The sequence below is a fragment of the Halomonas citrativorans genome, assembly GCF_014898005.1.
Taxonomy (GTDB): Bacteria; Pseudomonadota; Gammaproteobacteria; order Pseudomonadales; family Halomonadaceae; genus Vreelandella; species Vreelandella citrativorans.
In genome coordinates this window covers 1-57671 of sequence record NZ_JABUYX010000016.1, presented here as the reverse complement: position 1 = coordinate 57671, position 57671 = coordinate 1, and the positions used below count along the sequence as shown (strand labels likewise).

The following is a 57671-nucleotide window of genomic DNA, read 5'->3' as shown; positions in this document are numbered from 1 at the left end:
CAGCTGCTTTTTGATGTTGTTAACGCCTATTTCGATATCCTTCGTGCGCATGATGTACTGACCACCCGACAGGCCCAGGAGCGTGCTATTGAACGCCAGCTGGAGCAGGCCAGTGAGCAGTTTGAAGTGGGTTTGATTGCCATTACCGACGTCGAAGAAGCACGCTCAAGCTATGATCAGACGCGTGCTAATCGGCTCGCCGCTGAGAGCAACCTGCAGGTGGCTTTTGAGGTGCTTGAGCAGTTAACCGGTCAGCGTTACCCGAACATCAACGCGCTAGGCGATGCGATGCCGGTGGTGAAGCCTTCAAGCAATCGTGACTACTGGGTTGAACAAGCGATTGAGCTTAATCCTCAAGTCCTTGCTCAGCAGGCGGGCATCGAAATTTCACGCGTGGGCGTTGATATTGCCCGTGCCGGTCGCCTGCCCACGTTCCAGGCATTCGCCAACTATCAGCATGCCGATAATGATCGCGATGCGGTTAGCGGTTATGACGCCTCCGGTCAGGTCGGGATATCGGCCAATCTGCCTATTTATACCGGTGGCAGTACCAGTGCGAGTATCCGCCAAGGCACTTACCAGTTGGAAAGTACGCAGTACGAGTTTGAGTCTCAGCGCCGTACCACGATCCAGCAAGTGCGCTCGCTCTACACCCAGGTCAGCAATAACGTTGAAACGGTAGAAGCGCGTCAGCAAACTATCGTATCAGCGCGCAGTGCGTTGGAAGCCACGCAGGTAGGGTATGAAGTCGGCACACGTAATATCGTCGATGTGCTGAATGCCGAGCAGAGTTATTACGACGCCATTGCTGATTATGCTGAGTCACGTTACGACTATGTCGTTAACTTCCTTGGGTTGCGCCAGCAGGCAGGGTTGTTGGATGTACCGGCGATCGAAGAAGTGAATGCCTGGCTAACGGATGATCAGGTGACCTTTGCAATACCTGATACCGATGGTGGCAGCTATGAGCGTGCCATGAATATTGGTGCGCCACCGACGCTGGATCGTTGATCACAACGAACCGTCGGCGCTTTTAAGACATGCTTTTAAAACATGACTTTATGAGTCGTCTGCATTCGAATAAAGCGTCATTGGACACCAGGGCTGCCGCCAGCGCCGTCAATCAACGTTTTGAAAAGATCAAGGGAACCCACGCATGAGAAAAATGATTCACTCACGCCGAGCGAGTCTAGTAACGCTGATTGCCGCGCTAGTGTTGACGGCCTGTGGCCAGGACCAATCACAAGAGCAGCAGGCCGAGCAGCCAGAGGCTCCTCCTCATAAGGTGGAAGTGGCGGAAGCCGTACGTCAGGATATTCCGTTAAATAAATCGTACCCTTCGTTACTGCGTAGCGATAGTGAAGTGACGCTGGTGGCACGTGTTAACGGTTATCTTGAAGAGCGCCACTTCCAGCCTGGCCAATTGGTGGAAGAGGGTGATTCGCTGTATACCATTGAGCCTGATCTTTACCAGTCAACGGTTAACCAGCGTGAAGCTGACCTACAAAGTGCTCGTGCCGAGTTATCCCGCGCTCAGCGTGATGCCCAGCGCTTTGAGCAACTGCTCAGCCAAAATTCTGTAAGTCGCCAGCAGTATGACCAGGCGCAGGCAGAGCAGCGCGTGGCACAAGCCAATGTTGCCCAAGCTGAGGCTGCACTACGCAGTGCTAACCTGGACCTTGGCTATTCAAATGTAACGGCTCCTGTGTCGGGCATGATCAGTTTGAGCCAGGTTAACGTTGGCAACCTGGTTACCTCAGGAACTGAGCTTGCCACTATCACCCCGCTGGACCCGCTTGAAGTGCGTTTTCAACTGCCCCAGCGTGATGCCTTTGAGCTACGCCGCCAGTTGCGTGAAGAGGGCGACTCGTCCATTACCGCGCTGTTAAGCGTGCCCGGCGTAAGCGGTGCCAGCGGGTCTGAACTTGAAGGTCAGCTCGACTTCCTGGGCTCCCGCGTGGATGCCGGTACCAGTACCGTTCAGGCGTCTGCCAGCTTTGCTAATCCGGATGGCGCTATCCTGCCCGGCCAATTTGTGCGCGTACGCCTTGATGGTCTGCGCCGTTTTAACGTAATGGCTGTACCTGAAATTGCGGTCACCCAAGGTTTAATGGGCCCTCGCGTATTTGTCCTGGATGAAAATGACCAGGCGCGCGAGCGTACGGTGCAATTAGGCGAAGTCGCTGGCCCTTGGCAGATCATTGTTGACGGCCTTGAAGAGGGCGACCGTGTGATTGTGGGCGACCCAGCAGGCATTGAGCCTGGTATGGCCATTGACCCGCAGCCGTTTGATGGCGACGCCAATGAAGTAGTTGAGCGTGTTGAAGAGGCTGACGCTCAGGAGCAACAAGAGCAAGCCGCTGCCGCTTCCCAAATGACAGAGGGTGCTGGTGATGTGCCTGCAGGGGAAGAGGAAGAGGGTACTCAATAATGAATTTCTCCAACTTCTTTATCAGCCGGCCGATTTTCGCCACGGTACTTGCGATTATCCTCACGCTGATAGGTGCCATGGCCATGCGGATACTGCCCATTGAGCAGTATCCAAGTGTGGTGCCGCCCACCGTATCTGTACAGGCTCAATTCCCAGGCGCTGACGCTGAGACGGTCGCCCAGACGGTCGCTGCACCGTTGGCAGAGGCAATCAACGGGGTAGAGGACATGCTTTACATGACCTCTAACAGCGCTGATAACGGCATTATGAGCCTGAGTGTCGCGTTTAATATTGGCACTGATGGTGATATCAATACCATCAACGTTAATAACCGTGTTCAGGGGGCGCTTTCTCAGCTGCCCGAGCAGGTTCAGGCTCAGGGCGTTAACGTTTCACTGCGCTCTGACTCGATCCTTATGTTGATCGCCCTAACGTCCCCGAACGGCGATTACAACAACGTGTATATGCAGAACTACGCCACGCTTAATATCCTCGATGACCTACGCCAGGTGCCTGGCGTAGGTAATGCCGAGGTGCTGGGAGGTGGTGAGTTTGCCATGCGTATCTGGATGGACCCTGACAAGCTGGCGCAATACGACCTCACGCCGAGTGAGGTGGCTAATGCTATCCGTTCACAAAATACCGAAATCCCTGCCGGTAATTTAGCCGCCACGCCGCAAGGTAGCCCGCGCGCTTATACGTATACCATCACTGCCGGTGGCCGTTTATCGGATACGGATGATTTCCGTAATATCTATTTGCGCACTAACCCTGATGGCTCATCGCTACGCCTGGAAGATGTAGCACGCATTGAGTTGGGGGCATCGTTTTACGGCATTGATGCACAGCTTAATGGTTCAACGATGACGCCGATCATCATCAACCAGCAGCCGGGCGCCAATGCGCTGGCCACGGCTGATGCCGTGCGTGAAACCATGGCAGATCTTTCCAACCGTTTCCCGCCAGGGCTTGAGTATGTTACGCCGTACGACACCACGCAGTTTATCGATGCGTCGGTAGAAACGGTATTGCATACCTTTATTGAAGCCTTCCTGATCGTTATCGTGATCCTGTTTATCTTCCTGCAGAACTGGCGCTTTACCGTGATTGCCATGTCGGTGGTGCCAGTGTCGGTGATTGGTACCTTTGCAGGCTTTTACCTGTTTGATTTTTCTATCAACCTGCTAACGCTATTCGCCCTGGTGCTCTCAATCGGGATAGTGGTGGATGATGCGATACTGGTGGTGGAGAACGTTGAGCGTGTATTAAGCGAAGATGACGAGGTTACCGTCAGAGAAGCAACGGTTCGTGCCATGCGCGAGGTTGGCGGGCCAGTTATTGCCACCTCACTGATCATGGCCGCTGTTTTCGTACCTGTTGCGTTTATGGGCGGCTTTACTGGGCAGATCTATCAGCAGTTCGCGATTACTGTCGCGATCTCGGTAGCGCTGTCAGCGCTAATGGCGTTGACGTTTACACCGGCGCTGTCTGCCATCTTCATCAAGCATAATTTGCATCATTCTCGCCAGTCAGCATTCAAGCGGGCGATTACTACACCTCTGCGTCTATTTGATCGCTTGTTTGCAGGTATCACCGCGGTTTATATGTGGTTTGTGGTGCGCCTAGTACGCTTTTGGGTGCTCGCCTTGGCGCTAACGATCGCAACCGGTGCCGGCTCCTACTGGTTGTACGCCAATACGCCCTCAACATTGGTGCCGGAAACCGACCAGGGCATCGTGCTGGTCAGCGTGTCGCTACCCGATGCCGCCTCGCTTGACCGCACCGAGAACTACATGGCAAAACTTAGCTCCGCTATTGAGGATATTCCCGGGGTGCAATACTCCTCGGCGATAGCGGGCTACGATATTCTTGCAGGCTCGGTCAATACGGCGCGCGGGATTATCTTTGTCAATATGGTGCCTTGGGGAGACCGTGATCTAACGGCAGCGAGCCTGGTGGGGCAAATTATGCAGCTGGGGGCCAGTATTGATGGCGGTACTGCCATGGCTTTTAACGTACCGCCGATTATGGGGCTTTCTACCACCGGTGGGTTCACCGGCTATCTGCAGTCGTTTGACGGCGCCTCACCTCGCGAGCTTTACGAAGCCTCACTACAGATTATGGGCGCGGCGAATCAGCACCCAGCGTTAAATCAGGTCTTTACCACCTTTAACGTGAACGTGCCTTCCTACCGAGCTGAAATTGACCAGCAGAAAGCGCTTAGCTATGGCGTGGCACTGGAGAATATCAACTCGGCGTTATCCAACACCTTTGGTAATGGCTTTGTGAACTTCTTTAGTTACCAAAACCGTAACTTCCAGGTGTATCTACAAAACGAGGATCAATTCCGTAAAACGCCTGACGACTTAAATAGTGTCTTCGTGCGAGGGGGCAATGGTGAGCGTATCCCGCTCTCTGAGTTTGTCACGCTGGAGCGTCAGGTAGGTCCATCGGTCGTATCACGCTTTGGCGTGTACACCGGCGCGCAGTTCCAGGGCGGCGCGGCGCCTGGCTATAGCTCTACCCAAGCCATTGAAGCCATGAATGAAGTCGTCATGGATACGCTCGGGCCTAACTGGGGCATGGGCTGGACCGGTACGGCTTACCAGGAAGCAAACATGGGTAATACAGCGATGCTTGCCATTGTGTTTGGTATCTTGATGGTCTTCCTGATCCTGGCGGCCCAGTATGAAAGCTGGTCGTTGCCCCTGGCGGTACTTACCGCAACGCCGTTTGCCTTCCTGGGCGGGATTGGAGGCATCGCGTTGCGAGGCTTGGATACCAGTGTGTATGTGCAGATTGGTATGTTGGTGGTCGTGGGGCTTGCGGCGAAGAACGCGATCTTGATCGTGGAGTTTGCCGAACTGCAGCGTAAAGAGCAGGGCAAAACGATTCGCGAAGCCGCGATTACGGCCGCTGAGCTGCGTTTCCGTCCTATCGTCATGACATCGCTTGCGTTTATTTTTGGTACCTTGCCACTGGCCTTGGCAACCGGCGCCAGCGATGTAAGTAGCCACCATATCGGGACAACCGTTGCGGTGGGCATGGCCTCTGTGGCCGTTTTGGGAAGCGTGTTTATTCCCAGCTTCTACGCCATGATCGCCACTGTGTCCGATTGGCTCTATCGTAAACGTCATCCGGATCGCGATAACCAGAAACCGGCACTGGAGCACGACCAGCCGTAACCGCGTTTCACCACTAATGAGCGGGCACTACCGAAAGGGAGTGCCCGTTTTTTTATGCTGTAATGATTCGCATCAAGGCTGCCAAGGGCAAAAAAGAATAGTTTGGACTATGCTAAAAGAGACCACACGTTTTTAGCCTGGACCCATCATATACGCCCAGGCGGAAACAGCACCGGACGAAATGTCTGGAGGAGGACACGCCATGCAACCTGTTATTTCTGCTGCGCTACAGTTTCCAACCATTGTATTTACGTTTCTAATGGGGCTGTTAGCGCTGTATTGGATGTTGGTGCTGCTTCGAATAGCCCCTCTTGAGTTATTTGAGCGCGACAGCCTGCGCGATGATCACATGGCCAGTACGCTGGTGTCGTTAGGGTTTGCAGGGGTGCCAGCGACGCTTGCGCTGACGTTTCTTGTCGTGATTGCGGGGAGTTTGGCATTAGCGGTAGAGCTTTTAGTGTTGCGTTGGCTATCGCTGGGCATGTTGCGCGTGCCGGTAGGCGTGCTGATCCTGTGGGTATCCTTTGCTGTTGCTTCACCCGTTGCCGCCGTCTTATGCCATCGCTTACACCGGGGCTTGCATCGCTATCAGCCCTTTACGCGGCGCTGCCTGTTGGGTTCGACGGTTATCGTGTCCGGGCGTCAGGGCGATGGATTTGCCATGGCAGTGATTGAAAACGAGCCCAATAGCCATGTCAGGCTGCACTGTAAAGAAGGGGATTGCCCACAAGAGGGCGAGCGTCGTGTTCTGGTGAAATACCTCGCTGGTGAGAGCGCTTATCGCAGCGTAATGGAACAAACCTATCTGGATACTCGGGTACGTTTAAATAAGCTGCGTCTTCGCTATCACCACCAGGGTGAAGGCTACTCAACCTAACGTTATTAGCGATTAACGTTCACTACTCGCACCCGCGCCGCCACTGCCTTGTTAGCCATTGCCTTATGGATGACATGTCTGTGGCGGTGTAGCTTTACCCAACGGTGTTGAATGCTGGCCACTAATCACCACAATAGAGGGTCATTCCAGTAGAGGCAGGTTGCTGCATTGCAGCGGATGGCATGGATTCGGGTTTGTACGAAAAGTTGCTGAGCGAAGGCCAGACAAGGCAAAAATCAGCGAAAAAACGGACCGAGCTCGCGCACGAGTTTACATGTGTAAATGAGTATTTTGATCGGACTCGCGCACGAGCTGATTTTTAACGCCGTATGGTCGAGCGTAAGCAGTTTTCGTGCAAAGCCTAGCGTTGCATAATGCGTATCAATGTATCAATCAGTTCGCCGCCGCGTTGGCGTATGGAGAACGTATCCGGTGTGCGTAGCCAGTCGTGGAAAAGGCCTCCCAGTGTCGACTGCAACATGCGCGTCGCCACCTCTGGTGTCACATCTTCACGCAGCAGCTGCTGATGCTCCGCTTCTTTGAACACAATCAGCATTTCTGAATAACACTCTTCACCTATATCATCCTGCATGGCAAGTGGGTTGATATCGCTAAAAAACTCGCAGCGGTGGAGCAAAATGGAAAGAATCCGCTGGTGAGAAGGTTGCTCAAGACGCGCCAGACCTGCATGACAGGCAAGCCGGATGGCCTCCATCGGAGAGATAGTTTCATCGGCCTTGCTGACAGCTTCCATTAGCGACTGGAACGGCATGTGTACGCGCTCCACCAGTGCCATAAACAAGTCGCCCTTGTTTTTAAAATGCCAGTAGACCGCGCCACGGGTTAATCCCGCATGGCGAGCAACCTGCTCAAGAGACGTGCGTGCAACACCCTTTGCAAAAAATACCTCTTCGGCCGCATCCAGCAACGCTTCTCGGGTAGCAGCGGCTTCCGCTTTGGTCTTTCTCGCCATGGAAACGCAACCTCATTAATGACACAAGATGAACATATTTTATCCGATATGGTGTAATTTTTACATTCAAAACTGTATGGATAGATGATTAAACGCATGGCTTGTGTTATCAAAACCTCATGTCTCGAAACCGCTGGGGCTCACTGCGTGCGGTAGGCGCATCGCCATGCCCTCATTAATGCCATTTTCTTAGTGGTTAATCACGCTGAAAAAAGGAGACTCAGGATGGCGCGAGCACCTTTTCAACTTGCCGGGCACACCATACTGCCTGGCCAACGTTCCCAAATTGATGTGCCGGTGGCGCGTCTTTATACCCATACCCCCCTGCATATTACGGTCGAAGTGGTACACGGACGTAAAGAGGGGCCCGTTATATTGGTGTGTGGTGGCATTCACGGGGATGAGATCAATGGCGTTGAAATTGTACGTCGCTTATTACGCTCAAAGGCCATCAAAAGCCTAAGAGGTACCTTGATTGCCGTGCCGGTGGTTAACGTTTTTGGCTTCCTGCAGCAAACGCGCTACCTGCCTGACCGACGCGATCTCAACCGCTGTTTCCCGGGCAGTGAAAACGGCTCCCTCGGGGGGCGAATCGCGGCGCTATTTCGCGAGCAGATTGTCGATCAGGCGACGCATATTATTGATCTTCATACCGGCGCAATTCATCGCACGAACCTTCCCCAAATACGCGCGCAGTTAAGTCCTGGCAGTGAAACCGAGCGCATGGCCGATGCCTTCGGCGCGCCGGTGATTCTGAATGCAGAGCTGCGCGAAGGTAGCCTGCGTCACTATGCACAAACGCGTGGCATTCCGGTACTGACTTATGAGGCGGGGGAAGCGCTGCGCTTTGATGAGTGGGCCATTGCCCCCGGTGTACGCGGCGTACTGCGTGTAATGCGCCGCCTGGATATGCTGACCGGCGAACAGCGGCGCCGCTCGCCAGCGCCTGCCGAGCTTGCCAATGGGTCCAGTTGGGCGCGTGCACCTATCGACGGTATTTTAAGGCCCAAAGTGCGCCTGGGCGCGCGTGTCGCCAAGGAGGAAGTGCTCGGTATAGTGGCCGACCCATTTGGCAATCAAGAAGGCGAGGTCAAGTCGATGGCCGATGGCATTGTGATTGGCATGAGCCGACTGCCGTTAGCCAATGAAGGTGAGGCGCTTTATCACATTGCTCGTTTTGATGAGATAGAAGAAGCCGAAACGGCGATTGAGAGCTTTCAATCAAGCCTGACACCGCCCCCGGACGCACTCTATTAAATGTTTGATAAGCGCCATAAAAAAAGCTTATTAGCGCAATAGCCAAGCAGTACATGAGATAGCTGGCGGGAAGCAGTTCCTTTGACTATACCTATGAGGGAGTGGTTATCCTAAATTAAAAATAATAAGCACAAATGTATGATTTGTTTCTATAAAGCGGTGCCTTGAGTGCCGTGCGAGCCGTGACATGGAGAAAAAGCGATGACGAGCGATAAACCCAAGCATACGACGACAGGGGCTGGCATTCCGGTATCCAGTGATGAACACTCTCTTTCGGTAGGCCCGGATGGCCCGATTGTACTGCACGATCATTTTCTGATGGAGCAAATGGCGGCTTTCAACCGCGAGATGATCCCCGACCGCCAACCACATGCCAAGGGTAGCGGCGCTTTTGGCCACTTTGAAGTCACCCATGATGTCAGTAAGTACACTAAAGCCAAGTTTCTGAAAAAAGGCACAAAAACAGACGTACTCATTCGCTTCTCAACGGTCGCAGGGGAAAGCGGCAGCCCGGATACTTGGCGTGATCCACGCGGGTTTGCGGTGAAGTTCTATACCGAAGAGGGCAACTTCGACATGGTGGGTAACAATACCCCTGTGTTCTTTGTCCGCGATCCGATGAAGTTCCAGCACTTTATCCACTCGCAAAAGCGTCGCGCCGATAACGGCCTGCGTGACCACGATATGCAGTGGGATTTCTGGACGCTGGTGCCGGAGTCCGCCCACCAGGTGGCTTGGCTAATGGGCGACCGCGGCGTGCCTGCTACGTGGCGGCACATGAACGGTTACTCCAGCCATACCTATATGTGGGTGAACGATGAAGGTGAGCGGTTCTGGGTGAAGTATCACTTCAAAACCGACCAGGGCATCAAGTGCATGACCCAGGAGCAGGCCGACCAGATGGCCGGTAGCGATGCGGATTACCACCGCCGTGACCTGTTTGAAGCCATCAAACGCGGCGAGTATCCCACCTGGACACTGCAGATGCAGATCATGCCCTTCGAGGATGCCAAAACGTATCGCTACAATCCTTTTGATCTCACCAAGGTGTGGCCCCACGCCGACTATCCGCTGATGGAAGTGGGTAAGCTAACCCTTAATGAAAACCCCACCGACTTCCATAGCCAAATCAATCAGGCTGCCTTCGAGCCTAACAACATGGTACCCGGCACTGGGCTTTCACCCGACAAGATGCTGCTGGCGCGCTCAATCTCCTATGCCGATGCGCACCGAGCTCGCTTGGGTGTGAACTACAAGCATATCCCGGTCAATACACCCAAGAGCCCGGTCAATAGCTATACCCAGGGCGGGGCGATGCGGGTGCATAACGCAACGGACCCGGTATATGCGCCGAACAGCAAAGGCGGCCCCAAAGCCGATGGCGAGCGCTTCCCGGAAGATGCCGTATGGGCGACCAGCGGTGAGCTTGTACGTACCGCCTACACGCTGCGTAAAGACGATGACGACTGGAGCCAACCGCATACGTTGGTGCGTGAGGTAATGGATGACGCCGCACGTGACCGGCTGTTATCCAACGTGGTGGGGCACTTGTCGGGTGGCGTAACAGAGCCAGTGCTGGAGCGCGCCTTCGAGTACTGGCGTAATATCGACCAGGAAGTTGGTGAGCGTATCGAAAAAGGCGTGCGCGGCAACTAAACCACGCAAACGTGGATTAATCGCCGTCCACCACAGCCCGCTACGTTAAGACGTGGCGGGCTGTTCTCGTTCTGGCATCGGCGCTTGTGATGGCTCGTTAACTAACCCGATAGCATCATCAAATAAGAGTAACCCAGCGCCTTCTTTATGTGCGTGCTCCGATAGAAGACGCCGAAAACGCCGACCGCCAGGGCAACCCTGAAAAAGCCCCAACAGATGACGGGTAATATGGTTAAGCTTCGCGCCTTCATCCAACCGCTGCTGAATATACGGGCGAAATGTCCGGGCCGCCTCAACCCGGCTAGCGGCTGGGCCGGGCACGCCATAAAGCAACGTATCTACCTCAGCCAGTAACCAAGGGTTTTGGTACGCTTCACGGCCAATCATCACGCTATCCACACGCTCAAGCTGTGCCTGACACTCTTCAAGCGTTTTAATCCCACCGTTGATGCCGATATGCAGCTCAGGGCGGTCCTGCTTTAAACGGTGCACACGCGGGTAATTGAGCGGCGGCACGTCGCGGTTCTCTTTGGGCGATAGGCCTTTCAGCCACGCCTTGCGCGCATGCACAGTAAAAATTTCACAACCGGCATCTGCGACTATGTCGATAAAGCGCGCCAGGTCGGCGTCTTCATCCTGCTCATCAATCCCGATACGGCACTTCACCGTAACCGGAATCGAGACGGCCGCCTGCATGGCGCGCACGGCATCAGCGACTTTTTCCGGGTAGCCCATCAGGCAAGCGCCAATCATGTTGTTCTGCACCCGGTCGCTTGGGCAACCTACATTCAGGTTAACCTCGTCATACCCCCACGCCTCAGCAATCGCCGCGCACTCGGCAAGCTCCCCTGCATCGCTACCACCAAGCTGTAAGGCAATGGGATGCTCCACATCGCTATAGCCCAAAAACCGCTCACGCGGCGAGCCATGCAAAATAGCGCCCGTCGTCACCATCTCGGTATACAGCAGCGCCCGCTTGGTTAACGTACGTGCGAACGCCCGGTAATCGCGGGTTGTCCAGTCCATCATAGGGGCCACAGAAAAGCGGCGGGCCGCATCTGCTGGGCTTAACTTTTTCATATCAACCATTTGCATCTTTTTGATGCCGTATATAAATACACATATTCAATACCCTTTGATACGGTACATAGGTGTACTTGGTGTACCTGATTCGTACCTTGGTTACGTAATCAGATAATTATCTAAAAAGGGGGTACACCAAAGCGACGTATCAAAAGCGGAGGATTCGTTGGCGGGCAATTGTACGCAAGAAAGGGTAGCCAGTACAAAGCAAGACGTTTTTACCAAGCTGCATGTGGTTGGGCATAGGCATTCGAGAGTGGGTTACTCACATCGCTTCGTAATCGCGTCATTGAATTTGAAAAAAAATGCATAAAAGCATCAAAAAAAGCCACCTGTAACAGATGGCCTTTAAGAGGTTCTTTGCACGATGCAGGAGCCGTTAAGGTTGCAGGCGTAAACTACTCGCTTCCTTTCGGGTCGGCTTCATCAGACTGCTGATCGATATTGTCTTTATGAACGCGCTTTTCTTTAACGACTTGAGCGCCTGGAATGGGCGCTGCTTTGCCTGACGTGTTGTGGCCAGGCTCTGAGCGAGCGCCTGGGCTCTTCTGGTTATCAACGTTTTCATCTGGCCGATAAGGGCGCGGCTCATCATGGTGAGACGCTTTTTGGGTGGCATCATCGCCACGAGGAGTATCTTTATTAACGACCTCTTTGGCTTTTTGAGCTTCTTCATTCTTGTTACGCTGTTTATCCTGTCCATGGTTCATGACGTACTCCTTTGTATTCCGAGCCTTCGCTTTGAAAAAGCCAACGTGGCTCTTTCTGCTTACAGCGTAGAACAGCCCTCTGAAACCTGCAGGCCCAAAAAAGCACGGTTAGATGCTTTGCCACACCCTACTACGCAGATACTAAAGTCGCCCAAACATGCTCATAAGCGATAGATAGCGCGACGCCCATCAACAGCACCGCCATTATCTGATTAAAGCGTTTAAAGAAGGCGGGGTTGTCAATTCGGTTACCGACCAGGCTACCTATCCACATGTAGCTTCCAGGGGCGCCTGCGGCCAGTAGCGCTAATCCCATCGACCAAACTACCAAGCCAGGCCCTTGAATGCCCGCCGCGGGAAACTGCAGTGTGGCGATGGGGAGTGTCGCCACAATTCCTTTGGGGTTCAGCAATTGCAGAATGAGGCCGTCACGATAGCGAAGGGTGAGTGGCGAGCTGGATACGGCATTAACGTCAATGCGCGCTCTCGCAATGTGTATGGCAAGGTAAATAATATAACCACAGCCGAAAACGCTAACCGCGATGAGTAGGCGCCCATCAATCCACGCAGCACCCGCCCAGCCGAAGAGTAAAAACAGTAATAGCATCGCCGTGCCCACGCCCAGGCAGAAACCCAGCGACGTTTTTGCCTGCCCATTAACGCCTGTATTTAACCCCATCAGGTTCACAGGCCCAGGCGAGTACATGATGCCCACGGCATAAGCGATAATAGCTAACATAAAAGCTCTCTGGTTAGTCGTTAAGGTGGTGCTGGTATTGGTGGGGAGTAAGGCCATAAATACGTTTAAAGCGACGGTTGAAATGGCTAAGGTCGGTAAAGCCGTAGCGAAACGTCACCTCACTAAGCGATGCGCCTTTTTCAAGTGCGCTGCACGCCGCATTAACCCGGCAGTTGATGACGTACTGGTAGGGCGTGATGCCCAACTGCTGACGAAACAGTCGTAAGAAATGAAACTTGGAAAGGTGTGCCGCTTGGCTAATCGCTTCAAGCGAGAGGTCGGTATCCAGGTGCGCGTGGATATACTCTTTGGCCAAGCTGAGAAGTGCGTCGGGCCTGCTAGAGGTATGCCCAGGCTGGTAAGCACCGCCTAGTTGGGTGATTCGTTCAATAACTTGATAGAGCGCGTTTTCCTGGTCGATCTGGCTGCCGGTTGATGTGGTAATCAATCGGGCAACGTTGGTTATCCACTCGCGTAGTGCCATGTCTTGCACCAGCGTACTGTCGAATCGAAAGTGGGATGCTGTTTCCTGCCCCAGGGCGTCGTCAAATAGGGCCTTAACTTGAGCGGGATGAACGTACAGCATGACGTAGTCGAGCGTGCGGTCGCCGCCTGGTTGGCCGTCGTGAATGTCATCCGGGTTAAAGATAATTACATTACCTGGTGGGCTACGGTGATATTGCCCACCGCTGAAAAAGTCCTGACGACCTGACAGCGTCACCCCAAAGGCGTACTCCTCATGCGCATGAGGGTCATAGCGAAAATCGAACATCGCTGCCTGTAGCGTTTTCAGCGTGGGGATGTGCTGGCTTTTAGTGAACTGAAAGCGGCTTGCCGATTTTCCCATTGCTAAGCCTCCGTCTATCCAAATGTCATTGCGCTAGTTTAACGCTCACGTGTTAGCGCAGCTTGTACAAAATTGCGCTTTATAAGTGTCGGTTGCTCCTTTCGTGCCTGCTTATTCTCCTCCCGCTACCCTCATGCCGTGTTGTCTGATAATTTCAGACGTATCTACTAAGCCTTCGTTAAAAGGATAGCTGCCTATGTTTACCGGCCTGAGTGCATTTCCATTAACGCCCATGAATGAGCAGGGGATTCGTGAAAACGAGTTTTCCCGTTTAGTGGAACGTTTGGCCGAGGCGCGGGTGGACTCTATCGGCGTGCTGGGTTCAACCGGAAGCTATGTGTATCTCAACCGAGAGGAGCGGGCGCGCGTTACTCAACTGGCGATAGAAAGCGCGGGCGATATACCCGTGATTATCGGCATTGGTGCAATGCGCACACGCGATGTGTTGGCGCTTGCCGAAGATGCTCAGAAAGTGGGCGCTAGCGGCGTGTTGCTGGCGCCCGTTTCCTATCAAACGCTGACCGATGACGAAGTGTTCAGTCACTATGAAACGGTCTGCCGTTCATTAAGCGTGCCGCTGTGTGTGTACGATAATCCGGGTACGACTCACTTTACATTCAGCGATGAGCTGCATGGGCGTATTGCCCAGTTGCCTCAGGTACGCTCGATTAAGATTCCACCGGTCAGCATGAATCCCAACGCCGCTCGCGAGCGGGTTGATCGGTTGCGTGCTTTGATTCCGGAAGATGTCACCTTGGGGATAAGTGGCGACGTCGTCGCGGCCACCGGCCTAACGGCAGGGTGCGATAGTTGGTATTCCGTGCTGGGCGGGTTATTTCCTGAAACGGCGCTGGCGATAACGCGATCAGCCCAGGCGGGTGACTTTAAAACGGCGCTGAGGCTTTCTGATCAGCTAGAACCTTTCTGGGCGCTGTACCGTGAATACGGAGGAAGCTTACGGGTTATCGCCACCGCCGCCGAGATCCTTGGCAAGGTCAGCACGCCTTGCTTGCCGCTGCCGCTAAACACGTTCCAAGGCAGTCAGCGCGCAAGAGTCGAGCAGGTGATTGAAGAGCTCGAACTACGTTAGGCGAAAGCATCAAAACGTCCAGTAAACGCTGGGCAAATGCGTATTTAACGCGTTACTCGACAAGCTCAATCAACCTATCCGGATAGTCGGTAAACAAGCCGTTCACGCCCCAGCCGATGAGCTGCTGCATGTGATCGGTATCGTTCACCGTGTAGATGTGTACCGCCAAGCCGTTATCCTGAGCCTGACGGATGAATGCTTCGTCGATCACCTGCTCGCCTTCATAACGGTAATTCGACCCTAAGCCTACTGCGTAATTGGCCACGGCTTGAAAGTGCTCGTCGGTGATGTCCTGCGCTCCAGGCGTGGTACCTCTCCACTCCACCAGACGTTCACTGTCCTCTGTGCTGGGGGAGTACCATACCAACTGAATCAGTGGGATATCGTCGTTCAGTTCGTGAATCTTGAGCAGGCTCTCCTGCTCAAACGACTGGATCAACACGCGTCCGGTGTTGATCATATCAAAAGCTTCCAGGCGCTTAACAAGCGCCGCTTCAACGCCTGGATTCAACTGGGGCGACTTGGTTTCCAGGTAGTAGCGGGCGTTCTGACCAAAACGGCTGAAAACCTCTTCAAGCGTTAATATCTCGGCACCCATAAACGCCTCATCCGCCAAGTCAGGATAAGCGTCGTTAAACCAGGCGCCCGCATCCAGGTTCTTGAGTTCGGCAAGCGTATGATCGTTGATGCGGCCTTCGCCGTTGCTGGTGCGCTCAAGGGTATTATCGTGAAAGGCCACCAATTCGCCATCGGCGGTCATCTGAATATCCAATTCCAGATAGTCCGCTTCCCATTCATGGGCCAACTCCAGTGCCGCCATGCTGCTTTCCGGGGCATGGCCGCTTGCACCGCGATGCGCAATCACCTGAAACGACGCTAGATCTTTTAGCTGTTGCTCCAGTGGAGACGTTTCTGCTAATGCAGTCGGGGCGGTAATGAAAGCGAAAAGGCCTAGAGAAAGGGATGTTTTTAGTGAATAGCGTGGCATTAGGCTTCCTTTTTTAAGGATGGGTTATGACCCTACCCGTTTTAATAAGCGATGCCAAACGGGGGTGACTACTTATCGAGTAACAGAATAAAAGGAGCTGTAGCATGAAAAATAATCTAAATATCTTAATGTTGTAGAGCGTCAGGCTTTTGATAAAAGAACGGTAAAGCGCCTAAATTAACTCGAAGAAACCTGCCAAAACCGAGGGCTTAACTCAATGATGTTTCAAGAAGTTCAGGAAGGTTGAGTACCGCACGTAAAATGGCTTCTTCGCTCTGTGCTAAATGTTCAAGCATAAGCTTTGCTGCTTGCTCACCTTGCCCAGTATTAAGTGCCTCTAAAATATGTGTGTGATCATCGCTCCAATCCTTTTTACCTTGGCCGTACACCATGCTGACGTAAGCAATTCGCATATGATCATCTGATAGTTCTTCAAGCAGTCGCGTTAAACGTTGGTTGCCTGCCACTTGAGCAATCAAGCAGTGAAACTGGTGATTAGCATATGAATAAGCGATCATTTGAGCAGGGTTTTCATGATCATAAGTAGCTTTGCAGCAATGGCGCAGCTGTTCGAGAGTTTTGCTATCCAGGTGACCAGCAGCCATGCGACAAAGCTCAGGCTCTACAAGTCGACGTATATGATAGCTGTCGCGAATGCTCTTGATGGTAATGGAAGCAACTGTATAGCCAAGACGCCCCTGATTAATAATTAACCCCTGTTGGGCTAGGCGTGCCAAGGCATGGCGAATAGCTGCTTTACCAATTGGGTAATGTTCTGTTAGCCAAGCCTCGGTAATTGAGGCACCTGGCTTCAAATGACAAGAAATAATATCGTGTTTTAACGTTTCGAAAGCTTGAGTATTGAGACTGATTTTATGAGTAGTTGCCATGAAACTGTTCCGTGTTAACCGCAAGGCGGTGCTCAATGTTAACGTTGAGCACCGCCTCATTCTAGCATCTACCTAAGGAGGCTTGTTGGTTGCTTAAAGTATTGATAGCAGAACAAACGTGGTCATAATGGCAGCGCCACAGATAAGCGTCCACATCACACAATAGCCCATGATGTCACGCGCCGACAGGCCTGCTACACCAAGCAAGGTAGCGCCCAGAAAGGCTGCATCTGATTGGTCCAGGCATCTCCCCAGGTAAAAGCCATAATCGTTTGCGGGATGTCAGCACCCAGTCGTTGGGCGGCCTCCAGCATAATGGGCCCCTGAATAGCCCATTGCCCCCCGCCAGACGGAATGAAAATATTGACGATACCGGCCGAGATAAAGGTAATAATCGGAAAGGTATGTACATTGGCAATATCGACGAACCAGGTTGCCATGCTATCAGCCAGACCTGAGACTTTGACCATTCCCGCGATACCTGCGTAAAGAGGGAATTGAAGAATAATACCACGGCACGCTAGAATACCTTCCTTGACCGCTGCCCCGAGACTTGCCGGGCTGGGTTGCAATATGAGGCCGATGGAAAGAAAGATCAGAATCACTAAGTTGAGATTGAGTGTAAAACCTAATTGATGAAAATTGACCGCCAAATAGCCAATCGGTAATAGGGCGAGAATCAGATTGGGCAGCCGGTTGTGTTCAAGTTTCTCGACCCAAGGCATTCCTCGTGTATCGACTTTTTCGACGGTGTTGTTGAGCGGCTCTCCCTTATATTGCTTTATTTCGCTAGCTTCTGGTTTAACGCGGGAGAACACAAAGTACAGAAGGCCCAGAAGTACTAGGGAAAGGGCGATGTTCCACCAGGCATAGAGGGTTTCGGTGATAGGAATAATACCCACCACATCCTGCATAAAGTTGCCTTCTGAGGCCATCAATAACGGGATCGATGCCGTTGTGCCGCGAATAATCTCCCCCGAATAGGCGGCGGCTACCGCCAGAGGAAAGTGCAGTCCAGGCACTCTGCGAGCCATCTCGCGGGCCAAAAAGGCCCCAACGATCATGCCGAAACCCCAGTTGATGTAGAACGTTACCATTGAAACAACGGCGACAAGACCAGCAGCCTGGCCCGCTGTTTTAGGCACAGAGGCAAGCCGGTCGATCATGCGAGCGATGATCGGTGTTTTTGCCATGACGAAGCCCGTCAGTAATATCAACGACATTTGCATGGCAAATTGGTAAAGGTTCGAAAACCCATCGCCCCAGCCATTTAACATGGTATGAGCGCTTTGTCCTTCGAGCAGCATACCCATTAAAAAAACTGCAACGCTAAGGGCAATGGCCAAGAGCAGTGCATTAGGTAGGCAGGTTTGAACAAACTTCAGACAAAGCCGTGTCAACGTTTGCATATAAAGACCCTATTCGTTTGTTTTATGAAGTGTTATGGCTGAGCGCTCTAAACAACGATTATTTTTAGGGTGCCCTCAACCTAGTGAGAGCACGTCTTTAGTGTTTTATGAGCGGGGCATGATCGGAAGCTCGATAGCCGACGCATGCAAAGCATTTCGGTGAATATCAATCGTGGGTATGACACCGTCCGGAATACGTGAAAAATGATCGCTGTCGGCTAACGCAATAGCGATACGCAACCGATGGCCTGCTTTGAAAAGCCAGGATGTAGGCAACAAATCAAACGCAATTTCGCTGCATTCGCCAGGAATCAGATAACGAGCATCACGTTCGTTGAAACTATGATTTGGCCCAATGGCTGGCAGGTTAGGATGGCTTTCCGCAATGCGCCGATGTAGCGCTCGGAATACCCCTTCAGTGACATAAGCGGCGCGACCATTCTCATCGATATCCTCGATATAGACGAACAGAGCGCAATCTTGTGTATCGCTTTGCAGGTTCAGCCGGATAACCGGGTGGCCGGTTAGCTCCATATTGGCTGTCAGCGTGTCGGTGGTATAGCACAGCATTCGCTCATCACGACCATGCCAATCCGCATAGTAGTGTTCAACGTTCTGAGCATAGAGCCGGTTATAGCGAGACTGATTGCCCGTTCCGCAGCGATAATCGCCTACGTAACGATCACTACCGTGCAGGGCGTTAGGGGCTGCCTCGCTAAGCTTATGTCCTTCCTGAAAATAGAGCGTCCGCCATTGGGTACTTGCAGGCGGCCACTCGGAAGCTGATTTCCAGCGTTCTTCGCCAACGGTGTAGTAATGCACTGGAAGTTCGTTGCGTAAACCGGTGTCCAAATCCATCAAGTGTTCGTCGAAGAAACGCAGTGTTTCCGACAAGGCTTTGGACTGCGGTTGCGGCTCGTGTCGGTAAGGGCTGGATCCTGAACGGCCACCATGATCCCAAGCCCCCAGCATTAGGCGCTTTTTCGGATTTTGCTGCCACTCATAGCGAAGCGCGGCACCGCGAGCATAGTGGCCATCCATCCAACCCGAGATGGTATACACCGCTGTTTGATGGTCCGCTTTGCGATTGGCATAGTAATAGGGGCTGATAATGGCAGAGCTAAAGTCCGGGTCGGTATGCAGGGGGCGGTCACGAAACGGGAACTGATGAACAAAGTCCGCCATATCAAAGTTAGCCGTATGGTCTTCAAGCGCAGCCTTTAACTGGCGGCCATTGGTATCACCATCGACAGGGGCAGGGCCGTCATAGTGCTCCCCTTTGAAATACGGGAATTTGTCTCGATCCTCGGCCGCATTGTCATCTAGCGCATCCATCAGGTTGCCGTACTCTTTCACCAAGCGGCGGCACATTACCCCGCCTGGGTAGAGCTGGTTCGACCAAGTATCCCATACCGATGAGTGAGGCACGATTGCCTTGACCGCTGGGTGTGCCCAAGAGGCTGTAAAGTCGGCAGCAGCTCCCAGATACGAGATGCCGGTTATACCAATAGCGCCGTTACACCAATCCTGCTGGCTAACCCAATCAATAATTTCCAGGTAATCCCCACGTTCCTTGGGCGAACGAAGCCCCGTACGAACCCCAAACGATGCGCCGCTACCACGCACATCTACCGCGGCAAGGGCGTAGCCCCGAGAAAGAAGCAAGGACCTAAAAACGGCGATATTGGGGCAATCTTCAACACCTTCTGGCGCGCCCGGTTTTAGCTTCATGCGTCGATAATAGGGCGTGAAAAAAGCGATCACTGGGAAGCGATTATCATCTTCCTGAATGCCTGGCAAGTGGATATCAATAGCGATATCGATGCCGTCACGCATTGTGAGATAGCGCGATATCAGGCGCTGCCCCTCATAGCTTGGAGATCGCTTTTCCAGCCAGGATTCAGGCTTAAATAGAGGTGTATTCGCCATGCCTAAGGCTCCGTTTTTATGTTTAGTATTTTTGAGATGTTGTATTTATTATTTTGACATGTCAAATAAATGATTTTGAAATTTTTATCAGCTGCTACTGATGAATTAACGCAATTGTACGAGCGCTAGTGGAAAGGGGAGAGACGGTCTATTAAGCAGGAAAATATAGGCTGAAGGTTTTTTATTAAGCTTTAACAATCTGTTAGAAGGAGGGCGAGTATTGGCGGCGGGCAATACTCATTTAAGCGAAAGAGTGCTACGTCTGATAAGGAGGTGGTGAAAAAGGGTGGCGAGATTAAATATTATTAACGCTGACATGCTATGTATCTTGGCGAAAGAGCATGCTTTATAGAATCTCAGCTTCAGCGTTATTTAGGGGGGCTGGGCGCTAAGGCGGTTAATTAACATCTGTGCTTCTTTGCGGGAGGTCAGTCTCACAAACTGAATATGCTGATAGTGTAGGTTCACCATAAAATTCATCATCCGGCGTGCCTTGCCAGTCAGCGCGCCAGAAAAGCGGGTCAAGCTGAATATGGGGAATGCCCAGAACATGGGATAATTGCTGGGAGAGCGTGCTTTTACCGCTGCCGCTGCTACCGACGACATTGATTTTCATGATGAAGCCCTTTTTAAGCGGCGCGCCAGTTTACGAAGGTAGAGAGCGCTGGACAAACCTGCATCGCTTTTGGTATCCCGCTCGTTGTAAGGTATACGTTATTGGTCGTTTGACGAATATGGAGACGCAAATGCGGTAAATAAGAGCGAAAACGTAAGGCGATGCGCTATTACCTTACATTATTACCTTTCTTCAATTAACAAGGAGCGCAGCGTGGATACGTTGACTTGGCTGACCTATGTGGGCGTCATCTTTGCCTTGATTATTTTTCCAGGGCCGGTGGCGCTGCTTTGTACAAGCCACGGGCTCAAGTTTGGCCGAAAGCATACGACTGCGACCGTGCTGGGCGGTGCCTTGTCTTCATTGGTCCTGATGATGGTTTCTTCGCTGGGGTTGGGCGCCATTCTGGCCGCTTCGGAAAGTGCCTTTTATATCCTGAAGCTGGTCGGCGGGGCGTATCTCATCTACCTGGGTATCGCGGCCTGGCGGGATTCATCGGGAATCGATATTCAGAGTCCCTCAGCTGCTGGCAATCAGCGTGTACCGATGAAAACCCTCTTTCGGCGTGGTTTTATGGTAGGCATCAGCAATCCCAAGGATCTGTTGTTCTTCGCTGCGCTCTTTCCCAACTTTATCGATGTCAGCCAGCCGCAGCTGATTCAGTTCGTGATACTGGCCGTGACCTGGCTGGTGATCGATTTTACCCTGATGTCGACCTACGCAGGACTTGGCTCCAGCATTAGCCGCTGGTTTCAAAGCCCGCGCCGCTACAAGCGCTTCAATCGCGCCACCGGCGGCCTGTTTATCGCCGCCGGGGGAACGTTAATGGCGTCCAACCAGTAAAGAGGCGTTATTAATCCTGCTGCTTATACATTGACGCCCTTCATACCTTCTGCGGTATAGCGATCACCGACGACCGGCAGGCGCTCGGTGGCCGCTTCCAGCTGCTGCTGTTCCTCGGTGGTCAGCGTTATCTGCGTGGCGGCTGTATTCTCCTCAAGGTAGCGCAGCTGTTTGGTTCCGGGAATTGGAACTATGTTGGAGCCTTTAGATAGCAGCCAAGCTAGTGACAGCTGGGCGGGCGTGCAGCCTTTTTGCGTGGCCAACTCAGCGACCACATCCGCCAATCGACGGTTAGCGTCTAAGGCTATTTCACTAAAACGCGGCAGGTTAGGGCGAAAATCCCCTTCGCTGAAATCCGCTGACGCCTGAAACCTGCCGGTTAAAAACCCTCGGCCAAGCGGCGAATAGGGCACAAAGCCAACCCCCAATTCATTACACGCAGGCAGTACTGTTTGTTCAACGTCGCGGGTCCAGAGTGAATATTCGGTTTGTACGGCGGTAATCGGATGAACCGAATGTGCCCGGCGTAGCGTGTCCGCGCTAACCTCACACAGCCCAATACGCGCAATCTTGCCTGCCTTAACCAGCTGTACTAGGCCTTCCATTGTCTCTTCAACGGGTTCATCGGGATTAAGGCGATGTACATAATAAAGGTCAATTTTCTCAACACCCAGCCGCCGTAGTGATGCCTCGCAGGCGGTACAGGCGTAGTCGGCGCTGTTGTTCAAGCTGCGCTTATACTCACCGGGGGTGCGCACAATGCCAAACTTGGTCGCGATCTGAATATTGGATGACCGGCTCGCTAGAAAACGGCCCAGCAACTCCTCATTATGGTGCGGCCCGTACATATCCGCGGTATCGAAGAAATCGATACCCAGCTCTACGGCGCGCGCAAGCACCCGCAGCGACTTACTGTCATCGCGGGGGCCGTAAAATTCGCTCATGCCCATGCAGCCCAGACCAATGGCAGAAACAGACAGGTCAGTACCCAGCGTGCGTTTTTCCATGGTGTCTCTCCTTAAGTCGCCAATAGGTAGTTATTGAGTTATTGAGTAATGGAAAGACAGCGTGGCATTATCCATTAATGAAAAAAATGAACGATATAGGTAAAGAGATTTCCGATTTTGAAAAACACATGCCACGTGGCTGGGTGTGGGACGATACGCGTACCTTTTTAGCGGTAGCCCGCCACGGCACGCTAAGCGGCGCAGCAGCGGAGCTGCATTTAGGCATCGCCACGCTTTCCCGACGTATCGAACGGCTTGAGCAAGCGTTGCATTTGCCGCTTTTTGTACGCCAGCAGTCGGGCTATCAGCTAACCGAAGAGGGGGCTGGGCTAATCGAAAAGGCTGAAGCGCTGGAAGCTGCCGCAGCTGCATTCACTACCGGCGTTTCCCAGCAGGCGCAGATGACCGGACGGGTACGCTTGGCCACCGCAGAAAACCTGGCCACCGAACTTATTTTGCCCGCTTTACCCGAGTTTCGCAGGCAGTACCCCGGTATTACGCTGGAGCTTGTCACGGATATTACTACCGTTAACCTGCACCGTCGCGATGCTGATCTAGCCATCAGAATGGTCAAGCCCGAGCGGGGGCATGTCACGCTTCGCCGGATTGGTACATTGGGCTACGGGCTTTACGGTAGCGTTGATTACGTCGCGCAGCGTAAGTCCAGCCCCGATGCTGGCGACTATGATTCTGATGCCTTTATCACTTGGGGCGAAATGCAGTCACACCTGCCTGCCGCGCAGTGGAGCGAGCGAATTTTGCAGGGGCGGGAGCCTGCTTTAACTACCACCTCGGTATCGACCCAAGTAGCAGCCGCCAAAGCCGGGCTTGGATTGGCTGTACTGCCTCATTTTGTAGCGCTGAATGCTGGGCTTGTTTGTGTGACTTCAGCGCTTGGTGCTGATCAGCCTATTTACCTTGTTATCCAAACTGACGTGACTCAATCAGGCCGGATTCGTGCCGTAGCAGATTTTATGGCTGATCTGGTTACCAGGAATCGCACATGCTTGAGTGGATCATAGCCATGGAGAATGCTTATGGTTAGCACATGGTCATGGAACACATCCACAACGTCTGGAGCCAGGTCATCCCTCTCTGGAAAAGCGAGAATGTTAGTCTCGAAAGCGTTATGGCGGCCTGGAATGACACCGGCCCATTTGATGCAACTGGCTCCTGTTTCAGGCAATGGCGTTGCTTTTTTGCATGCACGGTTATAGCCGTTAAAAACTCATATTTAAAATAAGAATATAAAATAGTTTTTTTATGCTTTTTTGTGGATTTTGAATGCTCTAATATAGCCACCCTTTTTACGCTGGACCATAGGCAGGGCCTGCGTTGGCCCGTTAGCGATTGATAGGGAAGCCACCATGGGTGAGCAAATGAGCGAGCAACAAGGCGCGCACTTCAAGCGCAGCATGCAGACGCGCCACTTGGTAATGCTCTCGTTAGGGGGCGTGATTGGCACCGGGCTGTTTTTAAGTTCCGGCTATACCGTGCAGCAGGCAGGGCCGACTGGGGCCGTGCTGGCCTATCTGGTAGGTGGCATTGTTGCCTGGTTGGTGATGATGTGTCTGGGAGAGCTTGCCGTACACATGCCGGATTCCGGTGCCTTCAGTGCCCACGCTAGCCGCTATATTGGCCCTGGCACTGGCTATATGGTGGCTTGGATGTACTGGCTCACCTGGACGGTGGCGCTGGGGTCGGAGTTTACCGCGGCAGCGGTGTTTATGGGACGCTGGTTTCCGGATATCCCCGGCTGGTACTGGAGCGGGCTGTTCGCAGCCATTGTGTTTGGCGTGAATGCGTTTACCTCACGCTTCTTTGCCGAGTCCGAGTTCTGGCTGTCGTTGATCAAGGTAATCGCGGTGGTGGTGTTTGTGATCGTCGGGGCAGGCGCGATTATTGGCTGGGTGCCGCTGCAGGACTCAAGCGGCGCTGCGGTGGCATCGCCGGGGCTTTCGGCCTTTTGGGGCGAGGGCGCCATGTCGCCGAGCCTGTTGACCATCGGCACTACGTTACTGGCGGTGATGTTTGCGTTTTCCGGCACGGAGCTTATTGGCATTGCCGCCGGGGAAACCGTGGACCCGGCGCGCAATGTGCCCAAGGCGATCCGCGCCACGCTGTGGCGGCTGATTCTCTTTTTTGTGGGTACCATCATCGTGATTGCGGCATTGCTGCCTCAAAGCCAGGCCGGGCTTAGCCAAAGCCCCTTCGTCGCGGTATTCCAGCGGTTGGGCGTGCCCGGGGCGGCGGACATCATGAACTTTGTGATCATCACCGCGCTGCTCTCGGCGGCCAACTCCGGGCTTTATGCCTCATCACGCATGCTTTGGACGCTTTCAGATCAAGGCACTTTGCCCAAGTCGCTGGGTCGGCTTAACAAGCGCGGCATCCCGATGAATGCACTGCTGCTCAGCATGATCGGCGGCTTCGGCGCGCTGTTTTCAAGCGTGTATGCACCGGAAACGGTCTACCTGGTACTGGTCTCGATTTCTGGCTTGGCCGTGGTAGTGGTGTGGATGGCGATTGCGCTCAGTCAGCTCAACTTCCGCCGCCAGTATCTGCGCGAAGGCGGGCGGCTTGAAGACCTGGTCTACCGCACGCCGTTCTACCCTTGGGTGCCGCTGGTCGCATTTGCGGCCTGTTTGGCGGCGTGCATCGGCATTGCGTTTGATCCGCAGCAGCGCGTGGCGCTCTACTTCGGGGTGCCGTTCATTGGCCTGTGTTACCTGGTGCATTTTCTGCACCATCGTAAGGCCGTTCAATCTCCTATCCACCTGGATACCGCCGCTGAGGAGAAAAGAGTATGAGTGAAACAAATCCGATCAAAGCCTTGCTGGCGGACGCTCCCTTTATGGTGATTGACGGGGCGCTTGCCACTGAGCTGGAAGCGCTGGGCTGCGATCTCAACGATAGCCTGTGGTCGGCGCGTCTGCTGGCCCAGGCGCCGGAGAAGATTCGCGAGGTGCATCAGGCGTATTTCGAAGCCGGTGCCGACTGCGCCATTACCGCCAGCTACCAGGCCACGGTGCCCGGTTTTATGCAGGCGGGAATGACCGCCCAGCAGGCGCGGGAGCTGATTCAGCGGTCGGTCACGTTGGCGCAGCAGGCGCGCGATGCGGTGTGGCAGCCGGGGCAAACCGACCGCCCCAAGCCGCTGGTGGCCGCATCCGTTGGCCCCTATGGCGCTTATCTAGCAGATGGCAGCGAGTACCGCGGCGGCTATGATCTGGATCGTGCCGGGCTGGTTGAGTTTCATCGCGAGCGTTTCGAGCTGCTGCTGGCCTCGGGCGCTGATCTGTTGGCAGCAGAAACCCTGCCCTCACTAGAGGAGGCGCTGGCAATCACTGATTTGTTGGCTGAACATCCGGGCGCTCAGGCCTGGATTACCTTCTCGGCCAAGGATGGCGAACACATCAGCGATGGAACGCCGATTGAGGCATGTGCCGCAGCACTGGCCAACTGCCCGGGCGTGGCAGCGATTGGCATAAACTGCACCGCGCTTGCGCATATCGAGTCATTGGTCGCGGCGATCAAACGCCAGTGTGACCTGCCTGTGCTGGTGTACCCCAACTCGGGCGAGCTGTATAACGCGGCGACCAAAACCTGGCACCCGGCACCGTGTGATCACACCGCCACGGGGCCTTCTGGCTTGGCCCAAGGGGTGGAGCAGTGGTTGGCAGCAGGGGCTGCGGGTATCGGTGGCTGCTGCCGTACAACACCTGATGATATTCGGGCACTGGCCCAGTGGCGGCAGTCGCTTTAGTTGGCGTGGGGGCTGGGCTTTTCCCGCGTTAAAAGTGTGAAGCGCCCAACTCCCGCTTAAGCCACTCGGCCAACTGCTCACTGCGCTGGCGGTTGTGATGGCGGGGTAGCCACAGGCAGAGCTTGGCGGGGGTTTCGATAAATCCCCAGGGCGCGGTGAGTCGTCCGCTCTTCAGGTCATCTTCGACCAGCAGTTTTGGCGCGATCGCCGCGCCTAAGCCTGCCACGGCGGCTTCGATTAAATAGTAGAGATGATCGAACCCCTGGCCTTTACCCAAAGCCTCTTCAAGAGTCGCCAGTTCAAGCCCTTGGGCGCGGCCCCATTGTGGCCAGGCCTGGGGGCGAGAAGCGGTGTGTAAAAGCTTGCTGGAAAAAAGCGTATCCGGCTGCGCTGGGTCGAGCTTCGCTTCCAAGTGAGGGCTTGCCACCGCGCAAATCTGCTCGGCCATTAGCTCGACGACGTCTACCTCCGCAGGCCAGGGCGGCTCGGAAAAGGCCAGGGTAGCACTGATATTTTCCTGCTTGGCGGGCAGTTCACTTTCGCTCACTACGACCTGCAATTTGAGCTGGGGCAGGTCGCGCTGCAGACGGTCCAGCCTGGGAATCAACCAGCGCGCCAGCAGGCTGCCGGGGCAGGCCAGGGTGAAGGGCGCTTCTTCCACATCACGCTTGAGATCCGCGCAACTATCACGCAGGCGGGTAAACGCTTCGCCAATGCCGTGATAAAGCCGCTCGCCGTGGTGAGTCAGCTCAATGCCACGGCCCGCTTTAGCAAAAAGCGCCACACCAAAATGTTCATCCAAGCTACGCAGCTGGCGACTAACGGCACCGTGGGTCACGCTTAGCTCATCGGCTGCGGCCGTCACGCTGCCTAGCCGGGCGGTGGCTTCAAAGGCGCGCAGGGCGCTTAAGGGGGGCATACTTTGTTGCATCAACGGTTGACTCCAGCTCACATATTGATGACATCTTATCGATTTTTATCTCCGCCTGCTTGCGCTACTTTCAATGCAACTGCTACTCCGCTTTGAGAGGTCATCATGAACCAACCTGCGATCCAGCCTGATATTAACGGCCTGTTTGGCCAATTCGGCGGCCGCTTTGTTGCCGAAACGCTAATGCCGCTGATTCTTGAGCTGCAAGCCGAATACGACGCTGCCAAAGACGATCCCGAATTTCAGCGCCAGCTCGCCTATTTTCAGAGCGACTACGTAGGGCGCCCCAACCCGCTCTATTTTGCCGAGCGGCTGACCGAGCATTTTGGCGGAGCGAAGATTTTTCTCAAGCGTGAAGAGCTTAACCATACTGGCGCGCACAAGATTAATAACTGTATCGGCCAAGTGTTGCTGGCCAAACGCATGGGCAAAAAGCGCATCATCGCTGAGACCGGCGCCGGTATGCACGGCGTGGCTACGGCCACGGTGGCGGCGCGGTTTGGTTTGTCCTGCGTGATTTACATGGGCTCAACGGATATCGAGCGCCAGCAGCCTAACGTATTTCGCATGAAGTTGCTGGGCGCTGAAGTGATCCCGGTTACTTCCGGCACCGGTACGCTGAAAGATGCCATGAACGAAGCGCTGCGCGACTGGGTCACCAACGTGGATGACACCTTCTACATCATCGGCACTGTGGCTGGGCCGCACCCGTATCCCGCCATGGTACGTGACTTCCAGGCGGTGATTGGTCACGAAACCCGCGCGCAAATGCAGGAAAAAGAGGGCCGCCTGCCGGATTCGCTAGTGGCTTGTATTGGTGGCGGCTCCAACGCCATGGGACTGTTCCACCCATTCCTGAACGATGCCTCAGTCGAGATGATTGGCGTTGAAGCAGGCGGCAAAGGCGTTGAAAGCGGCCAGCATGCGGCAAGCCTGAACGGCGGTGCGCCGGGCGTGCTTCACGGCAACCGCACCTATCTGTTGCAGGATGAGGACGGCCAGATTATTGATGCCCATTCGATTTCGGCGGGCCTGGATTACCCCGGCATCGGCCCGGAACACGCGTGGTTGCACGAGCAGGGGCGCGTTGAATATGTATCGGCCACCGACGATGAAGCGCTTGAAGCCTTTCAGACGTGCTGCCGTCTGGAGGGGATCATCCCCGCCCTTGAAACGGCCCACGCGTTGGCCGAAGTCGCCAAGCGGGCACCGAAACTCCCCAGCGACCACCTGATGGTGGTTAACCTGAGCGGGCGCGGTGACAAAGACATGATGAGCGTAGCCCACTACCTGGGAGAGAAATTCAAATGAGCGCATCTGTTCAAAAGAGCGAATCTATTTACCAGGGCGCACATAAGGAGACTGCCATGAATCCCAACTCGCGTCTTGCAGCACGCTTTGCCGCGCTCAAAACCGAAAACCGCCCGGCGCTGGTGAGTTATCTCACCGCGGGCGACCCAGATATGGCGACATCGCAACGCATTCTTGAGGGCCTGCCCGCTGCCGGTGTGGACGTGATTGAGCTGGGCATGCCGTTCAGCGACCCCATGGCCGATGGCCCCGCGATCCAAAAAGCCGCGCTGCGCGCCCTAAAAGAAGGCCAGACCCAAGCTAAAACGCTGGAGATGGTGCGTACCTTTCGCGAAAAAGATACCACTACGCCCATCGTGCTAATGGGCTACTACAACCCCATTTACCGCTATGGCGTAGAGCGCTTCTTAACTGATGCCGCTAGCGCCGGCGTAGATGGCCTGATTGTGGTCGACCTGCCCCCGGAGCACGACGACGAGCTTTGCCAGCCCGCCGCCCAGCACGGCATCGACTTTATCCGCCTGGCCACGCCCACCACGGATACCAAGCGCCTACCCAAAGTGCTGAGTAACGCCTCCGGGTTTATCTACTACGTTTCGGTGGCAGGCGTTACTGGCGGCAGCGCACCCACGCCTGAAAAACTTGAGCGCTCAGTCAGCCAGCTACGCGAACACACCCAGCTTCCCATCGCGGTCGGCTTTGGTATTCGCACCCCGGAACAGGCCGCGATTATTGGCCGATTCAGCGATGCGGTAGTGGTTGGCTCCGCGTTGGTAGATTGCATCGAGCACGCCGCAACGCCTGATGAAGCTGTCAACGGAGTGCATGACCTTGCCCGTGGCCTGGCTGAAAGCGTTAGGGGGTGCCGCGAGCTGGGCGAGCCGCAAGTCAGTTAAAACAAGCTAATTAAAACCAGGTTGTTTAAACCAGGTCATTAAGAAACGGTTAAACGATGCCGCCATTGGAGCGCAGGGTTTGGCCGTTAATCCAGCCGCCTTCAGGCGAGGCGAGAAAAGCCACGACGCTTGCGATATCGTCCGGTTGGCCGAGTCGCTCCAGTGGCGGCATCTTGGCCATCCGCTCGACCAGTTCGTCAGATTTACCCTCAAGAAACAGATCTGTCGCGGTAGGGCCGGGCGCCACGGCATTGACGGTGATCGAGCGGCCACGCAGCTCTTTGGCAAGAATCGCGGTTAAGGTCTCAATGGCGGCTTTGGTGGCGGCGTAGATCGAATAGGTTTCAAGTTTCAACCCGACAACGCTAGTCGATAGGTTAATAATCCGGCCACCGTCGCTCAGGCGGTTGGCCGCTTCGCGCATGGTATTGATCGAGCCTTTCAGATTGGTATCAATCTGAGTATCCACCGCGTTCTCCTCCATCTGCGCAAGCGGTGCAAGCTTCATAATGCCCGCATTATTGACCAGCACAGCAATGCGCCCCCACTGCGTTTCAAGAGTGTCAAAAAGCTGACGCACCGCTTGGGCATCGGCTATATCAGCTTGAATAGCCTGCGCTTTACCACCCGCCGACTCAATCTCTTGAACCACGTGGTCAGCGGCTTCTGCATTGCCTGCGTAGTTGACGATCACCGTAAAGCCATCGCGCGCCAGCTGTTTGGAAATAGCCGCCCCAATCCCCCGGGAACCACCTGTTACAAGCGCAATTTTCTGTTCTGCCATCGTTTTTCTCCTTCTGCGTAGGGAATTGGTGAATACCTGACGTATGCAGCATAAAAGACAAAGCGTGCTCTATAATCAGGCTTAACCTGTCATCACTCTTCGGAAACCGTGAACAATGGACCGACTTGATACGATGCACGCGTTTACGCGTATCGTCGAAAGGCGAAGCTTTACTCACGCCGCGCAAGACCTGAGTATTTCCCGCTCAACGCTGACCGAGGCCATCAAAACATTGGAGGCACGCCTTGGCGTAAGGCTGTTGCAACGTACCACGCGCTCGGTGCACCCAACGCGGGATGGCGACGCTTACTATCACCGCTGTTTGAGTATTTTGGCCCAGGTTGAGGAGGCGGAAGGCGCGCTAGTGAATGCCAAACCCAAAGGCGTACTGCGGGTAGACGTTCACGGCACGCTAGCCCGCCATTTTATATTGCCGAAGCTACCCGCGTTTCTTAACACCTACCCAGCTTTGGAGCTTCACATGAGCGAGGGTGATCGTCTGGTCGATCTAGTAGGTGAGGGCATCGACTGCGCATTGCGCGTCGGTATGCCCCAGGACAGCGATATGCACTCCCGGCGAATCACCACACTTGATGAAGTCACGGTCGCCTCGCCCGGATACCTGGCCAAGTACGGAATGCTGCATTCAGTGGCCGAGCTTGGCGGGCACACGATGGTGGGCTTTCACTCCAGCCGTGCAGGCCAGACGCTGCCTCTTGAGTTCACTAATGGCGGAAAAGTTGAATATGTAACGTTGCCTGCCAACGTGACCACGAGTGCGGCAGAAAGCTATTACGCGGCCGCGCGACTAGGGCTCGGCATCATTCAGGTGCCCCGTTACCACGCAGAAGATGATCTACGAACTGGCCAGTTGATCGAAGTCCTGCCCTCCAGTCCGCCCACAGGATCACCCGTTTCCATTCTGTACCCAAGCAACCGTCAGTTATCCTCCCGCGTGCGAGTATTTATCGACTGGGTGGTCAGCGTGTTTGATGAAGGTGATGAGCTTGCCAAACTTGTGGAAGAGCGCCGAGGTGAAAAAGATAAAGCGGTGACGGTGTCGCTGGATAATCTATAAACTATGGGGCTGCCTGAATCTATGGTTGTACCTGTTGGGATAAGCGTTTGCCTAATTGTTTCTGCTTCTTATATCAGGTCGTTTGATAATCCCCGAGTACACGAGCTATCACACCATGCGGATGGAAGATGATGGCATTGTCATGGTGGCAACTACCCAATTCTTTAACCAAGAGGCCATAATGCGAAAACTCCTTACATTGATAGTAGTGCTGGCGCTGGGCTATGCCGGGGTGTACTTCTACTATGGCCATGCTGTTAAACAGGAAGTCCAGCAACAGCTGGATAACCGTGGCCTTTCTGCGGTCAGCGTCGATAACGTTGAGTACGGTGTGCTGGCGCCCATTAGCAGCTCCGCAAATCTTACGGTAAGCGTTACTTATCGTGGCGCCCAAGCGGAGCTGGACCTAACCGTAGAAGGCCACCCCGTGTTTTCCGATGAGGTAAGCGTCCAGTTTGATGGCCTGCAAGCGCTGCGGTTGGGCATTGGTTTGGGGATGTAGTAACGCTTCAACGTGACAAGGCGAGGGGGCACCCGTCTAAGCACTTTCGTTACAACCCAGCCTTTCAAAGCGGGCCGGTATAGGCGGATTGGCATATCCTGTTTGAATAGCACGTTGTAAACGCATTGGGACGCGTAGCGACGTATGTTCTTGGCTATTCACTTGTGAAAGATAAGGGAAACCATGTATCCGGTATCTATAAAAGGGGTATTACTCCTGCCCGCCAACAAGGTCGTACTGGCGCTCAACGACCGCGATGAGTGGGAGCTGCCCGGCGGGCGTATCGAGATAGGCGAAGTATCGTCAGAATGCCTGGAGAGAGAGTTCGAGGAAGAGCTGGACGTAAAGGTCGTTGGTCAGGAAATTATCGATAGTTACCTGTTTGAGGTCATTCCCCAAAAGCATGTATTCATCGTCACCTACGGCTGCCGTCTTGTGAGCGACTTCAACCCAAAGGTGAGTCACGAACATTCCCGAATTGATACCTTTCCGGTTGATGACTTGCCCCACAACCTGCCAGCCGGGTATGTGCAGTCGATTCATACATGGTGCGCTACCCATGCTGCGCTGCTTGGAGCGCTTTCATCGTCACGTTGAGGCGATAACGTTACCGCTGAGTTGTAACTGAATACCTTTACGCCGTACTGAGAGGTAAACATGCACTACCGCCCCATGACGATTGAAGATTACGACGCCGCCGTGGCGCTATGGTTGAGTACCGAAGGCGTGCGGTTGCGCGATGCGGATTCCCGCGAAGGCGTTGCCCGTTATTTGCAGCGTAACCCCGGTTTAAGCTTTGTGGCGGAAGCAGAGGGAAACGTAGTGGGCACGATTATGAGCGGCCATGATAGCCACCGGGGCTTTATTCAACACCTGGCAGTCGCGGCTTCACACCGCAACATGGGTGTCGGCTCACAGCTGGTGGCGCTTTGCCTGGAAGCGCTTAAAAATGAAGGCATCCAAAAATCCCACTTGATGATTTTGGTAGAAAACGAAGCCGGTAAACGCTTCTGGAGCAACCTGGGTTGGGAGTTTCGGAGAGATATCGCGCTCTACTCGTTTAGTGGATATTAACGTCTGAGCTTAACCAGCAGCCTTAATTAGCAGCGTGTGTAGAGCTGGGCACATCATAATGCGGGTGGCATGGAGCGATAGGGTGTGCCTTGTTTTAAAGCAACTGCTCATTTAATTATCAGATAGACAAGTAAGGCTATACCGACGGGGTGTTAGTGCATGACTGCAAAAATATCCGGATAGGAAAATGCCAGCCAGGCTTAACGGACTGGCATTATCGCCTTGGCGGGATTATGCGTGAAAGCGAGACGCTGAAAGTGGGGATGATCCCACAGAATTACACAAAAAAATTACTCGGCACCGATCTCATCGAGCCCGGCACGGGCGCAAGACGCGTCGATATCGCCCGATGGTGCACCACCTACACCAATACCGCCGACCAGCTCACCATTGATTCGTATCGGCAGACCGCCTGCCTGAACCACCATCCTGGCATCCATGTTGTGCATCCCATCATTCCCCGGATTGCCACCGATAAATCCGGCCAGGCCAGCGGTGTCACGCCCCATGCTGGCCGAAGTGAAGGCCTTGCCTATGCTACTGTTGATGGTATGCGGCCCAGCATTGTCGGCGCGTAACAGCACTTTCGTTTCACCGCTACGAGCAGCGATAGCAACGCTGACATTGTGGCCTTCGGCAGAGCAGGCATCCAACGCAGTCTGCGCAGCAGCCAGGCTCATGTCGAGCGGCAAATAAGGCGCTGTTGGAAGATCTTGCGCCATAACGGAAACAGGAGCCATCAACACGGCAGCCAAAGTAAGATTACGAATCATTTTACGTCCTCGGTAAAATTAATATTCATATTGATGCTCTTAACCTATAGCAATGTTTAATAAATATTCAAAGTTTAAATTACTTTGTGGTGCTCTCAAGAACACCTATATAGGCCGAACGCGTTAGCGGGCGTGCTGACGCTGAGGATTTTCGTCGCATGCTATAAGCCCGGCAGCTATTCAGTGACGCTGCCTTTTCAGCCATTACTTTGAAAGGTGTCCATGGCGTTAAATCCCCACTCTTGGGCAGAAGAGCTACCGCTACTGCATGAGCATCTTTGGGCGCGCCTGATCCAAGGTGTCAGCGACCGCCACGCACCGGCGCGTTATCTCACCCTGGCCACCGTTAGCGGAAGCGGCATGCCGCAAGCCCGCACGGTAGTGCTCCGCAGCGCTGATAAGCAGGCGGCAACGATTGCTGTCTACACCGATATTCACTCAGGAAAGATCAGCGCCCTGCGCGCTAATCCTATGGCCGCGCTGCACGTATGGGATGCAGCTGAGCAGCTGCAAATACGCATAGAAGCCAGCGTCACTGTTCTGATCGGCGAAGCCGTTAGCGAGCAGTGGCAAAACCTGCCGGAACACGCCCGTAGCGCCTATAGCAGCGGGCTGGCGCCGGGCGAACCGATTGCGGCTTCACTGGATTACACCAAAACGCCGGATGAAAGCGCTTTTGCAGTGTTGTGGATGGACGTTCAAGCGATAGAAGCGCTGCACTTGGGGCAGCATCACCGCCGCGCCGTATTCTCGCGAGGTGATGGTTGGGCGGGGCAGTGGCTGGTGCCGTGATGGCCGCACAGGCCAACACCAATGGCTGGCACATTTTGCAGGAGCGGGCTTTAGCCCGCGATGGCGTAGACTACTTATTCAAGCCAGCGCTAATCGCCGTTCATATTGTAGGCACGGAAGGCAAAGAGATTAATTAAACAGGGAAGCCATGATGGCTACCGTCCGGCAGCTCAATATCTACACGGACACGACCACCCATCGCTTCAACGTAGCGTTTAAGTGAGCTAAGTCGCATATCCTGGCCCACCTTCTCCAGTCCTGCTACGGTCGGCTGCCTAACACCCATTGCATCTGCAATTTCAGTTTGCGTTTTCTCTGCCAGCAGACGAATTTCGGCTAGCCTGATCTCAAACAGCATATCGCTTGCCTTCGCTTCTGCCGCCGCAACGATCTCTGGCTTTTCTTTTGCCAGTAAATCTTCAAGCTTGCGTGCCATTGTGACTACCTCACTTTAAGGTTTCCAGATGAGCCGCATACTCTCTGTCGGCAACTGGAATCATTTCATTGTAAAAGCGTTTGTCGTTCCCGCCTTTTATACTGTATCGCTCGGCAAAATAAACGATAAGCAGAAACGCGCTTCACTATCCCAGCAGGCTAGGTTATCGGCTGGTCGGATCGAACTGTGATTCGCGCAACGGGTGTCCCATGATGATGCTCTTCTGGAAAACCTTGCCCTGACAGACAACCTGCAGGCAACCGAACAAGGATCGCATTTGGAGCCTCAATCCAGCTGAGCTTCTATCGCGGTCTTGTCGATCACCGACCAGACTTCCTGAATCTTATTATCACGGAAGAGGTAGAACGCGTTCTCGCAAAAAGTCACCTTTTTGCCATCCACCGCAAGGCCGAGGAAGCTACCTTTCGGAGTTACATCGAATCGCAGTCTGCACGCAACATGGGGTGAATCAACGGCCAAAAGCTCAATATTGAAGTGAAGATCGGGTATCTGCTCATAATCGTCTTCTAGCATGGCACGATAACCATCAAGCCCTAGGCGCCTGCCGTTGTGGTGGGCGTCGTCATGCACGAACTGGCCAAGGCTCGTCCAGTCCTGATGATTGAGGCAGGTGATGTAATCACGGTATGCCGCTTCCAAGTCACGTTTGTTCATCCTGGTTCTCCTTTCCTGGGCTGGCGTGAAGGTATTCGCCAAGGGTACACAGGCTCAGTATCATAAGTAGCCTAAACCAAGCCACAGAAGTCATCGTTCATGTCGTGCCCACCTTGCCCCAATTGCCAATCTGAATTCGTCTATCAGGATCAAAGCCTGTTCATCTGCCCCGAGTGCGCCCACGAATGGAACCCTTCCGAGACTGAGGCGGAAGACACCGTGACGGTCAAAGATGCCCACGGCACGCTGTTAGCGGAAGGCGACAAGGTAACGATGGTCAAAGACCTCAAGGTCAAAGGTAGCTCACTGGTCATCAAGGTAGGCACCAAAGCCGTTATCAAGCGGCTCGTGGATAGCAAGGATCACCAACTGGACTGCAAGGTTGATGGCGCAGGCGACATGATGGTAACCGCTCATTTTGTGAAAAAGGCCTGACTAAGAGCCGGAATTCCTCTATCCACATCACGACGCCGTAAGCTGAGGCTCATCCACTTCCGCCGCGCCACACAACGTTTCAGCAAAGCTTGCCAGGGCAGGCGTCCAGGTTTCCGGTTCGGGGGCGACAAAATAGGTATCGATGTGGGCAATAGAAGCGGGCAGCGCCAGTGTGTGAATCCCGAACCGGTGCTGATGCGCGTCAACCGTTCCACGCGGTAATACCGTATAGCCCATCCCGGCAGCGACGCAGCCCAGCATCGCATCCAGCGAGCCGAACTCAAATATCCGGCCCGCATTGACGCCATAGGACGCCAGCAATAGCTCGATACGCTGGCGGTAGCTGCACCCTTGGCGAAACGCCATGAAGGCAGACGCCAGCAGCGCTTGTGAAGAGGGCATCGTCGTCATGGGCATTGAGCCCACTAAGACAAGCTCCTCGCTAAACGCTTTAAGCACGTGGTAGCGGCTATGCTCAAGCCGCCCCGCCACGAAGGCACAGTCCACCTGGCCATTGAGCAGCAACTCGACCAGCTCAGCCGTTGGCCCGGTCTTGAGCTGGATATCAACATCAGGCTGCGCTGCGTGATACGCCGCTAGTATTGGGGGAAGGCGCAATGCCGTCGTGGTTTCCATGGCGCCTATTCGTAGCCGCCCACACGCCTTCTCCTGGCCCTTAAACAGCGATACCGCTTCATCATGGGCCGTCAACATGCGCTCAGCGTACTCCACCAGCGCCAAACCAGCACTTGTCGGGCGAACACGTCCCGCACGATGAATGAGCTGTACGCCTAACTCCTCCTCAAGTTTCTTAATATGAGTCGTCACGTTAGATTGCACCGTGTGCAAGCGTTTTGCCGCTGCCACGAAGCTGCCTGTCTCGGCCACCGCCATAAATAGTCGCAATGATTTAAGCTGCATACTCACCTTTCTGCCAAGCCAGCGTTATCTCAAAAAAAGATAGTAACTATCAAAACAAATCGTTTCTAGAAATAGTTTCTCGCGCGTAGTCTGGCTGTGCAGTACCGCGCTGCCCACCTTGCCCGAAAGGCGGCACAAAAAGGACACAACCTGATGAGCCGAACATTTACTTCCCACGATTTGCCCGCCCTGATGACCGGCATAATGGCGACCCTAGCGGGGATCGGCATTGCTCGCTTTGCCTACACGCCATTATTACCGGTGATTATTCAGGAGGGTTGGTTTACCGCAAGCCAGGGCGCCTACTTGGGGGCCGCCAATCTGCTGGGCTACTTTATCGGCGCGCTTGTCGCCCACTCCCTGAGTGAGCGCTTTTCTACGCGCCACGTAATGGGGGCAAACTTCGCAGGTATCGCTTTAAGCTTTGTGCTTTGCGCTGGGGAGGGCGGTTTCACCTGGTTCTTCTTCTGGCGCCTGGTGTCAGGCATTGCGGGCGCCATTTTAATGGTGGTTGGCCCTTCGCTGGCGTTGGCGGCCACGCCCACAGAAAGGCGAACCCGTGTCGGTGCCATGGTGTTTACGGGGATTGGCCTGGGCGCTCTGCTTTCAGCCTTCATCGTGCCGTTGCTGCTTGAATTAAGTCTCGCGTTTACATGGGGCGCGTTGGGGCTGCTCTGCATGATGGCGGGGCTTTTATGCGATCACGGCATCACTCGGCTGGCGTTACCTGCCACGGCCACCTCAACGGCCAATAAATCCAGGGAGTATTCGGGGGTAAAGGTCGTCGTGTGGCTGGTCATTAGTGCGTATGCCCTGGATGCGGTTGGGTTTGTGCCCCACACCGTGTTCTGGGTGGATTATCTCGCCAGGGAAAACGCGCTAGGTAACCAGGCCGCTTCATTTCAGTGGGGGATCTTCGGTTTAGGTGCCGTGTGCGGGCCGCTAATGGTCGGCGCCCTGGCGCAGCGAGCAGGTTGGCATTATGGTTTGGCGATTGCTTTTGTAGCGAAGGCTGCCGCTGTCCTGCTGCCGGTGTTCTCGCTAGCACTGATCAGCCAATCGGTTTCCTCTTTTATGGTAGGGGCGATGATCCCCGGCATTGTCGCACTCACCTCGGGCCGCCTTGCTGAGTTGGTAGGGCCAACCGCGCACAAGAAAATCTGGGGGCAAGCCACCGCCGCTTTTGCTGCTGCCCAGGCAGTGGCTGGCTATGCCATGTCGGCACTCTATGGCGTTTGGGGCACTTACTCGCCGCTGTTCGCCATCAGCGGCCTCATGCTCGTCGCAGGCTTTTTTCTGGTACTGCTTAGCCGTGGTTTACAGCAACGCAACGCGGCGCTTACTGCTCAAAACAGGAGATAATAATGGAACTCTACCTAAACGCCACATCGCCCTACGCGCGCCTGGTGCGCATCGTGCTACTGGAAAAAGGCCTGAGCGACGCCGTTACGTTGAAATGGTGTGACCCCTGGGCAGACGACCCCGCGCTGCTCAAGGCCAACCCTGCCGGGCGTATTCCTGCGCTAGTCACCGAGGAAGGCACCACGCTCAGCGAATCAATGCTGATTGCTGTTTATCTGGATAGCGTTTATCCGGAGAAACCCATGGTGCCACCGCCTCACTTGGGCGAGGTGCTGCACTTGGCGGGGTTGGGACACAACCTCATGGAAGCGGCGTTTACGATGGTGATTGCCAGAAAGCACAATGGCAATGAGATTGACGATAGCGAGCTGGGCCAGCGGCGTTCGCGAGCCATTCAGCGATTACTGAACCAACTGGACAGAGAGCTTGGCGAAGCGCCAACGGCCTCGACTCTTAGCCTCGGTGATATCGCCGCCGTTGTCGCGTTGGATTACCTCGCTTTCAGATTGCCGGAGGTAGCGTGGCAGGAGACCTATCGACCGCTTGCTTCGTGGCACCAGGCTGTGATCACACGTTCGAGCTTTCAGGCGACAGCGTTTACCACATCTTAACGATGATCCAGCGACGAGGAGAAAAGGCCACTGCAACGCCAACGCTACCGACTAAAAACTAACCCGCCGCGATGGGATTAATCTAAGTTAACTGCTAGTCTCGGAATATTAGAGCGAAAAACGCCGCAGGGAACACACGATGCAGAATGCTTGCCAACGGTTCACCCTACTAAGCAGCTCATACAAGGGCAGGCTAGCGGTATTCTGCATGGCTCTACGGACGGTTGCCCCCCGCGAACGCGGCTATCTGCCACGCCACTACTTTTCATGTAAAGACGTGCCGGTCGACGACTTACTCAGCGTTTCAGAAACCATGACTTGTCGCCCTTTTGTCGAGCTGTCCCGCGGTACCCAACCTGCCAAAAATGTGAGGTATTACTGAATGTTGCGAGGGAGGCGCCACCGTTCGACATGAGCGCCTCAAAATCTCATGTTCTTTATCAAGATCTATCTGGTAGGACGGTATGGTCCTATAAGTAGAAGGCTTGCCTATAAAAATGCACTATTAAGAAGAACGTTCTGTTTGACATTTTCCGAAAATAATTACCATTTTGCCGTAACTTGGAGATGGGATTCATGTACCTTAAAAAGGTTTCTATACGGAACTTTCGTCGTTTAAAAGATATATCAATTGATTTCGAAGGAAAGGAAACCGTTTTTGTAGGACCTAACAATAGTGGTAAGACATCCGCAACTGCTGCGATTAGGAGCTTTCTAAGCAGTCGGGACTTCAAGGTTCACGATTTCTCGCTCTGCTCCCTAACAGCGATCAACGCATACGACCCAGATGCTCCTACCCTCCACCCATGCATCCAGCTTGATCTTTGGTTTCATATTGATCCTGACGCGATTGAGTTTGGAACAGTTTTCGCTCTGGCAACTGACCTCGCCGGCGACTTTACGGAACTTGGTATTCGATGTTCCTTGGAAGTGGAGGATACAGGTGAGCTCTGGACCAAATATGATCAAACATTCCCCGTTAACGCAGATGGGCAACGCAAAAAAACACTGGTAGATTTCCTCGCTCTAGAAGGGAATCTTAAGGCTCATTTCAAGACACAATACTATTCTCTGAATAATAGCGACACGGGCGTCGTTTCGGCCTCGCTTGATCCTAGCGAGGGGAAGAAGACGCTTCGCTCATTGCTTCGTGTCGATTTTGTTGATGCGCAGCGGAACATCGACGATGAAAATGCCACGCGAAGCAACAAGCTCTCAGAAGCATTTGCAGCATACTACCAACGAAATCTGGAGCAAGCCGAAGCAGCCGAGGGAGCGGTAACAGTGATCGAACAGAACAATCAGAATTTGACCGATCACTATCAACAACATTTTCAGCCCTTAATGGGGATTATTGCGGACCTGGGGCTGCCCTCGCACAATGATCGGGCAATGAAGGTTGTCTCGACGCTCAGCTCCGAAGTTGCACTGCGAGGAAGCTCCGAACTCTTCTATATAGACGCGTCGTCCAGTCATGAACTGCCTGAGGCCTATAATGGCCTTGGCTTCAAGAACCTTGTCTTCATGGCAATTCAAATCGACAACTTCTATAAACAATGGCTTGCGACCGAAGAAAATCGGCCTCTATGTCAGATGATATTTGTCGAAGAGCCCGAAGTTCACCTGCATGCGCAAGTGCAACAAACATTTATTAAGCAGATGTGGAAAGTGCTCACTCAAGGCGCCGGTGCCAATGAACCGCGCCCACAACTTACTGTAACAACCCACTCGTCTCACGTTCTGGATGCGGTGGATTTCTCAAAAATTCGCTACTTCCGCCGCGTTGATTTGGATGACGGAGGTACAGGGAATACATACCCAGGGTCGATTGTCAAAAGCCTTAAGGAATTCCGACCTGATGAAATCAAGGTCGGTGATATTGAGGTCTCTGCAGATGAAGCACTGGCTTTTCTAAAAAAGTACCTCCGGTTAACACATTGCGATCTGTTTTTCGCTGATGCCGTCGTTTTAGTTGAAGGGGCCGTTGAGAAATTGCTCTTGCCAAAAATGATTGATCTATCAGCGGGTGGTTTGAATTCGAAGTACCTCACGGTTTTGGAAGTCGGCGGGGCATACAGTATGCGATTCTCTAAATTGATGGGTTTTTTGGGTGTTCCCTATTTAATCATCACCGATATCGACTCTGTTGATCCGGCCGACAATAGAAAGGGGTGTAAGGCAACCGAAGCAGGAGCCGTTACATCGAACGCTTCCATAAAGTATTTCTTCGCCGGTAGTGACCTTGTCTCTGACTTGACCGCTAAAGCCGACGTAGATCATATCCAAGACGACAATATGCGATTCGTCGCTTACCAGAAAACATTAGAGATCGAGTATGGGGGGGCAGTCCACAGCTTCCACGGCAGGACACTCGAAGAGACCTTTGTTTATGAAAATCATGAACTCTTCTCTAGTGGGGCGCTGTCGATTGGTAAGAGAATACCTGCTGACGCCGCAGAGTTTCACGACGTTGTCTGGAAGCGGATAAAGAGTTCAACCTTTAAGAAGACTGAATTTGCGATGGATGTTCTGACCCGGGATTCAAACGTTGAAGGTGCTGTGCCTTGGAAGGTTCCACAGTACATAGCAGTCGGGTTGCGCTGGCTAGAGGGCCGTTTAAACGACCAACCGGTTGAGGGAGAGCAGAATGCCTGACCTTAAGCCAACCGAAGCAGATAACGAAATTGCCAGTTGCATAGATGGAAAAACATCCTTCACGGTCATTGCCGGTGCTGGGTCAGGCAAGACCACATCATTGATCGAGGCCCTAAAGAAAATTCGGGAGACCCGAGGGCATCAACTGAGGGAACGAGGCCAGAAAGTGGTTTGTATCACCTATACCAACCGGGCCGTGGCGGTGATTTCATCACGTTTGGGGTTTGATGCGCTTTACTTTGTAACGACACTCCATGGATTCCTCTGGGGAGAGGTTTCCAGGTTTCAAGCTCCTCTAAGAGAGGCGTTGGTTGAGCATGTTATTCCTGGTCATATCGGCAAGGCTCAAGCAGCCGATAATGGAGGGTATTCGCAAAGAGCGATTGCTGCGAGAAAAAAGATTGAGCGTTTGCAATCTGAGCTCGCGGCACTTATCGATAACAGTCCACCCGTGAATTACGCAGAAACGACGGCAAGCGATTACTCGAAATGCTTACTCAATCACGATGACGTCATAGATGTAGCTTCGCACTTAATCGCAACGAAACCGATGCTTCAAAAAGGTCTCGGCTTCAAGTATCCCTATATTTTCGTTGATGAAGCGCAAGACACCTTTCCGCAGGTGATGACTGCACTAAATTCCGTTTGCGCTTTGGAAGGGCTCCCAATCATAGGGTATTTCGGCGACCCTATGCAGCAGATTTACGACAAGCGCGCGGGATATTTCGCTGGGCCTGAAGGATCAGTGCCTATAACGAAGCGAGAAAATTTTCGCTGTTCTGTCTCAGTCATTAACCTACTCAATAAGTTTAGGGACGATGTCGAGCAATTTCCTGCGGGTAAGAACGCGGACGTCGAGGGTAGTGTTGAAATCACTATCGCTCGGGCCCCGGAGCCTGAGGGGGCCAGAAAAACATACACGCCAGAGCAGCTTGATCAAGTGTCCAGCATGTTTCATCAAGCGCTGGAAAATTGGGAGTGGAATGACAGCCCAGCTGTGAAAAAGCTGTTCTTGGCAAGGCAAATGATTGCAAGACGTCTGAACTTCCCAAAACTTCATCGATTGTTCACTGGTGTTTACTCATCATCCCGCTCCCAATCCGACTACGAAGACGGGACACACTATCTTCTAAAGCCTTTTTTAGAAGTGATCCATCCTTTGGTTTCCGCCTCGACCAAGGGAGATTCGAAACGCGTCCTCGATGTCTTGCGACACGGAAGTCCCGCGTTCTCATCAAGTGGTGCGAACAAGGGAAAGTCGCTCACACAAATGCTCAATCGGGCCGGCGAGGTTTCTCGGCAACTATCTGACTTTTGGGGGGGTGCGACAACCAAAGAAATTCTTAAATACTGCGAGGGCGACGCCTTACTTTCGATTTCGGATCGCCTTTCTTTACAGCTAGGACGTGATGCGCGCGATGATTTTGACGCAGAGAATGAGGACCATCAGCGAGACAAAGGAGACTGGTTGGCTGATGAGTTTTTTAAGATGGATTGTAGAGAAATCGCCCCATATGCTGACTTTCTTGATGAAAACTCCCCGTTCAGTACTCAGCATGGTTCCAAGGGCGAAGAATATCCAAAGGTGTTGGTGATGATCGACGACGTCGAAGCCTCTTGGAATACCTACAGCTTCGGGAAGACACTTACACCTGGCACTGCCGGGGATCCAACCGAACGCCAAGCTGAGCTTACCCGAAAACTTGCTTATGTTTGCTTTTCGCGGGCCGAAATAGATTTACGTATTCTTTTCTTTTCTCTTGATCCAGAGAAGGCCGGATGTGAGCTGATCGACAGAGGCTTATTCACAAAGGAACAAATTTCCTACATTTAGCAGTCCGAGCGAAAACCAAGATATTCGCGTCGCTCGGCGTTTTGTGCGTATAACTGAAGGTGTCCGACGCTCCACGCTAAATTGTGAAATTAGGCTGCCGTCTTCTTTAACTGGGAGATAACCAAACTATGTAAGCAGTCGTGTCAATTTGGGTCCCGTTACTGGCCAAATGCTCTTTGCGGGGCGAAAAACCGCTCTTGGCCGATAACTGACAATGCTAGAGCCGGTGTGTAAACTTTAATTAATCCCCGTCCCGCTAACCCGCATCACCTCCCTAACCACCGCATCATTCAAAATCCCCCGTTTGGCTTCCACCAATGTAAGCCATTCGCGGGCGCGGGTGATGCCGGTGTAGACCAGCTCCCGCGTCAGAATCGGGTTGGGCGTTTGGGGTAGCAGCAGTGCCGTGTGCAAGAACTCCGAGCCTTGGGATTTGTGTACCGTCATCGCGAATACGGTTTCTACCGCGTGCAGGCGGGAAGGCAGTACCCAGCGGATGGGATTTTTCGTATCGCTGGTGGGAAAGGCGACTCTATATAAGGTTCTTCCTACGCCGCGCGGGTCGGGTACTGCTAGCGTAATGCCAATATCGCCGTTCATTAGCCCCAGGCTGTAGTCGTTTTGTGTGACCAGCACCGGGCGGCCTTCATACCAGCCTTTCTCTAGTTCGATATCGCTTGCGCTTAATAGCGTGTGGCTGCGCAGTACCTTAGCGATGCGTAAGTTCAAGCCTTCTACGCCCCACGGCCCTTTGCGTAGTGCGCAGAGCAGTTGGAAGTGGCCGTAGGCGTTTAGTACGTGGCTGGCCCAGGTGTCGTAGGCCTTTTTGTTTTCCTCAAAGGCTAGGGTTACCTCGGGGCGCTGTTGGTCCAAAACCGTGAGGTAGTGCCGGTAGCCCGTGGGTGGCGCTATTTCTTTATTGGTTTTCTTATCAAGGCGGCCTTTACCGGCATTGGGGAAGCGCTCCGGGGAGCCGGTCACCACCAGGCGCTCCAGGGCGCTGTCATTTTCCCCGCCCAGCACCAAATGATGCAGGTCGGCGTAGCCGTGGCGCAGGGCGCTGTGTACGGCGTTCTGTTTATCGCGTTCGCTAAGCGTGCTTAACGGCTGGTTAATCGCCTCGGCCAACTGGCCAATGCCGCTGGCAGCGTCAAAGCGGTGGCTTACCCGCAGCATGGTAATCGCCTGGTCGAGGGGCTGGCCGTTGGGGCAGGTTAGCGCTTCGGGCAGCGGGTGGCCGGTGAGTTTGGCAAGCCACTCGGCGGTTCTTGGCGTGTAGTGGGCGGCCTCGGCGCGTCGGCATAAATCACCGAGTACGGCACCGGCTTCTACAGAGGCGAGCTGGTCTTTATCGCCCAGCAGCACCAGCTTGGCGTGGGCGGGCAGGGCGCTTAACACGGCGGTCATCATTTCGATATCCACCATGGAAGCTTCGTCGATCACCAGTACGTCCAACGCCAACGGATTGTTGGGGTTGTGGCGGAAGTGGCGGGTGTCGGGCCTGGCGCCTAGCAGGCGGTGTAGGGTGGTGACTTCGGTGGGGATTGAGGCACTTAGTTGTTCAGTGCATGAATCTTCGCTCGCTAAAGCGGTCTCCCACAATGAGTCAGGCTCCTGCAATGAGGTTTGTTTCAACAGAGTGGCCAGCGACTGCGTAGGCAGCTGGCTTACCTGCCCGGCGATGGATTCATTCAGGCGGGCGGCGGCTTTGCCGGTGGGGGCGGCCAGGCGAATGCGTAGCGCTTGCTCGGGCGAATGGGCCAGTTGCAGGGTTTGCAGCAGGGCGAGCAGGCGCACAACGGTGGTGGTTTTGCCGGTGCCGGGGCCGCCGGTAATAATCGCAAAGTGGCTGCGCGCCGCCAGCGCGCAGGCGACCTTTTGCCAATCCAGTGTGCCGTTGTCGGGGAACAGGGTGTTCAGGGCTTGTTGGAGCAGGCCTGAATCAAGCACATCACTACCCATCACCGAAAGCGGCCCATGCCCCATTGCCGTGTTAGCGCCTTCTTCAAGCGCCAAGCGAGCGGCGATTTCCTGATGCAGGGTTTGTTCGTACTGCCAGTAGCGGCGCAAGTAAAGCCGGGTGGTGTGCGGGGTGTCGGAGCGCACCAGCGGCGTGTTGCCGTGGCCGTTGCTGATCAGCGTGGGGTGCTCAAGCGCGGCCTGCCACTCGGCAAGCGTTAGCGTGGCTAATACCTCGCTGGGTAGCGGCGGCGGGTCGCTTAGGTCATCGCCTTCTGGCGGTAGCGAAAGGGCGAAATCCGGTGCGTTCAGCGTCGCGTTTAAGTCCAGGCACACATGGCCTCGGCCCAGCTGGTGGCTGGCAAGCGCGGTAGCCAGCAGAAGCAGCGGCGGCACCTGGCCTCCCTCGCGGGCGAAGAAGCTGACCAGCGCGCGGTCCAGGTCGCGCAGCCAGCCCCTGGCGACCCAGCGCTCGCAAAGCGCCATTAAAGTGCCCGTATCGTTCAGCGCCGGGTGCCGTTGGTGGACAAGTGCTACTGTGCTGTTACGTGGCGTGGCAGGCGCAGGCTCGTTTTCGCCGAACAGGTCCAGGGTTTGTAAATCTTTCATGCCGTTTCCTTAAGGCCAGCGCCGTTGGCCGTGCCTGCAAATAACGCATCCAACGCTTCAATCAGCGCCACCGGGGCGGGTTCGGGGTGTACGCCGCGTGCAGGCGTCCGGCTGCCACGCAAAAATACGGTCAATGAGCCGCCCAAATGGACGTGCGGGTCGTAGTCGGGCAGGCGGGCTTTTAACAGCCGGTGCAGCGCCAGCAGGTACAGCGCGGCCTGTAGGTCGTAGCGTTTTTCAAGCAGCGCGGCACTCAGTGCCTCGGCACTATAAGCGCTGTCGTCTGCGCCCAGGTAGTTGGACTTCCAGTCCAGCACGTAAAAGCGCCCATCAAACTCAAACGCCAAGTCGATAAAGCCTTTGAGCATACCGTTGAGCGTATCGGCATCCAGCGCGGGCCGCGCAAGGCCGGGAAGTAAGTGCTGGCTAACCAGCGCATCCAGCGCTTGCGTATCTACCTGATGGGCAGCAAACCAGAACTCTAGTTCAACCTGATAACCGCTTAGCTGTTGAAGCGCCACGGCACTTTGCTGGCCGGGAAGCGGCAGCTGGGTGCCGAGCAAATCCTCAAACCAGCCTGCCAGCGGTTCATACCATGCTTGCCAACCGCGCAGTTGCAGGCGGCGGCGCAGAGTGTCTTCACGGGCGGCGGTGTCTTCAAGCGCCTTGGCAAAGCCCAACTGGCCTGCCCATTCCAACAAGCCGTGTAGAAAGGTGCCGGGGCCGGGGCCGCGAGGGAAACGGTGCAGGTGGCTTGCGTTTGCTCTCGGCTGGTCGCTGTCAGCTGGTAATAGGGAGTGAGTGGTTACACTCGCCATGGGCTGCCCGGTTAGAGGAGAACCTTGCAGCAGGTCTTGCGGTTCATCCAGCACTTCAAACGTGGTGGCTTCCTGGGGCGTGGTGGGTTCCGGCGTGGGGGCAGCGGTTGATAACAGCCCTGAGATGCCGCCCGTGGTGCGCAGCGCCGAGTAGCTGGCGATCCACCACTGCTCGCGGGCCGGGCGCGTGGGCGTGCGGGCTTGCCCCAATGCTTCTTGCTGCTGGGCGGGCGTAAAGCACAGTGCAGTAGGGGCTGGCGCAGGCTCCAGGGCGATGTCGCTTTTATGGACCAGCGCGGCAAGCGCTTCGCTGAACTCGTTGGGCGCAATGTAGTTACCGCCGTTAAGCAGGTAACCCAGGGCGCTGCCTTCACCATCCTTTAACGGCGCAAGCCCCAGCCAGGTGGCATGGCGGGCGCGGGTAAGTGCCACGTAAAGCTTGCGTAAGTCTTCGCCTAAACGTTCGCGGTCGGCGGTGGCGAGTGTTTCTGCATCGGCGCTTAGGCTTAGCTGTAAATTGCCTTCGCCATCGTGCCAGCGCAGCGGCACATCGCCTTTTTTGGTGGGGCGATGGTTGGCAATAAACGGCAGAAATACCAGCGGGTACTCAAGCCCCTTGGATTTATGGATGGTCACGACCTTGACCAGGTCCGCATCGCTTTCCAGGCGCAGCTTGTGGCTGTCGCCGTGGCTTTCCGGGTCAGCAATCGCTTCCGCCAGAAAGCGAATCAGCGCGTGCTCGCCATCCAGTTCCTGGCTTGCCTGCTGAAGCAGTTCGCCCAGGTGAAGCAAGTCGGTTAGCAAGCGCTCACCTTCGGTCAACGCAAGCAGTCGGGCAGGAATGTCGAAGTCCACCATTAGCTTGCGCACCAGCGGCAGCACGCCCTGGCGCTGCCACAAGCGGTGGTAACGGCTGAACTGCTCTACCCGGGCCTCCCAGGCAAGCTCGCTCTCGTTAAGGTGATCAAGCTCGCTAAGGCTTACCCCAAGCAGCGGCGTGGCAAGCGCTGCGCGCAGCTTGGCTTCCGCCTGGCGGGAGTTGGCCTGGGATTCCGCACAGGCGCGCAGGCAGGTTTCCACCTGCTGGGCGATAGATGAGCTAAAGACCTTGTCGTGATCCGAAAGATAAACGCTTTTAACCCCACGGCTGGCAAGCGCCAGGCGAATAGCGCGGGCTTCCTGCAGGCCGTTCACCAGCACCGCCATGTCAGAGGGTTTGAGTGGCGTGAGTTCGCCCTCGGCTTTAAAACCCGCTTGCCGCTTGCGACCCGCTTCCAGCAGGGCGGTCATGTGGGAAGCGCAGCCTTCGGCCATTTCAAGCTGATAGGCGGTTTTGGAAAGCGGCTCGTCAGCCGCCATTTGCCACAGCGTCATGGCGGGCAGCGGCGCGCCGTTCAACACCAATTGGTCGGCGCGGCCTTTGGCGTCGACCGGTAAAAACGGCAAGGGGTTCTCGCCGCCTTGTTCACGAAATAAAAACGCGCCCGCTTCGTGCTTGTCGGCGTAGTTAAAGCAGTGGTTAACCGCGTTGACCATCGCAGCACTTGAGCGAAAGTTAGTGCCCAGCGTAACGTGACGGCCATCGGTGTCGTGGCGGGCTTTCAGGTAGGTGAAAATATCCGCGCCACGGAAGGCGTAAATGGCCTGCTTGGGGTCGCCAATCAGCATCACGGCGGTGTCGCGGCGCGGTGTAGCAACGTTATATACCGCGTTAAAAATGCGGTACTGGATTGGGTCGGTGTCCTGAAATTCGTCAATCAGTGCGACCGGGAACTGGCGCTGGATTTGGGCGGCCAGCGCTTCTTTATTGGGGCCTTGCAGGGCGCGGTCCAGGTGCGTGAGCAGGTCGTTGGGGCCCATTTCAGCGCGGCGCTCCTGCTCGCGTTCCAGGCGCTTGCGGCACCACTGCACGGCGTGAATCAGCAGGTCGTTGCGCGGCTCGGGCAGGGCATTAAGCTCGCCGGGCAGTTGGGCGAGCGCTTCCCACACCGCTGGGCAGGGCGGCGTGCCCACTTTCCAGATATCGGCCATGCCCTCAGGCGTCATGCGCCGCCAGGCGGCATCGGTAAGCTGGGGGTGGTCGGCATCGCTGGTGCACCAGTCACGCAGCGCGCCTAGCCAGTTGGCGCGGCTTTTGGCGTTAAAGCTTTGGCCCTTAAAGGCTTTTTGTTGGGCGGCTTCTTCCAGCGCGGGCACCACATCGTTCAGCCATGCAGCCCAGGGGGCTTTTAACGCGCTGAGTTTGGCGGCTCGGGCGGCCTGGCAGTTCGTTAGCGTTTGCAGAGGTTCGGGGCGTTGTTCGCCCAGCGCGTCGCACTCAGGCAGTAGGCGTTGCAAGCTGGCGTGCAGGTCGTCGGGGGATTGCCAGTAGCTAACAATGCTTTCCAGCGCGTCGCTCTCAAGGGCGTAGTAAAAGCTGCGCCAGTAGTCGCGCACGACGTCTTGTTCTAGCTCGCGCTGGTCGTTCTCCAGGTTCAGCGAGAACAGGCTGCCGCTATCGAAAGCGTGCTCGCGCAGCATGCGGTAGCACCAGCTGTGAATGGTGGAAACGGCGGCTTCGTCCATCCACTCGGCGGCCAGTGCCAAGCGCCGTGCGCAGGCGGGCCAGGCCGAGGGTGGGTACTCACTGCGCAGCTCAAGCAGCAGTTTGTCGCCTGCGTTTTCATCACTGCGAAAAATCTCAGCGGCTTCCACTAGCCGGTTACGAATCCGCTCGCGCAGTTCCTGGGTCGCGGCATTGGTAAACGTGACTACGAGAATTTCGGGCGGCGTGAGCGGGCGGATAAAGGCGTCGTCATCCTCTTTGCTGCGCCCGCCCAATACCAGGCGCACGTATAAAAGCGCGATGGTGAAGGTTTTGCCGGTACCGGCGCTGGCTTCGATCAGGCGGCTGCCGTGCAAGGGCAAGCTCAAGGGGTTGAGTGGGGCGGGGTGGCTCATCACTGGTCTCCAGGAGCAGGCGCTAGCAGGCACAAAAACAACACGCCCCGGATGGGGCAAATAGGGGCGGCTGGAGAACTATATCGCGATGACCCTTAGGGAGCAAAAAGCAGCGAGCAAAAGGCACAAGCGAGCGGGTTGGGCTGGGAGCCAGCGCCATCACCTGATAATCTTGTCGGCTAGCCACTTTGCGGGCGACCGGTTTACGCTACCGCGGCTTCTGTTCACGTTGATGATGAGACTTCATGCTGACCTCGCTTCTGGATAACGACTTTTACAAAATCACGATGCAGAACGCCGTGATTAAACGCTTCCCGTATGCCCATGCGCGCTACGCTTTTATTAACCGTGGTGCGCATGCCTTTCCAGAAGGGTTCGGTGCTGCATTACGCCATGAAGTCGATAATATGGCGGCGCTTCGCTTAAACGACGAAGAGAAGCGCTATCTCGAAACGACCTGCCCTTATCTGGACCCCACTTATCTCGATTTTCTGGCCGGGTTTCGTTATGACCCCAGCGAGGTCATTATCGAGCAGCAGGGGGAGGACCTTTCGGTGGTGATTGAAGGCCCGTGGTATCGCACCATCCTTTGGGAAGTGCCGTTGATGGCGCTGATCAGTGAGCTTTGGTATCGGTTGCGTGGTATTACGATTACCCCTGAAGCGGATGCGATGATCGAGCAGAACGCCCAGGAAAAAATCGAGCTTTACCACCGCATGGGGCTCAAAATCGCTGAGTTTGGTACGCGTCGGCGTTTCTCCTTTAATGTTCACGACCGTGTGGTGGGCGCGCTTCGCCATCACGGAGGCGAGTCGTTTACCGGTACCAGTAATGTGCTACTGGCGATGCGCCATGATGTGAAGCCGATTGGTACGCACGCCCACGAGTGGTTCATGTTCCACGGTGCCCGGTTTGGTTTCAAAATGGCTAACAGCCTGGCCCTGGAGCATTGGGTGGACGTTTACCGGGGCGACCTGGGCATTGCGTTAACCGATACGTTTACCTCGCAAGCCTTTTTCGACAGCTTCGATAAGAAGTTTGCCAAGCTGTTTGATGGCGTGCGCCACGATAGCGGCGACCCAATCGACTTTGCCTCACAAACCATCGCGCACTATGAGCGCCTGGGCATTGACCCGCTGAGCAAGACGATTATCTTTTCCGATGCGCTCACGCCGGAAAAAATCGAGCGCATTCATGCGTTCTGCAAAGACCGTATCGGCATGGCATTTGGTATTGGCACCAACTTCACCAACGATGTGGGCGAGGAGCCCATGAACATGGTGATCAAGATGGTCGAGGCGCGCCCAGAAGGCCAGGGCTGGCTGCCGGTCATCAAGCTTTCCGATGTGGCCGAAAAGAACACCGGCGACCCGGAAATGATCTCGCTGGCCAATCGCATACTCCTGGTTAATCACACGCATTAAGCGAAGCGCGTCTTCTTTTACTGAGCAGCACTACTCTTTCACCGCACGGTAGAGCGGCAGATAAAGGGCGTCTGCCAAGGCGGCGAAGCGGAGGGCGGGATTAGCCCCTTCCTGGTGACCCTCGTTAAATAGCGCTTCAAAGTGGGGCCATTGGCGGGCGAGGTAGGCGCTTTGCGCGACTTCGCCGGTTTGAAAGCGCCCGCCTTCATAGGTGCTTGCCGCTGCGCTAAAGGCGTCGCTATCGGCGGTGCTGTCCACCGTTCCCTCTTTACTCAGCCAGGCAAACGCTGCTTGCGGGGCAAGGGGCAGCGGCAGGGTCATTCCCGCTTTCCAACACTGCACAATAGTCGCTAGATGGCCCTGGGCGGTATCCGCTGCTAGTGGTTCAAAGCGCGCATGGCCCGCTTTGGAAAGCAGCTGGGTGGTCATCGGCGACACCGCATTGGCAGCCAGGTGGGCCACCCAAGGGCGGAGTAGATGCTGCCAACGGTACTGCCCACGGCCACGCGCATTACTAATCAAGCTGTTGCTCACCAGCAGCAGGCGGCAGCGCTTGCCGCTCTCATCCGTGCGCAGTTCGTTAATCCAGTCGTTAACCGAAAGCTCGTGGGAGTTAAATGCGACCGCTTGAGGGGTTTCCACGGCGACGGGCCACTCTTCGAGCGCTTCCCGATAGGCATCAAACAGCGCTTGCATGGGCTCGGCCAGCGATTCGCTCATGCGCTCGCCAAAAGCGCCTACCGCTAGCACGCCCTGGCCCTTGATGCGCTCAAGCGCGGCAAACATGGCGTCTTCACGCGGCTCGCCGTTGTCTACCGCATGGCGCTGGGCGGCAATCAGTTGGTCCTGCAGTTGCCAGTGTTGTAGGCCGTTAAGCACAAACGGCTCGACGTCTAACTGGGTCAGAACCTCCTGCTCAAAATACACGCCAAGGCGGGTGTTGAAGAACGCCTTGGCCGGTTCACGCAGAAAACTGCCTAGCTGGGCAAGCGTTAGTGGAACGTCCTGGTTAAATTCGAGCAGGGCACTTTGCTGTTTATTTGGGTTTTCCTGTGAGGCGAGCAGCGCGTGCTGTTCGTGGGCATCGCGCCATTCATGTACATAGGTAAAGAGCCGGGCCTGGGAGGCTGAACTACCGGGCTGGGCAAAATAGCGATGGCTAAACGGTTGCAGCGGGTGCTCGGTGGTCAGCGCTTCAATCAGTGGCTCGTCAGCCTGGCGTTGGCTTACCCAGCCTGCCGCCAGGTGATCGCGCAGTTGGCCGACCAGCACGGAAGGCGGCATGGGGTTGTTGTCGATCTGGCTGCGGCCCACCCAGCTGATATAGAGCTGCTGGCGCGCTGACAGCAGCGCCTCCAGAAACAGGTAGCGGTCATCCTCCCGGCGGGAGCGGTCGCCGGGGCGGTAGTCGCTGCCCATCAGGTCAAAATCCAGCGGCGGTTGGGAGCGTGGGTATTCGCCATCGTTCATGCCCAGCAAACACACCCGCTTGAAGGGAATGGCGCGCATCGGCATTAACGTGGCGAAGTTGACCGCCCCGGCTAAAAAGCGCTGAGAAAGGCTGTGCTCATCAATTTGCGAGAGCCAGTGTTCGCGCACCATGGAAAGCGGCAAATCGTCATTCAATTTGGCCTCTTCGGTGCTGTCGAACAGTTGCTGAAGCGCGCCTTCCAGCTTGGTCAGCATCACGCTCTCTGCAGCGTCATCGGTAAGAAAGTAGGTTTCCAGCAGCTCGCGCAGTCGGCTCACCCAGTTGGCGGCGGTGGTCGGCTGGCAAAAAACCTCCCACGTGGTTTCCAGCTTCTCAAGCAGTGTTGCCAGCGGCCCGGCAAGTGAGGCTTCAAGCCCGCCGATGTCATCAAACGGCTCAATACCTTGCCACGCGTCCGCCACGCCCACGGTGTAGCCCAACAGCAAACGGCGCAGGCCAAACGCCCAGGTGTTCTGGCTTAGGCCCTGGGGCAAATCAAGCCGGGTGCGCTGCTGGGCGTTTAAGCCCCAGCGGATGCCCGCACCCTCAATCCAGCGGTTTAGTGTGGGCAAATCGCGCTCTTCAATGCCAAAACGGGCGCGCAGGGCGGGCACGTCTAACAGGTCGAGCAGGTCGCTCACTGAGAGGCGCAGCTCCGGCAGGCGCAAGAGTTTTTCGAGCGCAATCATCAGCGGCAGGCGGTGGCGGCTGGCCTGGTCTGAAAGGGTGTAGGGAATATAGCGCGGGTCGTCGCGGCCAAGCGTGCGGTAGCTTGAGCGGTACTGACCAAACACCGCTTCAATATGCGGCGCGTAGCGGTCAATGTCCGGCACCATAACGATGATATCTCGTGGGCGCAGCTCGGGGTCGGCGCTGAAAGCGGCCAGCAGTTGGTCGTGAAGGATCTCCACTTCGCGCTGGGGGCCGTGGGCGATATGAAACACAATCGAGTCGTCGTGGGTTGCATCAACCGCAGGCCAGGTCGTTTGGGTTTCGGCCACCGGGCGCAGCTCGCGGATATCATCCTGGAGCTGGCTGAGTAGGCAGGCGTGCTCGGGCGTACTGAACGGCTCGAACATATCAATACGCAGCGCCTGTTGCTCAAACAGAGTTTGGTAGTTGCCTGAATCATCGTGTTCATCCAGTAGGCGCAGATAGTCGCGCCCCTGCTTTCCCCAGGCCGCCAACAGCGGTTGGGCATGCAGATGCAGCGCGCTATCTACATCGCCGTCGCCGAGTACGTCCAGCGCTTCGGGCATGCCCGTTTTACGCTGCTGGCGGTAGCGGTTGGCGCGCAATAAATCCTTGTGTTCGATGATATCTGCCCAGTAAAACTGGCAGGGGTTATGCACGCACAGCACGATTTGGCAGCAGCGCGAAAGTGCTGCCAGGGCTTCCAGCGTTTGCTGAGGCAGCGAGGAAATCCCAAAAATAATCAGCCGACGCGGCAACCCCGGCGGGCAAGCCTGGCCTTCCAGCTGTTCGGCGACCTCTAAAAAGCGGCTATGCACTTGGGCGCGGCTGCTGTTAAGCCCGGCCTCGCCCTGGGAGGCGGCAACATCATCGCGCAGGGCGCGCCATAGCTCGGGTTGCCAGCGCTGGTGCTCATCCAGCGGGCGCGCTTCGCCGCGTGCGGTAATGAGTACGTCCTCGCCCCGTGCCCAGGCGTCTAGCCAGTCGGCGCGGTACACCTGGTATTGGTCGAATAAGTCCGCCAGGCGCTCGGCCAGTTGATAGTGCTTACGCTGGTCGCGGTCGGTTTCCAAAAAGCGCGCCAATGGGGCAAAGGCGGGCTTCTCAGCGAGGCTGGGCAGTAAGCGCAGCAAGCGCCATACCAGGCGCGATTTATCAAATGGCGAAGTTTCAGGCACCGCCTGGGCATCACCGGTAATATGCGTTAACACCGTGCGGTAGGCCTGCCATAAAAAGCGCGCAGGCAGGGTAACGTTCAGCGCCGCCGCAATGCCCGCGCCGCCCTGTGCCGGATCTTCCGCCAGAGCCAGCTTCAACCACTGCCCGATGCCGTTGCTCTGCACCAGAATCGTCTCGTTCTCAAGCGGGCCTAACGGATGAAGGCGCATCCACTCAACCGCTAACCCGCGCAGGTCTTCCAGGCGGTTGGCATGCACCACCATAAAACCCGGCGTAAGAGGCGATGTATTGGCAAGCAATGAGGGTGACGACATGCGGCGATATTTCCTTCAAGGCGGTAGCGATAAGGCACAGTGCTTAAGACACGTACTTAAGACTACTATGGTGCCATAAGTTAAACGTCTTTAGTGGGTGCTATCGATAGGAACTTTTGCAGCTTATGGGTTATCATAAGTGATAACTTTAGGGGCTGTTTAATGCAATGGCAGATTGATTTCTATCCTGGTGTTGAAAGCGACATCCTTGGTATGCCGCCAAAAATTCAGGCCAGGATGCTTCGGTTGTTAGAAATGGTTGAGCAGCATGGGGCGAACTTGGGTCCGCCGCATACGGAAGCGATGGGAGACGGTCTCTTTGAGATAAGGGCAAAAGCCAAAGAGGGTATAGGGCGCTCCTTATTTTGTTACGTACAGGGCCAGCGGATAGTTGTTCTCCATGTCTTTATTAAAAAGAGCCAAAAAACGCCTCGCCAAGCGTTAGCACTAGCCCGGTCCAGACAGCGTGAGGTACAGCCGTGATGAATTTAAAAGCATTGAAAGAACAGGCGCTCCAGAATTCTGAGGTTAACGCTGAGTACGAGCGGTTGGCGCCTGAATTTGAATTAGCCAACACGCTTATTTCCATGCGTCAGCGTGCGGGCCTTACTCAGGAAGAGCTGGCTCAGCGATTACATACTCAGAAAAGCAATATCAGTCGGTTAGAACGTGGTGACAGTAATCCTGGCTGGAAAACACTGCAGCGTTATGCTCAAGCGTGTGGGTTTGATCTGTCTGTCCTGCCTCGACCCCATAAAGCAGCTGTTTAGCTTAAATAGATAACCATGTGTTTTTCATCTTCTCTTGCGCGCAAGCCAGGGTATCCCCAAGCTATGCAGATACTTTGAGTAAAGCCAAGAGGACTTCCCCATGACCGATACACCAAACCATACTCGCCGCCATTCCGCCCCGGTGGTCGATGGCGTGGGTAAAGCCGCCAGCCGTGCCATGTTGCGCGCAGTAGGATTTAACGACGCTGATTTCAAAAAGCCCCAAGTGGGCGTGGCCTCTACCTGGAGCATGGTGACGCCGTGCAACAGCCATATTGGTGAGCTTGCCGAGCAGGCCCGCGAGGGTGCCGATGCTGCAGGCGGTAAAGGTGTGGTCTTCAACACCATCACCATTTCCGACGGTATTGCCAATGGCACCGAGGGCATGAAGTACTCGATGGTCTCGCGGGAGGTGATCGCGGATTCCATTGAGACCGTTGCGGGCTGCGAAGGATTTGATGGCCTGGTGGCAATTGGCGGCTGCGACAAAAACATGCCGGGCTGCGTAATGGGGCTGGCACGTTTGAATCGCCCCAGCGTGTTTGTATACGGTGGCACCATCATGCCGGGCAAAGGGCACACCGATATCGTCTCGGTGTTCGAGGCCATGGGTGCTCACTCGCGGGGCGATATGGATTTGATTGAGCTCAAGCAGATCGAGGAAACCGCGATTCCTGGTCCCGGTTCGTGTGGCGGTATGTACACTGCCAATACCATGGCATCGGCCATTGAAGCGCTGGGCATGAGCCTGCCGGGCAGCTCGGCACAAAACGCCATTTCCCAGGAAAAACGTGACGACTGTAAAGCGGCGGGCGAGGCGGTGCTTGAGCTGCTGGCGCGGGATATCAAACCTTCCGATATCATGACCCGTAAGGCGTTTGAGAACGCGATTACCGTGGTGATTGCGTTAGGCGGCTCTACCAACGCGGTGCTGCATCTTATCGGCATGGCGCGCACTATCGATGTTGAGCTGACGCTTTCCGACTTTACCGAGATCGGTAAACGCGTGCCGGTAGTGGCAGATCTTCGCCCCAGCGGCCACTACATGATGAGCGAGCTTGTGGCGCTTGGCGGTATTCAGCCGCTGATGAAAAAACTGCTGGAAGCTGGCCTTCTACACGGCGACTGCCTGACGGTCACCGGGCAAACACTGGCGGAAAACCTGGCAGGCGTTGAAGCCTATCCGGATGACCAGAAAATTATCGCGCCGCTGGATAAGCCGATTAAAACCGAAAGCCATCTGCGGATTCTTTATGGCAACCTGGCGCCGGAAGGTGCGGTCGCTAAAATTTCCGGCAAAGAAGGCACGCGCTTCTCCGGCACGGCGCGGGTGTTTGGTTCTGAAGAAGAAGCTCAGGCGCGCATCAATGATGGCACCGTGGTGGCAGGCGATGTCGTGGTTATTCGCTACGAAGGCCCCAAAGGTGGCCCGGGTATGCGCGAAATGCTCACACCGACGTCGGCCATTATGGGGCGCGGCTTGGGCAACGACGTCGCGTTGATTACCGATGGCCGCTTTTCAGGCGGTAGCCACGGTTTTGTGGTCGGCCACGTAGCACCGGAAGCCTTTGATGGCGGCCCGCTGGCGCTGGTGGAAAATGGCGATCTCATCACCATTGATGCCGAAGCGGACACTATTGAAGTGCAGCTAAGCGATGAAGAATTGGCAACCCGCCGTGCCGCGTGGCAACAGCCCGCACCGCGCTATACCCGCGGTGTATTGGCCAAATATGCACGGCTGGTAAGCTCAGCAAGCACCGGCGCCGTTACCGACCAAAGTGAGTAAATGACGCTAGCGGCCCGGCCATTCGCGCCGGGCCGTCGTTACGGAACACGCCTATATGCGGTTTGGTGGCGTGCGACAATACGTTTACCGAATTTTGTAGCGCGTGGTAAGCGCCAGCGCACCCGCGGATGCAGCGCGAAGCGGTGCCGTAGTTAGGTGGCGCAGTCCGGGCGGCTGGCGCCGCCATTCGCGGGTGCCTTGCCGTTCGTTCCTCACGGCGCGTTACCGCGCGCTACGATGTGTGCAGCCATCTGAGGGGATTCTTGTAGCGCGTATATGGACTCCTCCTCGCTTGCAAGCACAAAAGGTCATGGCGGCTATGTCGACTGCGAGCGTATATTC

General features: G+C 55.1%; 48 protein-coding genes (1 of these 48 running past the window's edge). 28 read left to right on the top strand and 20 right to left on the bottom strand.

All coding sequences use genetic code 11. The features are described 5' to 3' along the window. The 4 genes from INT20_RS13420 to INT20_RS13405 form a co-directional block, all read left to right on the top strand. On the top strand, nt 1-1011 hold the 3' portion of the coding sequence (locus tag INT20_RS13420) for a TolC family outer membrane protein (RefSeq protein ID WP_193053959.1). Its footprint begins 447 nt before the window's first position; 1011 of the gene's 1458 nt are visible here — the last part of the coding sequence; its start codon lies off the left edge, out of view; the stop codon is at nt 1009-1011. 145 nt (nt 1012-1156) lie between these two features. Next, a complete protein-coding gene (locus INT20_RS13415; RefSeq protein ID WP_193053958.1) occupies nt 1157-2431 on the top strand; it encodes an efflux RND transporter periplasmic adaptor subunit in 1275 nt (424 codons plus the stop codon). Then, nucleotides 2431-5616: an efflux RND transporter permease subunit gene (locus INT20_RS13410; protein ID WP_193053957.1), complete on the top strand. Its 3186-nt coding sequence runs from the start codon at nt 2431-2433 to the stop codon at nt 5614-5616. The genes INT20_RS13415 and INT20_RS13410 overlap by 1 nt, the downstream gene beginning before the upstream one ends. A 202-nt stretch (nt 5617-5818) precedes the next feature. After that, on the top strand, nt 5819-6493 hold the full coding sequence (locus INT20_RS13405) for a hypothetical protein (RefSeq protein ID WP_193053956.1): 675 nt from the start codon (nt 5819-5821) through the stop codon (nt 6491-6493). A 361-nt stretch (nt 6494-6854) separates the two neighbouring features. Here INT20_RS13405 and INT20_RS13400 read toward each other — a convergent pair whose 3' ends face one another. Continuing rightward, nucleotides 6855-7466: a TetR family transcriptional regulator gene (locus INT20_RS13400; protein WP_193053955.1), complete on the bottom strand. Its 612-nt coding sequence runs from the start codon at nt 7464-7466 to the stop codon at nt 6855-6857. A 225-nt stretch (nt 7467-7691) separates the two neighbouring features. Here INT20_RS13400 and INT20_RS13395 point away from each other — a divergent pair, with 225 nt between their 5' ends. Both INT20_RS13395 and INT20_RS13390 read left to right on the top strand, forming a co-directional pair. After that, nucleotides 7692-8723 (top strand): succinylglutamate desuccinylase/aspartoacylase family protein, encoded by a 1032-nt coding sequence (locus INT20_RS13395; RefSeq protein WP_193053954.1) that lies wholly within the window; start codon nt 7692-7694, stop codon nt 8721-8723. 201 nt (nt 8724-8924) lie between these two features. Beyond that, complete coding sequence (locus INT20_RS13390) at nt 8925-10379, top strand: catalase (protein WP_193053953.1); 1455 nt, start codon at nt 8925-8927, stop codon at nt 10377-10379. Nucleotides 10380-10424: 45 nt separating this feature from the next. On the opposite strand, the gene dusA is transcribed toward INT20_RS13390, so the two are convergent. From dusA to INT20_RS13370, 4 genes are all read right to left on the bottom strand, one after another. After that, nucleotides 10425-11474 (bottom strand): tRNA dihydrouridine(20/20a) synthase DusA, encoded by a 1050-nt coding sequence (gene dusA / locus INT20_RS13385; protein ID WP_226912175.1) that lies wholly within the window; start codon nt 11472-11474, stop codon nt 10425-10427. Between the two features lie 386 nt (nt 11475-11860). Next, a complete protein-coding gene (locus INT20_RS13380; RefSeq protein ID WP_193053951.1) occupies nt 11861-12172 on the bottom strand; it encodes a hypothetical protein in 312 nt (103 codons plus the stop codon). A 130-nt stretch (nt 12173-12302) separates the two neighbouring features. Next, complete coding sequence (locus INT20_RS13375) at nt 12303-12911, bottom strand: LysE family translocator (RefSeq protein WP_193053950.1); 609 nt, start codon at nt 12909-12911, stop codon at nt 12303-12305. Nucleotides 12912-12924: 13 nt separating this feature from the next. Continuing rightward, a complete protein-coding gene (locus INT20_RS13370; RefSeq protein ID WP_193053949.1) occupies nt 12925-13758 on the bottom strand; it encodes an AraC family transcriptional regulator in 834 nt (277 codons plus the stop codon). Nucleotides 13759-13954: 196 nt separating this feature from the next. On the opposite strand from INT20_RS13370, the gene INT20_RS13365 reads away from it, so the two are divergent. After that, entirely contained in the window at nt 13955-14848 is an 894-nt protein-coding gene (locus tag INT20_RS13365; RefSeq protein WP_193053948.1) for a dihydrodipicolinate synthase family protein, read from the top strand. Between the two features lie 52 nt (nt 14849-14900). On the opposite strand, the gene INT20_RS13360 is transcribed toward INT20_RS13365, so the two are convergent. From INT20_RS13360 to INT20_RS13340, 5 genes are all read right to left on the bottom strand, one after another. Further along, on the bottom strand, nt 14901-15836 hold the full coding sequence (locus INT20_RS13360; RefSeq protein WP_193053947.1) for a glycerophosphodiester phosphodiesterase: 936 nt from the start codon (nt 15834-15836) through the stop codon (nt 14901-14903). A 209-nt stretch (nt 15837-16045) separates the two neighbouring features. Continuing rightward, nucleotides 16046-16726, bottom strand: a complete 681-nt coding sequence (locus INT20_RS13355) for a GntR family transcriptional regulator (RefSeq protein WP_193053946.1) — start codon at nt 16724-16726, stop codon at nt 16046-16048. Between the two features lie 194 nt (nt 16727-16920). Continuing rightward, nucleotides 16921-18135: a short-chain fatty acid transporter gene (locus INT20_RS13350; protein ID WP_264299234.1), complete on the bottom strand. Its 1215-nt coding sequence runs from the start codon at nt 18133-18135 to the stop codon at nt 16921-16923. A gap of 105 nt (nt 18136-18240) precedes the next feature. Continuing rightward, nucleotides 18241-20064 carry a CocE/NonD family hydrolase gene (locus tag INT20_RS13345; RefSeq protein WP_193053944.1) on the bottom strand — a complete coding sequence of 608 codons (1824 nt, stop codon included), beginning with the start codon at nt 20062-20064 and terminating at the stop codon, nt 18241-18243. Nucleotides 20065-20461: 397 nt separating this feature from the next. After that, nucleotides 20462-20680 (bottom strand): P-loop NTPase family protein, encoded by a 219-nt coding sequence (locus INT20_RS13340; RefSeq protein WP_226912174.1) that lies wholly within the window; start codon nt 20678-20680, stop codon nt 20462-20464. Nucleotides 20681-20893: 213 nt separating this feature from the next. Between INT20_RS13340 and INT20_RS13335 the strand changes: the two genes are divergently transcribed. Next, nucleotides 20894-21523 (top strand): LysE family translocator, encoded by a 630-nt coding sequence (locus INT20_RS13335; RefSeq protein ID WP_193053943.1) that lies wholly within the window; start codon nt 20894-20896, stop codon nt 21521-21523. Nucleotides 21524-21546: 23 nt separating this feature from the next. Here the strand turns inward: INT20_RS13335 and INT20_RS13330 are convergent, their stop codons facing one another. Then, complete coding sequence (locus INT20_RS13330) at nt 21547-22530, bottom strand: aldo/keto reductase (RefSeq protein ID WP_193057093.1); 984 nt, start codon at nt 22528-22530, stop codon at nt 21547-21549. Between the two features lie 86 nt (nt 22531-22616). On the opposite strand from INT20_RS13330, the gene INT20_RS13325 reads away from it, so the two are divergent. From INT20_RS13325 to mmuM, 3 genes are all read left to right on the top strand, one after another. Beyond that, nucleotides 22617-23552, top strand: a complete 936-nt coding sequence (locus INT20_RS13325; protein WP_319022136.1) for a LysR family transcriptional regulator — start codon at nt 22617-22619, stop codon at nt 23550-23552. 345 nt (nt 23553-23897) lie between these two features. Further along, entirely contained in the window at nt 23898-25340 is a 1443-nt protein-coding gene (locus INT20_RS13320) for an amino acid permease (protein WP_193057092.1), read from the top strand. Continuing rightward, a complete protein-coding gene (mmuM, locus tag INT20_RS13315; RefSeq protein ID WP_193057091.1) occupies nt 25337-26296 on the top strand; it encodes a homocysteine S-methyltransferase in 960 nt (319 codons plus the stop codon). Before INT20_RS13320 ends, mmuM begins: the two co-directional genes overlap by 4 nt. Nucleotides 26297-26324: 28 nt before the next feature. Here the strand turns inward: mmuM and INT20_RS13310 are convergent, their stop codons facing one another. Then, nucleotides 26325-27227, bottom strand: coding sequence for a LysR family transcriptional regulator (locus INT20_RS13310; RefSeq protein WP_193057090.1), 903 nt, complete (start codon nt 27225-27227; stop codon nt 26325-26327). 105 nt (nt 27228-27332) lie between these two features. On the opposite strand from INT20_RS13310, the gene trpB reads away from it, so the two are divergent. Continuing rightward, entirely contained in the window at nt 27333-28538 is a 1206-nt protein-coding gene (gene trpB, locus INT20_RS13305; protein WP_193053938.1) for a tryptophan synthase subunit beta, read from the top strand. A 56-nt stretch (nt 28539-28594) separates the two neighbouring features. Next, nucleotides 28595-29434, top strand: a complete 840-nt coding sequence (gene trpA, locus INT20_RS13300) for a tryptophan synthase subunit alpha (RefSeq protein ID WP_193057089.1) — start codon at nt 28595-28597, stop codon at nt 29432-29434. A gap of 49 nt (nt 29435-29483) precedes the next feature. Here trpA and INT20_RS13295 read toward each other — a convergent pair whose 3' ends face one another. After that, on the bottom strand, nt 29484-30218 hold the full coding sequence (locus INT20_RS13295) for an SDR family oxidoreductase (RefSeq protein WP_193057088.1): 735 nt from the start codon (nt 30216-30218) through the stop codon (nt 29484-29486). A 115-nt stretch (nt 30219-30333) separates the two neighbouring features. Here INT20_RS13295 and INT20_RS13290 point away from each other — a divergent pair, with 115 nt between their 5' ends. The 4 genes from INT20_RS13290 to INT20_RS13275 all read left to right on the top strand — a co-directional run bounded on the left by INT20_RS13290 (nt 30334) and on the right by INT20_RS13275 (nt 32872). Then, entirely contained in the window at nt 30334-31296 is a 963-nt protein-coding gene (locus INT20_RS13290; protein ID WP_193057087.1) for a LysR family transcriptional regulator, read from the top strand. A 181-nt stretch (nt 31297-31477) separates the two neighbouring features. Beyond that, on the top strand, nt 31478-31798 hold the full coding sequence (locus tag INT20_RS13285; RefSeq protein WP_193057086.1) for a hypothetical protein: 321 nt from the start codon (nt 31478-31480) through the stop codon (nt 31796-31798). A gap of 183 nt (nt 31799-31981) precedes the next feature. Then, nucleotides 31982-32395 carry an NUDIX domain-containing protein gene (locus INT20_RS13280; RefSeq protein ID WP_193057085.1) on the top strand — a complete coding sequence of 138 codons (414 nt, stop codon included), beginning with the start codon at nt 31982-31984 and terminating at the stop codon, nt 32393-32395. 60 nt (nt 32396-32455) lie between these two features. Continuing rightward, a complete protein-coding gene (locus INT20_RS13275) occupies nt 32456-32872 on the top strand; it encodes a GNAT family N-acetyltransferase (RefSeq protein WP_193057084.1) in 417 nt (138 codons plus the stop codon). 290 nt (nt 32873-33162) lie between these two features. On the opposite strand, the gene INT20_RS13270 is transcribed toward INT20_RS13275, so the two are convergent. Then, nucleotides 33163-33645: a GlcG/HbpS family heme-binding protein gene (locus INT20_RS13270; protein ID WP_087111822.1), complete on the bottom strand. Its 483-nt coding sequence runs from the start codon at nt 33643-33645 to the stop codon at nt 33163-33165. Between the two features lie 222 nt (nt 33646-33867). On the opposite strand from INT20_RS13270, the gene INT20_RS13265 reads away from it, so the two are divergent. Continuing rightward, nucleotides 33868-34437 (top strand): pyridoxamine 5'-phosphate oxidase family protein, encoded by a 570-nt coding sequence (locus INT20_RS13265; protein WP_193057083.1) that lies wholly within the window; start codon nt 33868-33870, stop codon nt 34435-34437. Further along, nucleotides 34437-34574: a hypothetical protein gene (locus INT20_RS13260; protein ID WP_193057082.1), complete on the top strand. Its 138-nt coding sequence runs from the start codon at nt 34437-34439 to the stop codon at nt 34572-34574. Before INT20_RS13265 ends, INT20_RS13260 begins: the two co-directional genes overlap by 1 nt. On the opposite strand, the gene INT20_RS13255 is transcribed toward INT20_RS13260, so the two are convergent. Together INT20_RS13255 and INT20_RS13250 are read right to left on the bottom strand one after the other, a co-directional pair. Next, complete coding sequence (locus INT20_RS13255) at nt 34571-34873, bottom strand: helix-turn-helix domain-containing protein (protein WP_087111826.1); 303 nt, start codon at nt 34871-34873, stop codon at nt 34571-34573. The two genes, INT20_RS13260 and INT20_RS13255, sit on opposite strands and share 4 nt — an antisense overlap. Before the next feature lie 285 nt (nt 34874-35158). Continuing rightward, on the bottom strand, nt 35159-35548 hold the full coding sequence (locus INT20_RS13250) for an ester cyclase (protein ID WP_193057081.1): 390 nt from the start codon (nt 35546-35548) through the stop codon (nt 35159-35161). Nucleotides 35549-35647: 99 nt separating this feature from the next. Here INT20_RS13250 and INT20_RS13245 point away from each other — a divergent pair, with 99 nt between their 5' ends. Next, nucleotides 35648-35983, top strand: coding sequence for a zinc ribbon domain-containing protein YjdM (locus INT20_RS13245; RefSeq protein WP_193057080.1), 336 nt, complete (start codon nt 35648-35650; stop codon nt 35981-35983). 27 nt (nt 35984-36010) lie between these two features. Here INT20_RS13245 and INT20_RS13240 read toward each other — a convergent pair whose 3' ends face one another. Further along, entirely contained in the window at nt 36011-36904 is an 894-nt protein-coding gene (locus tag INT20_RS13240) for a LysR family transcriptional regulator (RefSeq protein WP_193057079.1), read from the bottom strand. Nucleotides 36905-37057: 153 nt separating this feature from the next. Here INT20_RS13240 and INT20_RS13235 point away from each other — a divergent pair, with 153 nt between their 5' ends. From INT20_RS13235 to INT20_RS13220, 4 genes are all read left to right on the top strand, one after another. After that, on the top strand, nt 37058-38266 hold the full coding sequence (locus INT20_RS13235; protein ID WP_193057078.1) for a YbfB/YjiJ family MFS transporter: 1209 nt from the start codon (nt 37058-37060) through the stop codon (nt 38264-38266). A 2-nt stretch (nt 38267-38268) separates the two neighbouring features. Beyond that, the gene (locus tag INT20_RS13230) at nt 38269-38877 is read left to right on the top strand and encodes a glutathione S-transferase family protein (protein ID WP_193057077.1); all 609 of its coding nucleotides are present in this window, start codon (nt 38269-38271) and stop codon (nt 38875-38877) included. A 576-nt stretch (nt 38878-39453) separates the two neighbouring features. Beyond that, nucleotides 39454-41532, top strand: coding sequence for an ATP-dependent nuclease (locus tag INT20_RS13225; protein WP_193057076.1), 2079 nt, complete (start codon nt 39454-39456; stop codon nt 41530-41532). Next, the gene (locus INT20_RS13220; protein WP_193057075.1) at nt 41525-43366 is read left to right on the top strand and encodes a UvrD-helicase domain-containing protein; all 1842 of its coding nucleotides are present in this window, start codon (nt 41525-41527) and stop codon (nt 43364-43366) included. The genes INT20_RS13225 and INT20_RS13220 overlap by 8 nt, the downstream gene beginning before the upstream one ends. A 237-nt stretch (nt 43367-43603) precedes the next feature. Here the strand turns inward: INT20_RS13220 and recD are convergent, their stop codons facing one another. Further along, a complete protein-coding gene (gene recD / locus INT20_RS13215) occupies nt 43604-45934 on the bottom strand; it encodes an exodeoxyribonuclease V subunit alpha (protein WP_193057074.1) in 2331 nt (776 codons plus the stop codon). Further along, complete coding sequence (recB, locus tag INT20_RS13210) at nt 45931-49692, bottom strand: exodeoxyribonuclease V subunit beta (RefSeq protein ID WP_193057073.1); 3762 nt, start codon at nt 49690-49692, stop codon at nt 45931-45933. Before recB ends, recD begins: the two co-directional genes overlap by 4 nt. A gap of 245 nt (nt 49693-49937) precedes the next feature. Between recB and pncB the strand changes: the two genes are divergently transcribed. After that, nucleotides 49938-51116, top strand: coding sequence for a nicotinate phosphoribosyltransferase (pncB, locus tag INT20_RS13205; protein WP_193057072.1), 1179 nt, complete (start codon nt 49938-49940; stop codon nt 51114-51116). A 30-nt stretch (nt 51117-51146) separates the two neighbouring features. Here the strand turns inward: pncB and recC are convergent, their stop codons facing one another. Next, complete coding sequence (gene recC / locus INT20_RS13200; protein WP_193057071.1) at nt 51147-54773, bottom strand: exodeoxyribonuclease V subunit gamma; 3627 nt, start codon at nt 54771-54773, stop codon at nt 51147-51149. A gap of 162 nt (nt 54774-54935) precedes the next feature. Here recC and INT20_RS13195 point away from each other — a divergent pair, with 162 nt between their 5' ends. The 3 genes from INT20_RS13195 to ilvD all read left to right on the top strand — a co-directional run bounded on the left by INT20_RS13195 (nt 54936) and on the right by ilvD (nt 57329). Next, on the top strand, nt 54936-55256 hold the full coding sequence (locus tag INT20_RS13195; RefSeq protein ID WP_193057070.1) for a type II toxin-antitoxin system RelE/ParE family toxin: 321 nt from the start codon (nt 54936-54938) through the stop codon (nt 55254-55256). After that, a complete protein-coding gene (locus tag INT20_RS13190) occupies nt 55256-55543 on the top strand; it encodes a helix-turn-helix domain-containing protein (protein ID WP_172116060.1) in 288 nt (95 codons plus the stop codon). The genes INT20_RS13195 and INT20_RS13190 overlap by 1 nt, the downstream gene beginning before the upstream one ends. A gap of 100 nt (nt 55544-55643) precedes the next feature. Next, nucleotides 55644-57329: a dihydroxy-acid dehydratase gene (ilvD, locus tag INT20_RS13185; RefSeq protein WP_193057069.1), complete on the top strand. Its 1686-nt coding sequence runs from the start codon at nt 55644-55646 to the stop codon at nt 57327-57329. The last annotated feature ends 342 nt before the right edge of the window (nt 57330-57671 follow it).

Coding starts and splice junctions, on each gene's coding strand:
- INT20_RS13415 (WP_193053958.1), top strand. CDS start 1,157: ATGAGAAAAATGATTCACTCACGCCGAGCGAGTCTAGTAACGCTGATT.
- INT20_RS13410 (WP_193053957.1), top strand. CDS start 2,431: ATGAATTTCTCCAACTTCTTTATCAGCCGGCCGATTTTCGCCACGGTA.
- INT20_RS13405 (WP_193053956.1), top strand. CDS start 5,819: ATGCAACCTGTTATTTCTGCTGCGCTACAGTTTCCAACCATTGTATTT.
- INT20_RS13400 (WP_193053955.1), bottom strand. CDS start 7,466: ATGGCGAGAAAGACCAAAGCGGAAGCCGCTGCTACCCGAGAAGCGTTG.
- INT20_RS13395 (WP_193053954.1), top strand. CDS start 7,692: ATGGCGCGAGCACCTTTTCAACTTGCCGGGCACACCATACTGCCTGGC.
- INT20_RS13390 (WP_193053953.1), top strand. CDS start 8,925: ATGACGAGCGATAAACCCAAGCATACGACGACAGGGGCTGGCATTCCG.
- dusA (WP_226912175.1), bottom strand. CDS start 11,474: ATGCAAATGGTTGATATGAAAAAGTTAAGCCCAGCAGATGCGGCCCGC.
- INT20_RS13380 (WP_193053951.1), bottom strand. CDS start 12,172: ATGAACCATGGACAGGATAAACAGCGTAACAAGAATGAAGAAGCTCAA.
- INT20_RS13375 (WP_193053950.1), bottom strand. CDS start 12,911: ATGTTAGCTATTATCGCTTATGCCGTGGGCATCATGTACTCGCCTGGG.
- INT20_RS13370 (WP_193053949.1), bottom strand. CDS start 13,758: ATGGGAAAATCGGCAAGCCGCTTTCAGTTCACTAAAAGCCAGCACATC.
- INT20_RS13365 (WP_193053948.1), top strand. CDS start 13,955: ATGTTTACCGGCCTGAGTGCATTTCCATTAACGCCCATGAATGAGCAG.
- INT20_RS13360 (WP_193053947.1), bottom strand. CDS start 15,836: ATGCCACGCTATTCACTAAAAACATCCCTTTCTCTAGGCCTTTTCGCT.
- INT20_RS13355 (WP_193053946.1), bottom strand. CDS start 16,726: ATGGCAACTACTCATAAAATCAGTCTCAATACTCAAGCTTTCGAAACG.
- INT20_RS13350 (WP_264299234.1), bottom strand. CDS start 18,135: ATGCAAACGTTGACACGGCTTTGTCTGAAGTTTGTTCAAACCTGCCTA.
- INT20_RS13345 (WP_193053944.1), bottom strand. CDS start 20,064: ATGGCGAATACACCTCTATTTAAGCCTGAATCCTGGCTGGAAAAGCGA.
- INT20_RS13340 (WP_226912174.1), bottom strand. CDS start 20,680: ATGAAAATCAATGTCGTCGGTAGCAGCGGCAGCGGTAAAAGCACGCTC.
- INT20_RS13330 (WP_193057093.1), bottom strand. CDS start 22,530: ATGGAAAAACGCACGCTGGGTACTGACCTGTCTGTTTCTGCCATTGGT.
- INT20_RS13325 (WP_319022136.1), top strand. CDS start 22,617: ATGAACGATATAGGTAAAGAGATTTCCGATTTTGAAAAACACATGCCA.
- INT20_RS13320 (WP_193057092.1), top strand. CDS start 23,898: ATGGGTGAGCAAATGAGCGAGCAACAAGGCGCGCACTTCAAGCGCAGC.
- mmuM (WP_193057091.1), top strand. CDS start 25,337: ATGAGTGAAACAAATCCGATCAAAGCCTTGCTGGCGGACGCTCCCTTT.
- INT20_RS13310 (WP_193057090.1), bottom strand. CDS start 27,227: ATGCAACAAAGTATGCCCCCCTTAAGCGCCCTGCGCGCCTTTGAAGCC.
- trpB (WP_193053938.1), top strand. CDS start 27,333: ATGAACCAACCTGCGATCCAGCCTGATATTAACGGCCTGTTTGGCCAA.
- trpA (WP_193057089.1), top strand. CDS start 28,595: ATGAATCCCAACTCGCGTCTTGCAGCACGCTTTGCCGCGCTCAAAACC.
- INT20_RS13295 (WP_193057088.1), bottom strand. CDS start 30,218: ATGGCAGAACAGAAAATTGCGCTTGTAACAGGTGGTTCCCGGGGGATT.
- INT20_RS13290 (WP_193057087.1), top strand. CDS start 30,334: ATGGACCGACTTGATACGATGCACGCGTTTACGCGTATCGTCGAAAGG.
- INT20_RS13285 (WP_193057086.1), top strand. CDS start 31,478: ATGCGAAAACTCCTTACATTGATAGTAGTGCTGGCGCTGGGCTATGCC.
- INT20_RS13280 (WP_193057085.1), top strand. CDS start 31,982: ATGTATCCGGTATCTATAAAAGGGGTATTACTCCTGCCCGCCAACAAG.
- INT20_RS13275 (WP_193057084.1), top strand. CDS start 32,456: ATGCACTACCGCCCCATGACGATTGAAGATTACGACGCCGCCGTGGCG.
- INT20_RS13270 (WP_087111822.1), bottom strand. CDS start 33,645: ATGATTCGTAATCTTACTTTGGCTGCCGTGTTGATGGCTCCTGTTTCC.
- INT20_RS13265 (WP_193057083.1), top strand. CDS start 33,868: ATGGCGTTAAATCCCCACTCTTGGGCAGAAGAGCTACCGCTACTGCAT.
- INT20_RS13260 (WP_193057082.1), top strand. CDS start 34,437: ATGGCCGCACAGGCCAACACCAATGGCTGGCACATTTTGCAGGAGCGG.
- INT20_RS13255 (WP_087111826.1), bottom strand. CDS start 34,873: ATGGCACGCAAGCTTGAAGATTTACTGGCAAAAGAAAAGCCAGAGATC.
- INT20_RS13250 (WP_193057081.1), bottom strand. CDS start 35,548: ATGAACAAACGTGACTTGGAAGCGGCATACCGTGATTACATCACCTGC.
- INT20_RS13245 (WP_193057080.1), top strand. CDS start 35,648: ATGTCGTGCCCACCTTGCCCCAATTGCCAATCTGAATTCGTCTATCAG.
- INT20_RS13240 (WP_193057079.1), bottom strand. CDS start 36,904: ATGCAGCTTAAATCATTGCGACTATTTATGGCGGTGGCCGAGACAGGC.
- INT20_RS13235 (WP_193057078.1), top strand. CDS start 37,058: ATGAGCCGAACATTTACTTCCCACGATTTGCCCGCCCTGATGACCGGC.
- INT20_RS13230 (WP_193057077.1), top strand. CDS start 38,269: ATGGAACTCTACCTAAACGCCACATCGCCCTACGCGCGCCTGGTGCGC.
- INT20_RS13225 (WP_193057076.1), top strand. CDS start 39,454: ATGTACCTTAAAAAGGTTTCTATACGGAACTTTCGTCGTTTAAAAGAT.
- INT20_RS13220 (WP_193057075.1), top strand. CDS start 41,525: ATGCCTGACCTTAAGCCAACCGAAGCAGATAACGAAATTGCCAGTTGC.
- recD (WP_193057074.1), bottom strand. CDS start 45,934: ATGAAAGATTTACAAACCCTGGACCTGTTCGGCGAAAACGAGCCTGCG.
- recB (WP_193057073.1), bottom strand. CDS start 49,692: ATGAGCCACCCCGCCCCACTCAACCCCTTGAGCTTGCCCTTGCACGGC.
- pncB (WP_193057072.1), top strand. CDS start 49,938: ATGCTGACCTCGCTTCTGGATAACGACTTTTACAAAATCACGATGCAG.
- recC (WP_193057071.1), bottom strand. CDS start 54,773: ATGTCGTCACCCTCATTGCTTGCCAATACATCGCCTCTTACGCCGGGT.
- INT20_RS13195 (WP_193057070.1), top strand. CDS start 54,936: ATGCAATGGCAGATTGATTTCTATCCTGGTGTTGAAAGCGACATCCTT.
- INT20_RS13190 (WP_172116060.1), top strand. CDS start 55,256: ATGAATTTAAAAGCATTGAAAGAACAGGCGCTCCAGAATTCTGAGGTT.
- ilvD (WP_193057069.1), top strand. CDS start 55,644: ATGACCGATACACCAAACCATACTCGCCGCCATTCCGCCCCGGTGGTC.